The organism is Streptomyces sp. AP-93, from assembly GCF_022808175.1.
In the GTDB taxonomy this organism is placed as follows: Bacteria; Actinomycetota; Actinomycetes; order Streptomycetales; family Streptomycetaceae; genus Streptomyces.
The window spans coordinates 282982-340652 of record NZ_JALGBX010000007.1; the positions used below are offsets into that span (position 1 = coordinate 282982).

General features: G+C 71.8%; 49 protein-coding genes, 1 pseudogene and 1 riboswitch (2 of these 51 only partly in view). Of the genes and pseudogenes, 30 read left to right on the plus strand and 20 right to left on the minus strand.

Annotation, left to right across the window (positions count from 1 at the left end; translation table 11 throughout):
* From MTF69_RS14730 to MTF69_RS14830, 21 genes and pseudogenes are all read left to right on the plus strand, one after another.
* On the plus strand, positions 1–127 hold the end of the coding sequence (locus tag MTF69_RS14730; RefSeq protein ID WP_243334405.1) for an STAS domain-containing protein. It extends 218 nt beyond the left edge of the window; only the last 127 of its 345 coding nucleotides appear in the window; its start codon lies off the left edge, out of view; it ends in the stop codon at positions 125–127.
* Positions 124–2271, plus strand: coding sequence for a glycogen debranching protein GlgX (gene glgX, locus MTF69_RS14735; RefSeq protein WP_243334407.1), 2148 nt, complete (start codon positions 124–126; stop codon positions 2269–2271). Before MTF69_RS14730 ends, glgX begins: the two co-directional genes overlap by 4 nt.
* 36 nt (positions 2272–2307) lie before the next feature.
* A complete protein-coding gene (locus MTF69_RS14740; protein WP_243334408.1) occupies positions 2308–2619 on the plus strand; it encodes an STAS domain-containing protein in 312 nt (103 codons plus the stop codon).
* A 5-nt stretch (positions 2620–2624) separates the two neighbouring features.
* Entirely contained in the window at positions 2625–3089 is a 465-nt protein-coding gene (locus MTF69_RS14745; protein ID WP_243334410.1) for an anti-sigma regulatory factor, read from the plus strand.
* Complete coding sequence (locus tag MTF69_RS14750; protein ID WP_243334412.1) at positions 3071–4330, plus strand: PP2C family protein-serine/threonine phosphatase; 1260 nt, start codon at positions 3071–3073, stop codon at positions 4328–4330. The genes MTF69_RS14745 and MTF69_RS14750 overlap by 19 nt, the downstream gene beginning before the upstream one ends.
* Positions 4330–5085 carry a MinD/ParA family protein gene (locus tag MTF69_RS14755; protein ID WP_243334413.1) on the plus strand — a complete coding sequence of 252 codons (756 nt, stop codon included), beginning with the start codon at positions 4330–4332 and terminating at the stop codon, positions 5083–5085. Before MTF69_RS14750 ends, MTF69_RS14755 begins: the two co-directional genes overlap by 1 nt.
* A gap of 74 nt (positions 5086–5159) precedes the next feature.
* Positions 5160–5900 (plus strand): type 1 glutamine amidotransferase domain-containing protein, encoded by a 741-nt coding sequence (locus MTF69_RS14760; RefSeq protein WP_243334415.1) that lies wholly within the window; start codon positions 5160–5162, stop codon positions 5898–5900.
* A 47-nt stretch (positions 5901–5947) separates the two neighbouring features.
* Positions 5948–7432 (plus strand): aldehyde dehydrogenase, encoded by a 1485-nt coding sequence (locus tag MTF69_RS14765; protein ID WP_243334418.1) that lies wholly within the window; start codon positions 5948–5950, stop codon positions 7430–7432.
* Between the two features lie 37 nt (positions 7433–7469).
* Complete coding sequence (locus MTF69_RS14770; protein ID WP_243334420.1) at positions 7470–8084, plus strand: NADPH-dependent F420 reductase; 615 nt, start codon at positions 7470–7472, stop codon at positions 8082–8084.
* Positions 8069–8605 carry a (2Fe-2S)-binding protein gene (locus MTF69_RS14775; RefSeq protein WP_243334421.1) on the plus strand — a complete coding sequence of 179 codons (537 nt, stop codon included), beginning with the start codon at positions 8069–8071 and terminating at the stop codon, positions 8603–8605. The genes MTF69_RS14770 and MTF69_RS14775 overlap by 16 nt, the downstream gene beginning before the upstream one ends.
* 5 nt (positions 8606–8610) lie before the next feature.
* Positions 8611–11016 carry a xanthine dehydrogenase family protein molybdopterin-binding subunit gene (locus MTF69_RS14780; protein WP_243334423.1) on the plus strand — a complete coding sequence of 802 codons (2406 nt, stop codon included), beginning with the start codon at positions 8611–8613 and terminating at the stop codon, positions 11014–11016.
* Positions 11013–11837 (plus strand): xanthine dehydrogenase family protein subunit M, encoded by an 825-nt coding sequence (locus MTF69_RS14785; RefSeq protein WP_243334425.1) that lies wholly within the window; start codon positions 11013–11015, stop codon positions 11835–11837. Before MTF69_RS14780 ends, MTF69_RS14785 begins: the two co-directional genes overlap by 4 nt.
* 35 nt (positions 11838–11872) lie before the next feature.
* A complete protein-coding gene (locus MTF69_RS14790; protein ID WP_243334427.1) occupies positions 11873–13159 on the plus strand; it encodes an MFS transporter in 1287 nt (428 codons plus the stop codon).
* Positions 13156–14676 (plus strand): ATP-binding protein, encoded by a 1521-nt coding sequence (locus MTF69_RS14795; RefSeq protein ID WP_243334429.1) that lies wholly within the window; start codon positions 13156–13158, stop codon positions 14674–14676. Before MTF69_RS14790 ends, MTF69_RS14795 begins: the two co-directional genes overlap by 4 nt.
* 12 nt (positions 14677–14688) lie before the next feature.
* Positions 14689–15030 (plus strand): nuclear transport factor 2 family protein, encoded by a 342-nt coding sequence (locus MTF69_RS14800; RefSeq protein WP_243334431.1) that lies wholly within the window; start codon positions 14689–14691, stop codon positions 15028–15030.
* A gap of 101 nt (positions 15031–15131) precedes the next feature.
* Positions 15132–15779 (plus strand): TMEM175 family protein, encoded by a 648-nt coding sequence (locus tag MTF69_RS14805; RefSeq protein ID WP_243334432.1) that lies wholly within the window; start codon positions 15132–15134, stop codon positions 15777–15779.
* 72 nt (positions 15780–15851) lie between these two features.
* On the plus strand, positions 15852–17168 hold the full coding sequence (locus MTF69_RS14810) for a transposase (RefSeq protein ID WP_243334434.1): 1317 nt from the start codon (positions 15852–15854) through the stop codon (positions 17166–17168).
* Positions 17168–18331: an XdhC family protein gene (locus MTF69_RS14815; protein WP_243334436.1), complete on the plus strand. Its 1164-nt coding sequence runs from the start codon at positions 17168–17170 to the stop codon at positions 18329–18331. Before MTF69_RS14810 ends, MTF69_RS14815 begins: the two co-directional genes overlap by 1 nt.
* A gap of 136 nt (positions 18332–18467) precedes the next feature.
* Positions 18468–19910 (plus strand): GuaB1 family IMP dehydrogenase-related protein, encoded by a 1443-nt coding sequence (locus MTF69_RS14820; RefSeq protein ID WP_243334437.1) that lies wholly within the window; start codon positions 18468–18470, stop codon positions 19908–19910.
* Positions 19911–20103: 193 nt separating this feature from the next.
* Positions 20104–20901, plus strand: a complete 798-nt coding sequence (locus MTF69_RS14825) for a VOC family protein (RefSeq protein WP_243334439.1) — start codon at positions 20104–20106, stop codon at positions 20899–20901.
* 90 nt (positions 20902–20991) lie between these two features.
* Positions 20992–21168 (plus strand): annotated as a pseudogene (locus tag MTF69_RS14830) (sigma factor); the annotation flags it as partial.
* A gap of 151 nt (positions 21169–21319) precedes the next feature.
* Here the strand turns inward: MTF69_RS14830 and MTF69_RS14835 are convergent.
* From MTF69_RS14835 to MTF69_RS14880, 10 genes are all read right to left on the minus strand, one after another.
* The gene (locus MTF69_RS14835; protein ID WP_243334440.1) at positions 21320–22489 is read right to left on the minus strand and encodes a glycosyltransferase; all 1170 of its coding nucleotides are present in this window, start codon (positions 22487–22489) and stop codon (positions 21320–21322) included.
* Positions 22489–25380, minus strand: a complete 2892-nt coding sequence (locus tag MTF69_RS14840) for a bifunctional glycosyltransferase family 2 protein/CDP-glycerol:glycerophosphate glycerophosphotransferase (RefSeq protein WP_243334441.1) — start codon at positions 25378–25380, stop codon at positions 22489–22491. Before MTF69_RS14840 ends, MTF69_RS14835 begins: the two co-directional genes overlap by 1 nt.
* Before the next feature lie 114 nt (positions 25381–25494).
* A complete protein-coding gene (locus tag MTF69_RS14845; RefSeq protein WP_243334443.1) occupies positions 25495–27081 on the minus strand; it encodes a DUF6056 family protein in 1587 nt (528 codons plus the stop codon).
* Between the two features lie 428 nt (positions 27082–27509).
* On the minus strand, positions 27510–28745 hold the full coding sequence (locus MTF69_RS14850; protein WP_243334445.1) for a sensor histidine kinase: 1236 nt from the start codon (positions 28743–28745) through the stop codon (positions 27510–27512).
* Positions 28742–30502 (minus strand): cation acetate symporter, encoded by a 1761-nt coding sequence (locus MTF69_RS14855; protein ID WP_243334448.1) that lies wholly within the window; start codon positions 30500–30502, stop codon positions 28742–28744. The genes MTF69_RS14850 and MTF69_RS14855 overlap by 4 nt, the downstream gene beginning before the upstream one ends.
* 362 nt (positions 30503–30864) lie before the next feature.
* Positions 30865–31731 (minus strand): LytTR family DNA-binding domain-containing protein, encoded by an 867-nt coding sequence (locus MTF69_RS14860; RefSeq protein WP_243334450.1) that lies wholly within the window; start codon positions 31729–31731, stop codon positions 30865–30867.
* Between the two features lie 172 nt (positions 31732–31903).
* On the minus strand, positions 31904–32860 hold the full coding sequence (locus MTF69_RS14865) for an SCO0930 family lipoprotein (protein WP_279345793.1): 957 nt from the start codon (positions 32858–32860) through the stop codon (positions 31904–31906).
* Between the two features lie 139 nt (positions 32861–32999).
* Positions 33000–34130, minus strand: coding sequence for a GDSL-type esterase/lipase family protein (locus tag MTF69_RS14870; protein WP_243334453.1), 1131 nt, complete (start codon positions 34128–34130; stop codon positions 33000–33002).
* Positions 34127–34960: an SDR family NAD(P)-dependent oxidoreductase gene (locus tag MTF69_RS14875; protein ID WP_243334455.1), complete on the minus strand. Its 834-nt coding sequence runs from the start codon at positions 34958–34960 to the stop codon at positions 34127–34129. The genes MTF69_RS14870 and MTF69_RS14875 overlap by 4 nt, the downstream gene beginning before the upstream one ends.
* Positions 34957–36081, minus strand: a complete 1125-nt coding sequence (locus MTF69_RS14880; RefSeq protein WP_243334456.1) for an LLM class flavin-dependent oxidoreductase — start codon at positions 36079–36081, stop codon at positions 34957–34959. The genes MTF69_RS14875 and MTF69_RS14880 overlap by 4 nt, the downstream gene beginning before the upstream one ends.
* 309 nt (positions 36082–36390) lie before the next feature.
* Here MTF69_RS14880 and MTF69_RS14885 point away from each other — a divergent pair, with 309 nt between their 5' ends.
* Complete coding sequence (locus MTF69_RS14885) at positions 36391–37869, plus strand: amino acid permease (protein ID WP_243334459.1); 1479 nt, start codon at positions 36391–36393, stop codon at positions 37867–37869.
* A 10-nt stretch (positions 37870–37879) separates the two neighbouring features.
* Entirely contained in the window at positions 37880–38335 is a 456-nt protein-coding gene (locus MTF69_RS14890) for an Lrp/AsnC family transcriptional regulator (protein ID WP_243334460.1), read from the plus strand.
* Positions 38336–38416: 81 nt separating this feature from the next.
* Here MTF69_RS14890 and MTF69_RS14895 read toward each other — a convergent pair whose 3' ends face one another.
* The 5 genes from MTF69_RS14895 to MTF69_RS14910 all read right to left on the minus strand — a co-directional run bounded on the left by MTF69_RS14895 (position 38417) and on the right by MTF69_RS14910 (position 43237).
* Entirely contained in the window at positions 38417–39550 is a 1134-nt protein-coding gene (locus tag MTF69_RS14895; RefSeq protein WP_243334462.1) for an LLM class flavin-dependent oxidoreductase, read from the minus strand.
* A 49-nt stretch (positions 39551–39599) separates the two neighbouring features.
* Complete coding sequence (locus MTF69_RS14900) at positions 39600–41003, minus strand: NtaA/DmoA family FMN-dependent monooxygenase (RefSeq protein ID WP_243334463.1); 1404 nt, start codon at positions 41001–41003, stop codon at positions 39600–39602.
* 26 nt (positions 41004–41029) lie between these two features.
* The gene (locus tag MTF69_RS14905; RefSeq protein WP_243334464.1) at positions 41030–42247 is read right to left on the minus strand and encodes an LLM class flavin-dependent oxidoreductase; all 1218 of its coding nucleotides are present in this window, start codon (positions 42245–42247) and stop codon (positions 41030–41032) included.
* Positions 42248–42325: 78 nt separating this feature from the next.
* A complete protein-coding gene (locus MTF69_RS43725) occupies positions 42326–42436 on the minus strand; it encodes a putative leader peptide (RefSeq protein WP_374323059.1) in 111 nt (36 codons plus the stop codon).
* 93 nt (positions 42437–42529) lie between these two features.
* Positions 42530–43237, minus strand: coding sequence for a GNAT family N-acetyltransferase (locus tag MTF69_RS14910; protein WP_243334465.1), 708 nt, complete (start codon positions 43235–43237; stop codon positions 42530–42532).
* Positions 43238–43540: 303 nt separating this feature from the next.
* Between MTF69_RS14910 and MTF69_RS14915 the strand changes: the two genes are divergently transcribed.
* From MTF69_RS14915 to MTF69_RS14925, 3 genes are all read left to right on the plus strand, one after another.
* Entirely contained in the window at positions 43541–43990 is a 450-nt protein-coding gene (locus tag MTF69_RS14915) for a hypothetical protein (RefSeq protein ID WP_243334467.1), read from the plus strand.
* A 186-nt stretch (positions 43991–44176) separates the two neighbouring features.
* Positions 44177–44977, plus strand: a complete 801-nt coding sequence (locus MTF69_RS14920; protein ID WP_243334469.1) for a carbon-nitrogen hydrolase family protein — start codon at positions 44177–44179, stop codon at positions 44975–44977.
* A gap of 63 nt (positions 44978–45040) precedes the next feature.
* A complete protein-coding gene (locus MTF69_RS14925) occupies positions 45041–46738 on the plus strand; it encodes an NAD(P)/FAD-dependent oxidoreductase (protein WP_243334471.1) in 1698 nt (565 codons plus the stop codon).
* Positions 46739–46802: 64 nt separating this feature from the next.
* On the opposite strand, the gene MTF69_RS14930 is transcribed toward MTF69_RS14925, so the two are convergent.
* The 4 genes from MTF69_RS14930 to MTF69_RS14945 form a co-directional block, all read right to left on the minus strand.
* The gene (locus MTF69_RS14930) at positions 46803–47411 is read right to left on the minus strand and encodes a hypothetical protein (protein ID WP_243334473.1); all 609 of its coding nucleotides are present in this window, start codon (positions 47409–47411) and stop codon (positions 46803–46805) included.
* 43 nt (positions 47412–47454) lie between these two features.
* Positions 47455–48105: a DUF5995 family protein gene (locus MTF69_RS14935; RefSeq protein ID WP_243334475.1), complete on the minus strand. Its 651-nt coding sequence runs from the start codon at positions 48103–48105 to the stop codon at positions 47455–47457.
* Positions 48106–48181: 76 nt separating this feature from the next.
* Positions 48182–49594: a uracil-xanthine permease family protein gene (locus MTF69_RS14940; protein ID WP_243334553.1), complete on the minus strand. Its 1413-nt coding sequence runs from the start codon at positions 49592–49594 to the stop codon at positions 48182–48184.
* 88 nt (positions 49595–49682) lie between these two features.
* On the minus strand, positions 49683–50900 hold the full coding sequence (locus MTF69_RS14945) for an MFS transporter (RefSeq protein WP_243334478.1): 1218 nt from the start codon (positions 50898–50900) through the stop codon (positions 49683–49685).
* Positions 50901–50954: 54 nt separating this feature from the next.
* Here MTF69_RS14945 and MTF69_RS14950 point away from each other — a divergent pair, with 54 nt between their 5' ends.
* Positions 50955–52133 (plus strand): ROK family transcriptional regulator, encoded by a 1179-nt coding sequence (locus MTF69_RS14950; protein ID WP_243334479.1) that lies wholly within the window; start codon positions 50955–50957, stop codon positions 52131–52133.
* Between the two features lie 140 nt (positions 52134–52273).
* Here the strand turns inward: MTF69_RS14950 and MTF69_RS14955 are convergent, their stop codons facing one another.
* On the minus strand, positions 52274–54637 hold the full coding sequence (locus MTF69_RS14955) for a chitinase C-terminal domain-containing protein (protein WP_243334481.1): 2364 nt from the start codon (positions 54635–54637) through the stop codon (positions 52274–52276).
* Between the two features lie 455 nt (positions 54638–55092).
* A riboswitch (FMN riboswitch) is annotated at positions 55093–55223 on the plus strand.
* Between the two features lie 151 nt (positions 55224–55374).
* On the opposite strand from MTF69_RS14955, the gene ribD reads away from it, so the two are divergent.
* The 3 genes in view from ribD to MTF69_RS14970 are tightly spaced (each overlapping or abutting the next) and all read left to right on the plus strand, a layout consistent with a single transcriptional unit that may run on beyond the window.
* Entirely contained in the window at positions 55375–56532 is a 1158-nt protein-coding gene (gene ribD / locus MTF69_RS14960) for a bifunctional diaminohydroxyphosphoribosylaminopyrimidine deaminase/5-amino-6-(5-phosphoribosylamino)uracil reductase RibD (RefSeq protein WP_374323064.1), read from the plus strand.
* Positions 56533–57171, plus strand: coding sequence for a riboflavin synthase (locus MTF69_RS14965; protein WP_243334483.1), 639 nt, complete (start codon positions 56533–56535; stop codon positions 57169–57171).
* A protein-coding gene (locus MTF69_RS14970) for a nicotinamide mononucleotide transporter family protein (protein ID WP_243334485.1) crosses the window boundary here: on the plus strand, positions 57168–57671 show its 5' portion. 150 nt of this gene lie beyond the right edge of the window; 504 of the gene's 654 nt are visible here — the first part of the coding sequence; its start codon is at positions 57168–57170; its stop codon lies off the right edge, out of view. The genes MTF69_RS14965 and MTF69_RS14970 overlap by 4 nt, the downstream gene beginning before the upstream one ends.

A 57671-nucleotide genomic window follows, 5' to 3' on the forward strand; every position in this document is an offset into this window, starting at 1 on the left:
GGTCGCCGTCACCCTCTACGGGGTGAGCGAGGAAGTCCGGTTCGTCATGTCGGCCACCGGCTTCCTCGACTTCTTCTCCACCGGGGAAGCCGCCGCGGCGGCCTCCAAGGCGAAGGCCGCCCGATGAGCGAGCCGGCGTCCGAACAGGTGCTGCGCGTCGACGCGTACCCGACCCACGAGGTGGGCGGGTACCGCGTCCGCGCCGGCAAACCGTTCCCCTTCGGGGCCAACGTGGTCCCCGGCGGGGTCAGCTTCTCCGTCTTCTCCGACCAGGCCACCTCCATGACCCTGGTCATCTACAAGCGCGGAGAGCCCGAGCCGATGGCCGAGCTGGAGTTCCCCCAGGAATTCCGCACCGGCAGCGTCTTCGCCATGACGGTCTTCGGCCTCGACCACGAGAACATCGAGTACGGGTACCGGGCCGACGGACCCTACGACCCCGTCACCGGCCACCGCTTCGACGCCCGCCAGGTGCTCTCCGACCCGTACGCCCGGCTGATCGCCGGCCGCGACGTGTGGGGCGTGGAGCCGGACCGCAGCCGCGGCTACCAGTACCGCTCCCGCGTCTGCCTCCAGGACTTCGACTGGGGCGACGACACCCCGCTGGGCATCCCCGCCGAGGACCTCGTCGTGTACGAGACCCACGTGCGCGGCTTCACCCGGCACCCCTCCTCGCAGGTCACCGCCCCCGGCACCTTCGCGGGGCTGCGGGAGAAGATCCCGTACCTGAAGGAGCTCGGGATCAACTGCATCGAGCTGCTGCCGGTGTTCGAGTTCGACGAGAGCGACAACCCGCGCACCAACCCGGAGACGGGCGAGCAGCTCTTCGACTACTGGGGCTACAACACCGTCTCCTTCTTCGCCCCCAAGGCCGGCTACGCGGCCACCGGACGCTACGGCATGCAGGGCGACGAGTTCCGCACCCTGATCAGGGACCTGCACGCGGCCGGCATCGAGGTCATCCTCGACGTCGTCTTCAACCACACCGCCGAGGGCAACGAGCAGGGCCCCACCATCTCCTTCAAGGGGCTCGACAACGCCACGTACTACATGCTCACGCCCGAGGGGTACTACTTCAACTTCAGCGGCACCGGCAACACCGTCAACTGCAACCACCCCGTCGTGCGCAACTTCGTGCTCGACTGCCTGCGCCACTGGGTCGCCGACTACCACATCGACGGCTTCCGCTTCGACCTCGCGGCCATCCTCGGCCGCTCCCCGGACGGCACCCCGCTGCCCAACCCGCCGCTGCTGGAACTGCTCGCCTACGACCCGGTGCTGCGGCACACCAAGCTCATCGCCGAGGCCTGGGACGCCGGCGGCCTCTACGAGGTCGGCAACTTCCCGGCGTACGGTCGCTGGGCGGAGTGGAACGGCAAGTACCGCGACACCGTGCGCAGCTTCCTCAAGGGTGACCCCGGGGTCACCGGGGAGCTCGCGACCCGGCTCGCCGGCTCGCCCGACCTCTACTCCAGCCGCGGGACCTCGGCATCGGTCAACTTCCTGACCGCGCACGACGGTTTCAGCCTGGCCGACCTGGTCTCCTACAACGACAAGCACAACGAGGCCAACGGCGAGGGCAACAACGACGGCGGCAACGAAAACGCCAGCTGGAACTGCGGAGCCGAGGGACCGACCGACGATCCCGAGGTGGCCGCGCTGCGGCTGCGCCAGATGAAGAACGCCCTGGCCATCCTCCTCACCAGCCAGGGCATCCCGATGCTGCTGTCCGGCGACGAGGTGGCGCGCACCCAGCAGGGCAACAACAACACGTACTGCCAGGACAACGAACTGTCCTGGTTCGACTGGAGCCAGGTCGACGAGAACTCCGAACTGCTCCGCTTCACGCGGGAGATGATCGCCTTCCGCAAGCACCACCGCGAACTGCGCTCCACCTCCCACCCCACCGGTCAGCTCCGTGACAGCCTCGGGCTGCCCGACATCAGCTGGCACGGGGAGCGGGCCTGGCAGCCCGACTGGTCGCCGGAGAGCCGGCTGCTGGCGGTCGCCCGCTGCGGCACCGGTGACGACGACGTGGTGTACGCGGCCATGAACTCCCACTGGGAAGCGCACGACCTGGAACTGCCCGCCCTCCCGGGCGGCCGCAGCTGGCACCTGTTCGCGGACACCGGGGCCGAGGCCCCGCACGACATCCGCACCCCCGGCGCCGAACTCGAACTGGAGAACGCCGGCAAGTACCTGATCGGTCCGCGCTCGGTCGTGATCCTGGTCGGCCGCACGCCCGACGCCGAGCTCCAGCCCGCGCTCTAGCCCACGCTCCAGCCCACGCACCGAAGGAGACCTGACATGCCGCTTTCCGTGTCCCTGAGCATCGAGGGCGACACCACCGTGATCGAGCTGGAAGGCGAACTGGACGCCAAGACCGCGCCGGACTTCCACCAGACCATCGAGAAGGCCGCCGGCCACGGCACCAGCACCGTCGAGATCCGCATGGCCGGGGTCGGCTACATGGCCAGCGCCGGACTGCGCTCCCTGGTCTTCGCCCAGCAGAAGGTGGGGGAGCACGTCACCATCAAGGTGGTCGGCGCCATCGAGCCCGTGTCCCGGACCATCCGGACGGCCGGGCTCGACCGCAGCATCGTGCTCTGCGACGACTGAGTCCGATGGACGAGGCGGTCAAGACGGCGAGGATGTCCGCCGAGATGCACGTGCCCGCCACGCTCGGGGCATTGGATGACATCGCCGCGCTCGTCCTGCGGCTGGCCGGCCGGGCGGGCCTGGGCAAGGGCGCCTCGTACCGGATCCGGCTGGCCGTGGACGAGCTGGCCACCAACATCGTGATGCACGGGTACCGGGGCGGCGACGGACGGATCACCGTCCGGGGCCGCTCCGGGCCGGGCCGGGTGCAGATCTCCATAGAGGACCGCGCCCCGGCCTTCGACCCCGTCCAGGGGCGACTGCCGCCCGACCCGCAGACCGCTCCCGAGCGGCGCCGGATCGGCGGACTCGGCATCCACCTCGCACTGACCAGCGTGGACGAGTTCGACTACGTACGCAGGGACGGCCGCAACATCAGCACGCTGACTGTGATGGCTGAGGGGACGGACCCATGCCCTCCACGACCGTGATCATCCTCGACGAGTACCCGCCACCGCCCCTCGAACTCCTCGGAGCACTGGGGGAGATGGGCGCGGAACTCGTCCCGCGCACGCTGGCCGACCTGCTGGCCGGCCCACTGGAGGAGCTGCCCGAAGCGGACGTACTGCTCGCCCCGGCCCAGGCCGACGGGGAGTCCGTACGGGCCGTCGTCCGCAGACTGCGCCGCTGGGGCGGCGCCCCCATCGTGGTCGTCTGGACCGTGACGGAGTTCGCCGCCCTGGAGGAACACGTCCGGATCGGCCACGACTACCTCGTACCCCCCTTCCTGCCCGCCCTCGTCGGGGCCCGGCTGCACAGCTGCGCGGAGCGCGCCGGACTCGGCCGCACCCTGCGCGAAGCCGACGCCCGCGCCGAACTGATGGGCTACGAGAAGGAGTTGGAGATCGGCCGCGAGATCCAGGCCGGTTTCCTGCCGGAATCACTGCCGGTCCCCGAGGGCTGGGAGATCGACGTGTGCTTCCGGCCCGCCCGGCAGGTCGCCGGGGACTTCTACGACGTCTTCGAGCTGTCCCGCGGCCGGCGCCTGGCCTTCGTCGTCGCCGACGTCTGCGACAAGGGGGTCGGAGCCGCGCTCTTCATGGCGCTCATCCGGTCCCTGCTGCGGCACACCGCCGAGAACAGCGGCCTCCAGCACCTGGTGGCCGCCGGCCGCACCGGCAACAGCCGGCGCATTCCCGTCGTGGGCGCCACGCCGCTGCTCAACGCGGTCACCGCCACCAACGGCTACCTGACCCGCAACCACCTGCGGCAGGGCTACTTCGCCACCCTCTTCTTCGGGGTGCTCGACCCGCTCACCGGATCCCTCGTCTACATCAACGGCGGCCACAACCCGCCGCTGCTGCTGGACGCGGAAGGCGGCGAGCCGCGCACGCTGGAGGTCACCGGCCCCGCCGTCGGGGTGCTCCCGGACTGTGTGTACACGCTCGGCTACGCCCAGTTGAACCCGGGTGACACGCTCTTCGTGTTCACCGACGGAGTGCCCGAGGCGCGCTGCCCCAGCGGCAGCTTCCTCGGCGACGAGCGGATGCTGGAGCTGCTGTCCGGCCCCCCGGTCAGCGGCAGGGAGGTGGTCGACCGGATGGACACGGCCGTACGCGAACACACCGGAACAGCCGAACAGCACGACGACGTCACCATGCTGGCCCTGCACCGGCCACGTGCGGCGCGGGGGCCGCACGCGGGCGGCGCCGATTGCCAGGTCGTGGCCTGATGACCCGGACCATCGTGGTGCACTCGTACCGCGGCGGTACCGGAAAGTCCTCGGTACTGGCGAACCTGGCCCTGCTCCTCGCGGGCGAGGGGCGCCGGGTGGGGGTGATCGACACGGACATCCAGTCGCCCACCCTGGACCTGCTCTTCCGGCTCGGCCCCGGCCCCTCGCTCGCCGACTACCTGCTCGGCCGGTGCGAGATCGAGGCCGCCGCCCAGGAGGTCGCCACCGGCCGCGGCAGCGGGATCCTGTACGTCGTGCCGGCGCGGACCGGGACGGCGGCCCTGCGGGAACTCATGACCACCGGCTACGACGTGGGGCTGCTGCCCGAGGGCTTCGACCGGCTGGCCGTGCACCACGCCCTGGACGTCCTGCTGCTCGACACCCATGCCGGGCTCAACAACGAGTCGGTCACCGCGATGGCGAGCGCCGACGTACTCCTGATCATGGCCAGGGCCGACCGGATCGACCTCCTCGGCGTCGAGGAGACCATCGCCCTGACCGGCCGGCTCGCCTGCCGGCGGACCCTGGTGATGAGCATGGCGCCCGAGGGTATCGACCGGGAGGCCGCCCGGCGGCGGGCCGAGGAGGTCTACCGCACCCCCCTGGCCGGAATCCTTCCCTATGTTCCGGAAATGGCTGCGCTCTACGGGGAACGCATATTCTCCGAAGCCCATCCCGACCACCCCCTCGTCGGTGAATTCCGCACCATCATCTCGGCGTTGGACGCACGTGACGAAGTATCGCGTGCCTGACGTCTCCCCCTTACGCCCCTAGCGGGGGGCGTGTTGAATCGGCAGCGAATCCAGACAGACCAAGGAGAAGAGTCATGAAGATTCTCGTCGTCATGACGGCCAAGGCCACGCTTCATCTGCTGGACGGGGAACAACACCCCTCGGGTTTCTGGGCCGAGGAATTCGCCGTTCCCTACACCCTCTTCAAGAACGCGGGCCACACCGTGGACGTGGCGACGATCGGGGGCCGGACCCCGACGGTCGACCAGACCAGCATCGACCCCCAGTTCCTCCAGTGGGTCCGCCCCCAGGGCTCCGCGGACACGGACGCCGCCAGCGCCCTGGAGCACAGCCGGGTCATAGAGAACACCCCGCAGCTGAGAAACCCGATCGCCCTGGAGACCCTCGGCGAGAAGGACGTCGCCGGCTACGACGGCATCTACATCAGCGGCGGCCACGGGGCCATCGGCGACCTGCCCAAGTCCGACGAGCTCGCGCAGATCCTGCGCTGGGCCATCGCCCAGGACAAGCCCCTGGCCACCGTCTGCCACGGGCACACCGCCCTGCTGGCCCTGCGCGACGGCGAGGGCCAGTGGCCCTTCGCGGGTTACCGGATGACCGCCTTCTCGCACAGCGAGGAGCTCGTCACCAACATGGCCGGCCGCCTCCCGCTGATCCTGGAGGCCGAACTCACCCGGCTCGGTGCCCGCTACGAGAAGGCCGACGCGATCTGGGACTCGCACGTGGTGGTGGACCGCAAGCTCACGACCGGCCAGAACCCCTACTCCTCCAAGGCCCTCGCGGAGACGTTCTTACGTCAGCTCGCGCAGGGCTAGTCGAAGCCCTGCCCCCTCGCACCCGAAACCGGAAGGCAGCCACAGCCATGACCAAGCGCGCGCTCAGCGACCAGCCCTTGGCCAACCCCGGGAAACTGTTCATCGGCGGCACCTGGGTCCCCGCCCGGGACGGCCGTACCGAACCGGACATCAGCCCCGTGGACGGCCAGGAGATCGTGCCGGTGGCCCAGGCGGCCGCCGCCGACGCGGACGCGGCCGTGGCCGCCGCCCGTACGGCGTACGAGGAAGGTCCCTGGAGCAGACTGTCCGCCCAGGAGCGCGCGCTGCGACTGAACCGGGTCGGGGAGCTCATCGAGCGCGACCTGGAGGAGATCGCCCTGCTGGAGACGGTGGACATGGGCAAGCCCTTCGCCTTCTCCTCCACGGTCGACGCACCCATGGCCGCCCAGCTCATGCACTACTACGCCGGCGCCGTGACCCGGGTGGACGGCTCCTCACGGGCCCCGGCCGGCGGGCAGCTCGCGTACACCCTGCGCGAACCGCTGGGCGTGGTCTGCGCCATCACCCCGTTCAACTTCCCGCTGCTCCTGTCGATGACGAAGATCGCCCCGGCCCTCGCGGCCGGCAACACGGTGGTCCACAAGCCCTCGCCGGCCACCCCGCTCACCGCCCTGAAGATCGCCGAGCTGTTCCAGGAGGCGGAGATCCCGGACGGCGTGCTGAACGTCATCACCGGTCCGGGCGTGGAACTGGGGGAGACCCTCACCGGCCACCCCGGCATCGACAAGATCGCCTTCACCGGCTCCACCTCGGTCGGCCAGTCGATCATCCGCAAGGCGGCCGGCACCCTGAAGAAGGTCACGATGGAGCTCGGCGGCAAGTCCGCCAACATCGTCTTCGCCGACGCCGACCTCGACGCCGCCGAGGAACTCGCCTTCTTCGGCATCTACTACAACAAGGGCGAGATCTGCACCGCCGGCTCCCGGCTGCTGCTGCACCGCCCGATCCACGACGAGATGGTCGAACGGCTCGTGGCCCGCGCGGCAGCCCTGCTGCCCGGCGACCCGCGCGACCCGGCCACCCTCTTCGGGCCGCTCGCCCACCGCGGCCAGTTCGACAAGGTCAGGTCGTACATCGAGGTCGGCGAGAAGGAAGGCGCCGTCCTGCGCACCGGCGGCACTGGCTGGACCCCCGAAGGGGCCTCGTCCGAAGGCCTGTACTTCCTGCCGACCATCTTCACCGGCGTCGACAACGGCATGCGGATCGCCCAGGAGGAGATCTTCGGACCCGTCCTGTCGATCATCCCCTTCGACACCGAGGAGGACGCCGTACGCATCGCCAACGACAGCGCGTACGGCCTCGCCGCCGGCGTCCACACCAAGGACCTGCGGCGCGCCCACCGGGTCGCCTCGCAGATCAAGGCCGGCACGGTCTGGGTCAATTGCTACAACCAGTACGACCCCGCCGTGCCCTACGGCGGCTACAAGGCCTCCGGCTACGGGCGCGAGTGCGGCCCCGAGTCCCTGGAGAGCTACACCCAGACCAAGTCGGTCTGGATCGGAATGGACTGACGTCCCCGCTCGCACTGAGACCACCTGAGGAGCCCCCATGCGGATCGGCATCATCGGCACAGGCCGGATCGGATCGACCCTGGCCAGGATCCTCGTGGCGGCGGACCACCAGGTCGTGCTCGCCAACGCCCGGGGCCCGCGGAGCCTCGCGGCCCTGCTGACCGAACTGGGCCCCGCGGCCTCGGCGGCGCACCCCGCCGAGGCCGCGGCCCGGTCCGAAGTCCTCGTCCTGATGGTGCCGTTCGACGGCGTCCAGGGACTGCTGGCGCAGGACGCCGTACGGGACACCGTGCTGGTGGACGCCACCAACGCGTTCAACGGCCCCGGCAACGCCCGCGATCTCGGCGGCCGGGGCTCCAGCGAACTCGTCGCCGAATGGTATCCGGGGACCCGGATCGTCAAATCCCTGAACACCATGCATTTCGAGACGCTCGCCGTCGCCGGAACCGCTTCCGGGCCGCGTCTGGCCCATTTCACGGCGGGCGACGACGGGAAAGCCAAAGAAATAGTCGCGGGAATCATCACGGATCTCGGATTCGCTCCCGTGGACACCGGTCCGCTGCACTCCGGAGGAATTCTCCAGCAGCCCGGCGGACCCCTCTTCAACCGGCCGCTCACGGAAGCGCAGGCGCTGGCATGGACCTCTCACTGAACGTCAACGGAAGACCCGAGCAGTTCGCGGCGCAGCCGAACGAACTGCTCGTGGAACGGCTCCGCGACGGCCTCGGACTGACCGGTACCAAGGTCGGCTGCGACACCGGACAGTGCGGAACCTGCGTCGTCCAGCTCGACGGCCGCTCCGTCAAGAGCTGCCTGATCCTCACCGCGGCAGCCGCCGGCTCCGCGGTGACCACCATCGAGGGGGTCACCACCCCCGGCGGTGAACTCAGCGTCCTCCAGGAGGCCTTGCGCCAGGAACACGGCACCCAGTGCGGCTTCTGCACCCCCGGGATGGTCATGGCCCTGGGCGAACTGGTCGACTCTGTGCTCAACAACGAGGCCGCTGACCGCGAGGCACCCACCGAGCCCGAGATCCGCGAATGGCTCACCGGCAACCTGTGCCGCTGCACGGGCTACCACAGCGTCGTACGGGGAGTGCAGCGCGCCTGCTCCGCGGCCCGCGCGCAGGTGCCCGTGGAGCAGGCCGCCGCCGCGTCCGGACAGGAGGGGTGAGGGAGATGACCGCAGTCACGGGGGAGACCCCGCTCCAGGGCAGCGGCGTGCTCGGGCAGCCGCTGGACATCCGTGAGGATCCGCAGCTCCTGCGCGGCGAGGCCACGTACGTCGGTGACATCGACCTGCCGGGCACCGCCCACATGGCGATCCTCGGCAGCCCGGTGGCCCACGCGAAGATCCTCTCCATCGACACCAAGCCCGCCGAGCAGCTGCCGGGTGTGCTGAAGGTGGCCACCGCGGCCGACTTCACCGACGTCATGCCGCTGCCCTGCATCTGGATACCCGGCGGGGTCGAGAGCCACTTCCCGCCCCACCCCTACGGACTTCCCGGCTCCCGCCCGGTGCTGTCCGGTGACACCGTGCGCCACGTCGGCGACCCCGTCGCCGTGGTCGTCGCCGAGACCCCGCGCCAGGCCGCCGCCGCCCTCGCCGCGATCTGCGTCGAGTACGAGCCGCTGCCCGTGGTGACCCGCGCCGACGAGGCCCTCGCCGAAGGCGCCCCCCAGCTCCACGAGGCCGTCCCCGGCAACCTGAACGCGTACTGGACCTGCGGCGACAAGGACCGCACCGACGCGGCCATCGCCGCGGCCGAGGTCACCGTCGAGCTGGACCTGGTCAACCAGCGCACCATCAACAGCCCCATCGAGCCGCGCGGCGCGGTCGGCGACCACAACGCCGCCACCGGCGAGTACACGCTGTACGCCTCCACCCAGGGCCCGCACAACCACCGCTTCCTGCTCTCCGCCCTGGTCCTCGGCATCCCCTTCAACAAGCTGCGGGTCATCGCCCCGACCGTCGGCGGCAGCTTCGGCACCAAGGGGTACCTGTACCCCGACATGCCGCTGGTCCTGCTGCTCTCCAAGGCGCTCGGCCGGCCCGTGAAGTGGGTCGACACCCGCACCGGGCTGATGAACTCCACCGTCCAGGGCCGCGACCACCGCCAGCACGTCACCCTGGCCGGCACCCGCGACGGCCGGATCACCGCCGTGCGCTGCACGAGCTACGCCAACCTCGGCGCCTACCCCTCCACCATCGGCCCCGGCGTCGCCACCGCCCTGATGGGCCGCTCCATCAGCGGCATGTACGACATCGACGCCGCCTTCTGCGAGGTCTACGCCGCCTTCACCAACACCGTCTCGCTCGGCGCCCAGCGCGGCAGCGGACGCGCGGAGGCCGCGTTCCTGATGGAGCGGCTCGTGGACCGCTACGCCTCGGAGATCGGTATGGACCCGGCGGCGGTGCGCCGCAAGAACCTGGTGCCGAAGGAGAAGTTCCCGTACGACAACGGCCTGGGCTGGACGTACGACTCGGGCGACTACCAGCTCAACTTCGACCGGGCCATCGAGCTCTCGGGCTACGCCGACATGCCCGCCCGCAAGACCGAGGCCCGCGCCCGCGGCAAGCGGCTCGGCGTCGGCATCGCCTCCTACGTGGCGATCTGCGGGGTCGGCCCCTCCACCCGGATGTCCAAGGAGGGCATGCTCGGCGGCACCTGGGAGAGCGCGAACATCCGCGTCCACCCGACCGGCGAGGTCACCGTCACCGTCGGCTCCGCCTCCACCGGCCAGAGCCACGGCACCGTCTTCGCGCAGGTCGCCGCCGACGAACTCGGCATCGACCCGGCGCAGGTCCAGGTGTACGAGGGGGATACGCAGAAGGCCCCGTACGGTCAGGGAACTTACGGCTCGCGCTCCTACAGCATGGCCGCGCCGGCCATCGCCCTCACGGCCCGGAAGATCAAGAGCAAGCTGGTCAAGGCCGGAGCCGTCTTCCTCGGCGTCCCCGAGGCCAAGGTCGTCTACGCGGACGGCAAGGTCTTCGAAGAGGGCAACGAGGAGAACACCAAGACCTTCGCCGAGCTGGCGATGGCCATGTGGTACGGCTGGGGGCTGCCGCCCGAGATCGAGCCCGCCCTCGACGAGACCACCCACTTCGACCCGCCGGACTTCAACTACCCCTTCGGGACGCACGTCGCGGTCGTCGAGATCGACGAACTGACCGGCGAGACCGAGGTCGTGGCCTACACCGCCGTCGACGACGCCGGCAACATCGGCAACCCGAAGATCGTGCTCGGCCAGATCGAAGGCAGCATCGTGCACGGCCTCGGCCAGGCCCTCATGGAGCACGCCGAGTACGACCCGGACGGGCAGCTCGTCAGCCGCGACCTGGGCCACTACGCACTGCCGCGCGCCATCGACGCGCCCTTCTTCACCCTGGACAAGACGGTTACCCCCTCCCCGCACAACCCGCTGGGGGCCAAGGGCGCGGGCGAGATCGCCACCGTGCCGCCCGCCGCGGCCGTCGTCAACGCCGTCGTCGACGCCCTGTCCGACCTGGGCGTCCGGCACATCGACATGCCCGTCACCCCCGAGAAGGTCTGGCGCCGCCTGAGAGGGGAAACCCAGTGATCCTCGCCGAATTCGACTACGTACGCCCCGTCGGCCTCGACGAGGCCCTGACCCTCCTGGCCGGCCGGCCCGGCGCCCGGGTGCTGGCCGGCGGGCAGAGCCTGCTGCCCGGCCTGCGCACCGGGGAGGACCGGGCCTCCCTGCTCGTCGACGTCCGCCGGCTGGAAGAGCTCCGGGGCATCGAGCGGACCCCCGCGGGGATCCGGATCGGGGCGATGACCACCCTGGCCGAACTGGCCGCGGACCACCTGCTGCGGGCCGAGGCGCCGGAGATCGCCGCCGCGGCCCGCGCCAACGGGGACCCCCAGGTGCGCAACCTCGGCACGGCCGGCGGCAACCTCGCCGCCACCGGCCGGGCCACCGACCTGCCCGTCGCCGCGATCGCCGCCGGAGCCACGGCCGAACTGGCCGGTCCGGGCGGGGCGTCGACGGTCAGCGCCGAGGAACTGGCCGCCTCCGGCGTCCCCGCGGGCACCGTCATCACCGCCCTGCTCGTCCCGGCCGGCGGCCGCGCCGCCGCCTTCGAGAAGACCGCCGACCGGGCGACCCGCTACCCGGTCTGCGCCGCCGCCGTACGCATCACCCCCGACGGGCCGCGCATCGCGGTCACCGGGGCCACCGCCCGCGCACTGCGGCTGCGCGGGGTCGAAGAACGGCTCGGCGGGGGCCCGTACACGACGCAGAGCGTGCTCGCGGCCTTCCGCGCCGAACCCCGGGAGCTGTTCGTCCCGGGGCGCGGCACCTCGGCCGAGTACCTAGGCCACCTCGCGGGCGTACTCACCGCCCGCGCGCTCACGAGGGCCGTGCAGGCAACCGCCTGACCGCCCACGACGGGGGAGTTGAAGCAGTGGAACCGTTGCCCACGACAGCGCGGACCGCGCCGTCCGCGACCACCACGGGGGACCCCTTGCGTCCAGCCGCCGGCTCCGCAGGCGCACCGGGAAGCTCCGGCTTCCGGGTCGTGGGCGCGGTCCTCGTCCTGCTGATGCTCTCCTCCTCCGTCCCCTCCGCCCTCTACGTGCTCTACCAGCAGGAGTGGGGCCTGTCCTCCGGCATGATCACGGTGGTCTTCGCCCTGTACGCCGTCACCGTGCTCGCCGGACTCCTGCTGTTCGGCTCGCTGTCCGACACCCTCGGCCGGCGGCCCGTACTCGCCGCGGGCCTGCTCCTCGCGATCGTCTCCATGGTCCTGTTCGCCTCGGCCCAGGGCCTCGGCCTGCTGCTCGCCGCCCGCGCCGTGCAGGGGCTGGCGGTGGGCCTGGCCACCGGAGCCATGGGCGCCGCCCTGCTGGAACTCAGCCCCGGCTCCCGGCCCGCGCTCGGCGCCCAGGTCAACAGCGCCGGCCCGACCGTCGGCATCGGCCTCGGCGGCATCGGGGCCGGGCTGCTCGTGCAGTACGCGCCCGCTCCGACCGTCCTGACCTACCTGCTGCTCGTGGGGGCCTTCGCCGTCTGTCTGGCCGGCGTGGCCCGGATGGCGGAGAGCGCCCCGGGGAGGGCCGGGGGCGGGGGCGGCGGACGGCTGAAGATCGCCCCGCACCGGATCCACATCCCCGCCGCCGCGCGCGGCCGCTTCGCCGTGCTGATCCTGACCATCGTGGCCGTCTGGTCGGTCGGCGGCTTCTACCTCTCGCTCGGCCCGCACCTGGTCCTCTCCCTGCTCAGCAGCACCAACTACCTCGTCGGCGGAGCCACCGTGGCCCTCCTGGCCGGCGCCGCCACCGCCGCCCAGCTCCTGCTGGGCCGCACCGAGGCCCTGCGCACCGCCGTCCTCGGTCTGTTCGGCCTGCTCGGCGGGCTGGCCCTGGTGCTCCTCGCGCTCGGGCTCGGCTCGGCCCCCGCGTTCCTCGTGGCCACCGCCGTCCTCGGAGCCGGCTGGGGCGCCGCCTTCCTCGGCTCCTTCCGTGCGCTGAGCGCACTGGCCGAGCCCGCACACCGGGGCGAACTGACCGCCGCGGTCTACGTGTTCGCGTACCTCGCGATGAGCGTGCCGGCCGTGCTCGCCGGACTGCTCACCAACATCCACGGGCTCCAGCGCACCTCGGTCGGCTTCATGGCGACCGTCGCCGCGGTGTGCGCGCTCGCCCTGCTGGCCACCCTGAGGCTGGCGGCCCGGAACCGGACGGAAGGGAGCACCGCATGAGCGCTGCCCCGGGTACCGCCGAGCTGCGCACCGCGCTGCGCGGGCTGGAGATCTTCGAGGGCCTCACCGAGGAGCAGCTGGACTGGCTGGTCTCGGTGTCCGCACCCCGGGTGCTCGCCGACGGTGAGGTCCTCTTCCGTGACGGGGAGGAGGCCACGGGCTTCCACGTCCTGCTCTCCGGGGGCCTCGTGGTGACCAAGGTCGTCGACGGCCGCGAGGAAGTCCTGACCCGGCACTCCACCGAGGAGGAGAGCGCGGCCGCCGAGGACCACGACGGCAAGCCCTCGGCCGCGCACCGGTTCACCGGCGAACTGCCGCTGCTGACCGACGGGGCGTACGTGGCCACGGCCGCGGCGAGCGGGCCGGCCACCACCGTGGTGGCGTACGCGAAGCCGGTCTTCTTCGAGATGCTGACCCGCTGCCACGGGGTGGCCGCCGTACTGATCCCCGTGCTGGCCTGGCGCATCAAGTCCTCGGAGGTCCAGGCCCGCAAACGGGCCACCGTCGAGGCCCTGGGCACCCTGGCGGCCGGCCTCGCGCACGAGCTGAACAACCCGGCCGCCGCCGTGGCCCGCGCCGCGCAGGAACTGGCGCCCGCCCTGGACCAGCTCACGCGCACCGCCCAGGCCTGGGGCGCGGCCGCCACGGACGCCGAGCGCTCCGTGTTCGACCAGCTCGCCGAGGAACTGGACAAGACGGCACCGCCGTTGGTCTCCGATCCGCTGGACCAGGCGGACGCGGAGGAGCAGATCGCCGACTGGGCCGAGGAAGCCGGCGCGGAGCGGGCGGGGCTGCTCGGCTCGGGGGTCTGCGACCTCGGACTGGACCTGGGCGGGCTCCTGGAGCGGCTGGAGGGGGTCGGCGAGCCGGCCCTGCCCGCGGCCCTGGACCACCTGGCGGCCCTCCTGGAGATCCGCTCGCTCGCCGCCGAGCTGCGGGCGGCCGGTCCGCGGATCTCGCAGCTGGTCGCGGCCACCCGGGATTACGCCAATCTCGACCGGGCCCCCGAGCAGCGCTTCGCGGTCACCGACGGACTGGAGAACACGCTGGTCGTGCTGCGCGCCAAGCTCGCCGGGATCGGGATCGTGCGCGCGTACGAACCGGACCTGCCCGAACTGACGGGCTATCCGAGCGAGCTGAACCAGGTGTGGACCAACCTGGTCGACAACGCGGCGGCCGCCATGGAGGGCGCCGGAACCCTCACCCTGCGCGCCCGGGTCGAAGGCGTCTGCCTGGTGGTGGAGATCGCCGACACCGGCTCGGGGATACCCGGGGAATCCCTGCCGAGGATCTTCGAACCCTTCTACACGACCAAGGACGTGGGGAAGGGAACCGGTCTCGGTCTGCACCTCAGCTACCGCATCGTGACCCAGCGCCACCACGGTTCGATCACGGCCCGCTCGCGCCCGGGGGAGACCCGGATGACCGTACGGCTGCCGCTGTCCGGGACCGATCCGTCCTGCGCCGTTCCGGACGGCCCCACAGTTCCCACCGCTCCAACCCCATCGAAGAGTTGAAAGGGAGTCGACATGCCCAAGTACGACATCTCCACGCTGCACCCGGTGTTCGTCCGGCAGATGGACGCGCTCGCGGCCCTGGACATCGAGGCGGTCATGAAGAACTACACCGACGACGCGGTGCTGTTGCGCTTCGAGGGCGTCTCCGTCGGCATCGACGCGGTGCGCGAGACGTTCACCGGATACCTGACGGTGAAGCCCACCCTCGTGGAGCTGCAGGAATACGTCGAGACCGACGACACCATCTTCTACCGGGCGATCATGAACCTGAATGGTGAACCGGAGCACGCGTTCGGGACACTTGTCGTCCGCGATGGCCGGATCTGGCGGCAGACTGCCGGATTTGGCGGCTGATTGCCGAAATCTGGGTAGCGTGTGCGGGGAGGGTGGGGAACTGCACCCTCCCCGTATGTGCGACAGCCGTAGATATATGCAAGAACCGTGAAGGGGAGGTCATGGAAACGGAAACCGGCCGGGTCGAGGCATTCAGTGACGGCGTATTCGCGATCATCATCACCATCCTTGTCCTGGAATTGAAAGTTCCGGAAGAAACCGGATCCGACTTCTGGCACGGAGTGCGGGAACAGTGGCCGCACTACGCCGCCTATGTGGTGAGTTTCCTCATCATCGGCGTGATGTGGGTGAACCACCACACCATCTTCAGTCACATCAAGCGGGTCGACCGCCCTTTGCTGTTCCTGAACCTCCTGGTGCTGATGGTCGTGTCGGTGATCCCCTACACCACCAACGTGCTCGCCGAACACCTCATGGAAGAAGGGGGATCGGCCAACGCCGCGGCCGTCCTCTACAGCCTCGTCACGGTGGCCTACGCCTTGGCGTTCATGGCCTTCTGGTGGTACGTCACCCGGGTGGGGCACCTCTTCCACGACCAGGTGGACAAGGACGGCGCCCGGGCCACCAGGATCCGCTTCGGCCTGGGTGCCATCGCCTATCCCCTGACCGTCGTACTGGCCTTCGTGTCCGCTCCGCTCACTCTCGTCGCGCACTTCCTGATCGCGCTCTACTATGCGGCGAACCAGATCCCCATCCCCCTCGTGGTAGAAGAAGAGCGGCTCGAATCTGCCAGCGACCTCAGGAAGTAGCCGTCGGGACCTACGGCCGTTCTCCGCGGTCAAGTAGGGTAATGGATCTAGCTGGTCGCGGGGGAGGCCCAGATGGCTCGCGTAGTCCTGCCGGAGGAATCCACCAAGGAAATCTCCGAATTGATCGACGTTCTGATCTCGCTCTTCTTCGAGTCGTTACCCCGGCGGGACCAGCGAAACTGGGCCCGCGTATACCTGAACGGCCTGGTGCGGACCAACGGAAAGAAAACAATTCGTAACATCGCCGGAACCGGAGCCAGTTCCGTCGAGCAGAGCCTGCAGCAGTTCATCAGCAAATCCCCCTGGGACTGGACCCCCGTCCGCCGGTCCCTCGCCCAGCACCTGGAACGCACCGCGCAGCGCCCGCTGGCCTGGGTGGTGCAGCCCATGGTCATAGAGAAGGCCGGTGACCGATCGGTCGGCGTGGGGCGGCAGTTCGTGCCCCAGCTGGGCCGCACCGCCAACTGTCAGCAGGCCGGCGGGATCTGGCTCACCTCCAGCGATGCCGGCTTCCCCGTCGAATGGACCCTCACCCTCCCCGGGCCCTGGACGGCGGAACTCCTGCGACGCCGACGGGCCGGGATCCCCGACACGGCCCGCTCGCTCACCCCCGCCCAGGACGCGGTACACGCGGTCCAGCGGATGGCCGCCACCTGGCAACTCCAGCGCAGGCCCGTGGTGATGGAAGTCTCCAACAGTGAACTGCCGCAGTGCATCGAGTCGTTCGCGATGCAGGACATCCCCTTCGTATTCAAAGTGGACGGCACCCTGCCCGTCTCCTTCGGCGGGGCCGGCCGGCACAAACCCGGACCGCACACCGCGCCGGCCCGCGAGCTCATCGACTCCCTGCGCTCCCAGCGGCGCGTCGTCGAATGGACCCGGCACGGCCGCGCCGAGGGAGCGGTCACCCTGCTCACCTCGGCCGCCATCTTCGCCGCCCCGGGTGAGGACCGGCTCCTGCCGGTCCCGCCCACCCCCCTGCTGCTCGTCGGGGCCTGGACCGAGGCCGCCCTGCTGCCCTCGGAGTTCTGGATCACCAACATCGGCGACCGGCCGCTCGCGCAGCTGTTCCTCCTCGCCAAACTCACCGACCGGGTCGCGCTCGACTTCACCGAGGTCTGCGAGCCCGCCGGAATCCGGGATTTCGAGGGCCGCTCCTTCCGCGGCTGGCACCACCACGCCACCCTCGCCAGCGTCGCCCACGCCGCGATGCTGCTCGGTGCGCGCGGACGGGGCCCCCGCCCGCCACACCCCGAGCCGTACCCCGGCCCGGCCCGGACCGCTGCCCCCACCCGTACGGTCGCCGCCGCGCACACCGCCGGACCCCCCGCCCTGCCGCCGAGACCGGTCATCCCCGGGCAGAGCCCGCGCCGCGAGTACATCCGCTGATGCTCGACATCGCCGAAGAGCTACGCGCGTGGTGCGCCGCAGGACGGGACTTCGCCGTGGCCACGGTGGTCGCCGTCAGCGGCAGCGCACCGCGCGGCCCGGGCGCCTCCCTGGCCGTCGACACCGGGGGCACCGCGCTCGGCTCCCTCTCCGGGGGCTGCGTCGAATCCGCCGTGCACGAGCTGTGCCTGGAGGCGATCACCTCCGGGCGCGGCGGCGTGCACCGCTTCGGATACAGCGACGACGACGCCTTCGCGGTGGGGCTGACCTGCGGGGGAGTCCTCGACGTGCTGATCACCCCGGTACGCCGCCACGACCCCGTGCGGCCCGTCATCGGCGCGGTGCTCGACGCGGCCTGCGCCGGCGCCCGCTCCGCGCTCGGCCGGGTGGTCTGCGGGCCGCCGGAGCAGGTGGGCCGGGCCATCGCCGTGCACGCCGACGGTTCCTACGAGGGACGCCTCGGCGGGGGCGCCGAGCTGGACCGGGCCGCCGCCGAGCGGGTCCGGGGCTGGCTAGCGGCCGGCCGCACCGGCACCGCCGAGCTGGGCACGGCGGGCGGCCTGTGCGGGCAGCCCCTGACCCTGCTGGTCGAATCGGCCGCCGAGCCGCCCCGGCTGCTGGTCTACGGGGCCATCGACTTCGCAGCCGCCCTGGCCCGGATCGGCGCCTTCCTGGGCTACCGGGTCACGGTCTGCGACGCCCGGCCCGTCTTCGTCACGGCCGCCCGGTTCCCCGACGCCGACGAGGTGGTCGTGGACTGGCCGCACCGGCACCTGGCCGCGGAATGGGAGGCGGGCCGCCTGGATTCCCGTACGACCGTGTGCGTCCTGACCCACGACGCCAAGTTCGACGTCCCGCTGCTGACGCTCGCGCTGCGGCTGCCGCTCGGGTACGTGGGCGCCATGGGCTCGCGGCGCACCCACGGAGACCGGGCGCGGCGGCTGCGGGCGGAGGGGGTGGAGGCGGCCGCGCTGGCCCGGCTGCGCTCACCGATCGGCCTGGACCTCGGCGGGGGGACCCCCGAGGAGACCGCGCTCGCCATCGCCGCCGAGTTCACGGCCGTCCGGTACGGAGGAACGATTCTCCCGCTGGCCTGGAGCCACGGCCCCGTCCATCGCCGGGCGGACCCGCCGGTGCCCGGCCGGAGGGCCAAGGTCCCGTAGGAAGAGACCATCCGGCCCCAAATCTCCTGGACGATCGGCCGGGGCGGTGTGAACGCCAGGTCGTGTGAGAATGAAGTACGTGCGTTCCTCGACTGCCCTGTCGGGGTCACCTCCGAACGACTGGGATGTTCAGCACGTGCGTTTTCTCAATGACCTGAAGCCGCCGTACGACCTGACGTACGACGACGTATTCATGGTGCCGAGCCGCTCCGCGGTCGGTTCCCGCCAGGGCGTCGACCTCTCCGCGCCTGACGGCACCGGCACCACCATTCCGCTGGTCGTGGCCAACATGACCGCCATCGCCGGCCGCCGGATGGCCGAGACGGTCGCCCGCCGCGGCGGCATCGTCGTCATCCCGCAGGACATCCCGATCGACGTCGTCACCGACGTGATCTCCTGGGTGAAGACCCGCCACCTCGTGCTCGACACCCCGATCACGCTGGCACCCACCCAGACCGTCGCCGACGCGCTGTCGCTGCTGCCCAAGCGCGCGCACGGCGCCGGCGTCGTCGTCGACGCGGACGGCCGCCCGGTGGGCGTCGTCACCGACCACGACCTGACCGGCGTGGACCGCTTCACCCAGCTCTCCGAGGTCATGTCGAAGGAGCTCCTGCTCATCGACGCCGACATCGACCCCCGCGAGGCCTTCACCAAGCTCGACGCCGGCCACCGCAAGCTGGCCCCCGCCGTCGACAAGGACGGCAGGCTCGTCGGCATCCTCACCCGCAAGGCCGCGCTGCGCGCGACCCTGTACACCCCCGCCACCGACGCCAACGGCAAGCTGCGCATCGCCGCCGCCGTCGGCATCAACGGCGACTTCGTGGAGAAGGCCAAGCAGCTGCTCGACGCGGGCGTGGACACGCTCGTCATCGACACCGCGCACGGCCACCAGGAATCGATGATCAACGCGATCAAGGCCGTCCGCGCCCTCGACCCGCAGGTCCCGATCGTGGCCGGCAACATCGTCGCCGCCGAGGGCGTCAAGGACCTCATCGACGCCGGCGCCGACATCATCAAGGTCGGTGTGGGCCCCGGCGCCATGTGCACCACCCGCATGATGACCGGCGTGGGCCGCCCGCAGTTCTCCGCGGTGCTGGAGTGCGCGGCCGAGGCGAAGAAGCACGGCAAGCACGTCTGGGCCGACGGCGGCGTCCGTCACCCGCGCGACGTGGCGATGGCGCTGGCCGCCGGCGCCTCCAACGTGATGATCGGCTCCTGGTTCGCCGGTACGTACGAGTCCCCGGGCGACCTGCAGCAGTCGGCCGACGGCCGCCTGTACAAGGAGTCCTTCGGCATGGCCTCCGCGCGCGCGGTCCAGAACCGCACCTCGGAGGAGTCCTCCTACGACCGCGCCCGCAAGGGTCTCTTCGAGGAGGGCATCTCCACCTCGCGGATGTTCCTGGACCCGGCCCGTCCCGGCGTCGAGGACCTGATCGACTCGATCATCGCGGGCGTTCGCTCCTCCTGCACCTACGCCGGTGCGGCCTCCCTCGCGGAGTTCGAGGAGAAGGCCGTCGTCGGCATCCAGTCCGCTGCGGGCTATGCCGAGGGCAAGCCGCTGCACGCCAGCTGGAGCTAGTTCCTCTTCACCACTGCGCCGGGGTCCCCACGGGGGCCCCGGCGCAGTGCTGTCCGGGCCCGGCTTCCTCGCCGGCCGGGGCAACCGCGCCCTTGGGGCCGCGCGCGCGGTGCCGACGGGCGGGGGAACCGACGGGCGGGGGCAGGTGTCCGGTGCCACGCTGGTCGTACCCGATCAGCGAAAGGCAGTCGTCATGATCACCACTGACTTCGTCCCCGGCTCCCCCTGCTGGCTCGACCTCGGCGCACCCGACGTGCCCGCCGCCGCGGCCTTCTACGGCGCCGTCCTCGGGTGGGACTACGAGTCCATGGGCGAGGGGGAGGACATGGAAGGGGGCATGTTCCGCAAGGACGGCAAGATCGTCGCCGGGCTGGGCAAGCTCACCGAGGGCGGTGCCCGGCCGGCCTGGATGATCTACTACAGCGTCCCCGACGCCGAGGCCACGACCCGCGCCGTCCGGAGCGCCGGCGGCACCGTACGGGTGGAGCCGCGCACGCTCGACGAGTGGGGCACGATGGCGCAGTACAGCGACCCGCTCGGGGGCCAGTTCGCCGTCTGGCAGCCCGGGGAGAACAAGGGCGTCGACCTCGTGGACCAGCCGGGCTCGCTGTCCTGGACCGAGCTGTACACGAGCGACGCCGCGGCCGCCCGGGAGTTCTACGGGGGTGTCTTCGGCTGGCAGTTCAGCGACATGCCGATGCCGGGCGGCGAGGGCACGTACACCCTGATCACCCCGGCCGGGCTGCCCGAGGGGCGCATGCAGGGCGGCCTCATGGAGCTCTCGGCGGACGACCTCGCCGTGGCGGGCGGAAGGCCCTACTGGCACCCGGTCTTCCACGTCACCGACTGTGACGCGGCGGTCGCCGAGGTCACCGCGCGCGGCGGCAGCGTGCAGATGGGGCCCGCGGACGCCGAGGGCGTCGGCCGGCTGGCGGTCTGCCTCGACCCGTCGAACGCCGACTTCGTCGTGCTGAACCCGTCCCAGGACTGAGCCCCCGCACCGGGCCCTGACCTCCGCCTTTCCCCCCAGCCCCCTCCTCCCCTCCGGCCCCGTCGCCGTCCCACCGGACGGCGACGGGGATTCCTCCTCGGCCTCACCTTCGGTGACCGCCACCGCGCCGAGGACCTCGTCCAGGAGACCCTGTTCCGGGCCTGGAAGCACCCCGAGGCCCTGGAGAGCGGCGCCCACGCCTCCATGCGGCCCTGGCTGTACACCGTCGCCCGGCGCGTGGCCATCGACGCCCGCCGGAACCGTCAAGTCCCGTACCTACTACGCCCTGCGGGCCCTGCGCGACCTCCTGCCCGGCTACGGGCACGCCCACCACCGGCCGTGAGCGCCGAAGGGGGCCACCGGCGATGTGCCGGTGGCCCCCTTCGAGTTGTCCTGCCCGCGGGAGGCGGGAGGGGGTCTACTCGCCCAGAAGGGCGAACAGGCCTTCCCAACGGCTCACGATCCGGTCGGTCGAGTAGCGCTGGATGTTCACGCGGGCAGCCTCGCCCATGCGGTCCCGCAGCTCCTTGTCCGCCAGCAACCTCCCGAGCTGCCGGGCCAGTTCGGCGGTGTTGCCGGGGGACGCGAGCAGTCCGTCCTCGCCGTCGGTGATGATCTCCCGGACTCCGGGGGCGACGTCGAAGGCGACACACGGCACGGCGGTGGCCATGGCTTCCATGGGAGCCAGGGGGAAGCCCTCGCCACGGGAACTCAGGACGAAGACGGAACCGTCGCGCAGAGCCCCCGGGACGTCGCTGGTACGTCCCATCCACTCCACGGAGGATTCGATGCCCAGCGCCGCACTCTGCTTGTGCAGAGCCTCCTGCTCCTCGCCGGCGCCGTAGATGCGCAGCGTCCAGTCCTCGTGGTCCGGTGCGACCTGGGCCCAGGCGTCGAGGAGCAGGTCGACGCCCTTCTCCTCGTGCAGACGGCCGATGCTCACCACCGTCTTGGACTCGCGCTCGGACGGCTCGTCCGGGAAGAACGGCAGGGGGTTGGGCATGAAGCCGACGTTGTCGAACCGCTGGCGTATCCAGAGGTCCGCGTCCTCGCGCGTGAGGGTGAGCATGCGGTCCACGTCCTTGTAGAACCGCTTCACGCGATGGAAGCGCGAAGAGCCGCGGCAGGTCGCGAAGGACTCGTGGCTCATGCCGATCACGGTGAGCCCGAAGGTGTCGGCGAGCGACACCCATTCCATGGCCCAGACCTGGGTGACGATGACGATCCCACCGGGGCGTGCGGCCCGGAACAGCTCCGTGAGTTTCGCGGCCTGCTCACGCATGCCGGCGTCACGGGCGGCCTGCCGGCGCTGTTCGGCGAGGTTCAGCTTGCCCTTGAGCCCGCGAAGGGCCTTGGGGCTCGGAGGGTGCGCGTCGTAGAGCGTGGTGGTCCGGTAGGGCAGGTGGTCGCCGAGTTCCTGGCTGCGCCCCTCGGGCGGCGGCGTGACGCCCAGGACGTGTACCCGGTGGCCCCGTGCGCTGAAGAGGCGGGCCATCTGGTGGGACCAGCTGGTGATGCCTCCCAGCTCGTTCACGCTGTTGGAGACGAAGAAGATGTCCCGGGTCGTGGCTGCGGTCTGCTGGGTCATTAACGCCTCCAGTGCGCGAAGAACTGATCGATGATGCTCCGGCTGGCATTGCCCTGGTCGTACTCGCCGAACCGCGCGCCGAACTGCTCCCGCTTCGAGGCGTATTCGGACGCCTGGGTGTCCAGCGACCTCACTGCTTCGTGGAACTCGTCCTCGGTGTTGAACACCGGACCGGGCGCGTGCTCCAGCAGATCGAAGTAGGTGCCGCGGTCCTGGTTGACGTACTCCTCGTAGTCGTACGTGAAGAAGAGCATCGGCCGGTCGAGCAGCGCGTAGTCGAACATCACGGAGGAGTAGTCCGTGATCATCGCGTCCGCGAGATTCAGCAGGGGCGTCACATCGTGGTGCGCGGAGACATCGATGACCCGGCCGCGCACGGTGGGCGGCAGAACCACGTGGTTGAGATAGTGCGCGCGAACGAGGAGCACGTAACGGTCACCGAACTCGTCGGCGAAGCGCTCCACGTCGAACGGGAGCTCGAAGTGGGACAGCCGGCCTCCCGCCTTGCGGAAGGTGGGCGCGTAGAGCAGGACCTTCTTGTCGCCGGCGATGCCCAGCTCGGCCGCGAGCGGGCCCCGCTCGCGCGCTCCGCCGTCGGCCTCGCGCTGACGGGCCTGCGCCAGCGCGTCGTTGCGCGGATAGCCCACCCGCAGCAGGGCCTTCTCCGGCAGACGGAAGGCCTTGGCCAGGGTCTGTACGTCGTGTTCGGACCGGATCAGGAAGCGGTCGAAGCGGTCCAGCCCGGCCTGCTGCGCTTGCTGCCGGGCTCGTGTGGCGGCCTTGAGCTCGGGCAGGTCGAAGCCCATGCGCTTGAGCGCCGAGCCGTGCCAGGTCTGGATGTAGGTGGTCTCGGGACGCTTCGTCAGCTTGAGGGGGAAGCTCTGGTTGTCCACCCAGAACTCGGCCTGGGCGAGTGCCTTGAGGTAGGGCAGCGACCAGGCGCGCACCAGGGTGGCGTCCTTGGGGAAGCCCTTCGGGCTGCCGCGGTAGGACCAGATCGCTTCGAATTCGAGGCCCTGGCGCCGCATCTCCTCGTAGATGGCGCGCGGGCTGTCGCTGTACTGCCGGCCGATCATGCTCTCGAAGACGACCGTGCGCTTCTTGATGGGCAGCCGGCTGAAGACCTCGTGGTACAGACGGAGCTTGGTCTCGGTGGAAGTGAGGCTCTTGCGCACCGACTTCGCCTTGCGGTACCCGGACTTGGCCAGGGCCCCCGGCTTGCCCCGCACGCCCCGCTCGATCAGTTCGAGGACGCGCTCGTTCGTCTGGTTCTCGGTGACGAGGCGGAAGGCGAGGTGCCCCTTCGCGGAGGCGTGGGGCTCGAGGTGATCGGCCACCATGCGGGTCAGGCGGGGTCGCACGGGCAGCACGCCGCCGGACAGGTCGACGTCGCCCACGGTGAGCCGTGTCGTCGTGCGGGCCCCGTCCACGTCCACGGCGAGGCGCACGTCCCACACGGTGTCGATGATCCCCAGCGGGCGCAGGTCCTTGGTGAGGTCCGCCTCCGCCTCCCAGTGGACCGACTCGCCGTCGTGCCGCAGGACCCGCACGGGGAACGCGAAGGACTGCAGGCTGCGGCGCCGGGCGCTGAACTGCAGCTCGCCCTCCAGGCGGGCGCCGGGCGCGATCACGCCCAGGGGATTGGTGATGCGGCCGGTCATCCGGATCGTGGTGCCCTCGACCGTGAGGCTGGAGATCCCGTTGCGCAGGAACATCTGGCCGACCGGCTTCTGGTGGTAACCGAGGTCGGTCACGTCCAGGACGCTGCGGGCGAAGGCGTCGTCGAGATACTGGTCGCACCAGTAGATCCGGCCCTCGCGCTCGGCCAGCGGGGAGGAGATCTTGTCGCGGTTCGTGAGGCTGTCGACCGCCGGGATCAGGCGCTCCCAGTCGCCCTGGCTGAGCAGGTAGGCGCAGATGGCCTGGATGGGCTGGACCTTCGCGTAGGCCTCCGGGGCGATGCCCGCGAGGTACTCCTGGGAGTGCTTGGCGAACTCCAGGCGGTAGGCCTCGTCGCGGAACGGCAGGTCGCGCAGGTGCAGCACCAGGTCGTGCTTGAGGAACTTGACGTCCTTGGCGAGCTTGAGGTCGCTCAGCCCGTGCCGTTCCAGCAGGGCGTCGATGCGACGGTGAATCTCCAGCCGGTGGACGTAGTTGGCCATCTCGTGCCGGCTGTTGGTCACCGACTTCTCTGCGGCCTGTTCGTGGACGTGCCAGAAATAGACCTGGTTGGGGATCAGCGTGATGCGCTTGGCCGCCAGGTACGCGTCGGCGATGAACATCAGGTCCTCGTAGAGCATCCCCTTGGGGAAGCGGAGATCGTTCTCGAGGAGGAAGTCACGGCGATAGCACTTGTTCGTCGACAGGGTGTCCCATACGAACAGGTCGGGAAAGTCGGTGACGGATTCCAGCGTGCGCGTGGTCGAGTAGATCCACGAGTACCACTCGTCGCGCTTCTGGTTCCGGGTGTCCTTGTGCAGTCGGACGCACAGTCCGGACACGATGTCGGACTGGGTCTCCTCCGCCGACTCGAACAGGTTCCTGCACGCGTTGCGCTCCAGGACGTCGTCGCTGTCGAGGAACATGACGTAACGGCCCGTGGCGTGCTGGATGCCGAGGTTGCGAGGCTCGCCGCCGGCGCCGCTGTTCTCCGGGAGCTGGAAGGCGCGGACCTTCCCGGGGTGCGCTGCGGCCAGCTCCTGGGCTGCCTCGAACGAGCGGTCGGAACTGCAGTCGTCGACGATCACGACCTCGACGCTCTGCAGCGTCTGCTCCAGTACGGACTGGACCGCAGCCGGCAGCCGGTCGGCATCGTTAAATACGATCACGACCACGGATATGTCCGGCACAGCAACCTCAACCTTCTCCTCGACGGCATTGCCCTCAAACATATCTCCCCATCAGTCACACAATGGTCACAGGAGGGCGTGTCGGTGGCTGGCGATGCGCGAGTGCATTTCTGGGCAAGTCGGTTCGTTGGAGAAACGTGACGACGGGAACCGCGCTCAGCGGCGGTGGATCCGGTCGATGCCGTACCACTTCGATACGCAGGCGGAGACCCAGTCACGCTGGTAGTTCTTGGTGTAGAAGGGCTCGGCCAGGTGCCCGATGTGCAGCGGCCGGTACCCGACGTCGGTGGCGCCCCGCCGGGCTTCCTTCTGGATGCGGGCGTTCTGGGCGTCCCATGCCACCGACCGGGTGACCGTGGTGGTGGTGAGCTTCTGGACGCTCGGGACGAGCGCGGCCATCGAGGCCAGGACCAGGGCGCCCGCGGCGACGACCGCGACCGGCACGTACCGGGTCGTGGTCGTGCGTCCCGCCAGGAGCCGGCCGGCCCACCGCCCGAGCAGGGCCCCGTAGAGGCAGAGTGCCAGCACCATCGGGACCAGGTAGTTCGTCCAGGTCCGGGCGTAGGACCAGCCGGTCGGGCCGTAGCCGCTGCGCAGGCCCGCCGCCACGGCGAACGAGCCCAGGACCACCACGGCCACCGGGAGCAGCCACAGGGCGATCCGCGTCATCCGCGGGACGACGCGCAGGCCCTCCGGCTGACCGGAGGCGGAGGCGGAGGCGGAAGCGGGGGCGGAAGCGGAAGAGGAGGAGCGCAGACCGACCGCGAGGCCGATCAGGATGCCGACGGCGGCGGCTCCGAGATAGGCCCACTGGCCGGTCACGGAGTCCCACATCAGCAGCCAGTCGTGGGTGGTGGCCCGGAGTCCCTCCGGGGAGAGCAGGGTCTCCTTGGACGGGTTCTGGGCGCGGCGCCAGCGGGCGCCGGGGGAGGTGTAGAGCAGGACCAGACCGCTGAGGAGTCCGAAGCACCAGGTCAGGCACCAGGTGAAGGGGCGCCAGGTCCGCGCGAGCCCGAAGCGGGGCACTGCGAGCAGTCCGGCGCCGGCCCCGAGGAGACCGGTGACCAGCGTGAACGGCTCGCTCAGGGTGCCGAGCGCGGCTGCGATGAGGAACGTCGCCACGAACCCGGCCGTGCGGGCGCGTCCGCCGGGCCGGCGGACGGTCCAGATTCCGAGCAGGAGCGCCCACACTCCGATGACGCTGGGAATGGTGTGGGAAATGGTGGCGGGGGCCCACAGCAGTGCCTGGTAGCTGCGGGTTCCGGCGAAGTAGAGGAGGGCCTGGAGGACGAGGGCGGCGGCGATCAGGAGCAGCAGCCGGGGCCTGGCGCCGAGGAACCGCATGAACTGGCTGCCGAGCAGGACCAGGCCGAGCGTGAAGGTGACCGCGATGACGGTCGGCAGGATCTTGGTGCCGATGAGTCCGTCGCCGTAGATGACGCCGCTCAGGAAGGCGTTGGCGACCCGGCCGTTCTGGGTCATGTAGAAGTCGGACGTGATGCCGAAGACTCCCATGTCGCGGGATTTCCAGGCGGCGCACCAGTCGTCCGAGGTGGGCCGCACGTAGAGCCCGAGAAAGCACCCGACGGCGACCATGGCCCCGGATACGGCCACGAGGATTCCGGAGGTGCCGAGCATGAGCCCGCGCGCGAACGCACGCCGGTCGCTGCCACGGCCCGCTTCGGGGGAAGAACCGGGGGAATCCGCCCGAGGGCTCTCCTCCTGGGGCACGTCAGTCCTCATTCACCAATCCTTAACAGCGGCGCCGGTCGGGCCTTCGGCCGATCGCGCCTGCCGTAGAGGTCAGCGCAGGGGTGGGCCCGGTCGCATCGATGTGCACGGTGCGCGCCCACCGGCATCCGGAGGCCGCGCGGGACCTGTGAGCCTCCGTCCACACCATGGAACTTACTCCATATGAGTGAGCGAGACCCCATTGGGCCCTTCGGTCGCCGGGCGCCGGGCCCGTCCTGGCGGGCTCCGCGCGCCCCGTCCGTGACGGGTGTGGAGACGGTGTGGCGACGGGTGTGGCGACGGGTGTGGCGACGGGTGTGGCGACGGGTGTGGAGGCGGGTGTGGAGGCGGGTGTACATGGGCGTGGCGACGGCCTCGGGTCCGGCGGCGGTCACGGGGGAGCCGTCACGGTCGGTGACGAAAGTCTCCCCGGTGGATCGTCAGCGCCGGGGGAAGCGGCCGGGTGGGGTCGAGCTGTGTACGCCCGCGCGGTATTTGGGGATCCGCACGGTGATCTTCATGCCCGCGCCCACGCCCGTTTCGATGACGAGCCCGTGGCCGTCCCCGTAGACCTGGCGCAGCCGCTCGTCCACGTTGGGCAGCCCGATGCCCGGGGAGGAGCCCGGCTGCTCCCCGGCCAGGATCCGGCGCAGCAGGGCCGGATCCATCCCGACGCCGTTGTCCTCGATGGTGATCAGCGCCTCGGCGCCCGCGTCCCGGGCCGAGATGGTGATCTTGCATTCCTCGGTGGAGTCCTCCAGGCCGTGCTTGACCGCGTTCTCCACCAGCGGCTGCAGGCACAGGAACGGCAGCGCCACCGGCAGCACCTCGGGCGCCACCTGCAAGGTCAGCTTGAGCCGCTCCCCGAAGCGGGCCCCTGCCAGCGCCAGGTACTGCTCGATCGACCGCAGCTCCTCGGCCAGCGTGGTGAACTCCCCGTGCCTCCTGAAGGAGTAGCGGGTGAAGTCCGCGAACTCCAGCAGCAGGTCCCGTGCCCGCTCCGGATCGGTGCGTACGAACGAGGCGATCGCCGCCAGGGAGTTGAAGATGAAGTGCGGGGAGATCTGCGCGCGCAGCGCCTTGATCTCGGCCTCCATCAGCCGGGTCCGCGAACGGTCCAGCTCGGACAGCTCCAGCTGTACGGACACCCACCGCGCGACCTCGGTGGCGGCCCGCACCAGCACCGCCGACTCCCGCGACCCGTAGGCCACCAGCGCGCCCAGCACGCCGTCCTCGCCGGTCAGCGGGGCCACCACGGCCCACTTCAGCGGGCAGTCGGGCCGCTCGCACTCGGTGCGCACGCTCTGGCTGCGCCCCGAATCCAGCATCACCGCGACCCGGGCCATCACGCGGTGCTCGTGGTGGTCGGCGCCCGGGCCGTCCCAGGCGAGGACGTGTCCGCGGTCCGTCAGGCACAGGGCCTCGGTGCCGAGGAGGGAGCGCAGGCGCCGGGCGGCCTTGCGGGCGGCTTCCTCGGTGAGGCCGGCGCGCAGCGGGGGAGCGGCGAGGGAGGCGGTGTGCAGGGTGTGGAAGGTGGCCCGTTCGACGGGGGTGCCGAGGTCGAGGCCGAGGGCACGCTCGCCCCGCCGGGCCTGCCGGAGCCCCGCCAGCCAGCCGGCGCCCAGCAGCAGCGCCCCGCCGGCCACGGCAAGTACCGAGAGCAGTGCTCCGGTCATGGTGCGCCGCCCTTCGTCGAGAGCGGTGCTCCGCCGGCCGCGGGGGCCGCCTCCGCCACGTCCTCCGGCAGGTGCAGCCGCGCCAGCGTCGCCGCCGTGCCCGGCGGGATCCGCCCGCACGTGGCCAGGGACACCACCACCATCGTCAGGAAGCCCAGCGGGACCGACCACACCGCCGGCCACGCCAGCAGCGTGTTCGCCCACCCCGCCGGGGCCAGCCCGGCCCGCGTCGCCAGCACCGCGCCGAGCGCCGCCCCGCCCCCCGTCACCAGCCCGGCCACCGCCCCCGGCGGCGTCAGCCCGCGCCACCAGATCCCCAGCACCAGCAGCGGACAGAAGGAGGACGCCGACACCGCGAAGGCCAGCCCCACCGCGTCCGCCACCGGCACCGCCGTCACCAGCGCGCTCCCGGCCAGCGGCACCAGGATCGCCACCAGCACCGCGACCCGGAAGCTCCGCACCCCGCGCGAAGGCAGCACGTCCTGGTGCAGCACCCCCGCCACCGCCATCGTCAGCCCCGAAGCCGTGGACAGGAACGCCGCGAACGCGCCCCCCGCCAGCAGCGCCCCCAGCAGCTCCCCGGCGAGCCCGCCCACCACCCTGGCCGGCAGCACCAGCACCGCCGCGTCCGCCTCCCCGGTCAGGGCCAGCTCCGGGGTGTAGATCCGGCCCAGCGTCCCGTACACCGGCGGCAGCAGGTAGAAGGCGCCGACCAGGCCGAGCACCACCAGCGTGGTGCGCCGCGCCGCCCGCCCGTTCGGGCTGGTGTAGAAGCGCACCGCCACGTGCGGCAGACCCATGGTCCCGAGGAAGGTGGCCAGGATCAGCCCGTACGTCGCGTACAGCCGCAGCTCCGGCCGGTCCCCGGACAGCGGCTCCGACCAGCTCGACACGCCCGTCCCGGCCTCCGCCCGGCTCTGCGGCACCGCGGAGTCCGGGGCGAACTCCAGCCGCGCGTGCGCCCGTACGGAATGCTCCCCGGCGCCGAGGGTCACGGACTGCCCGGCGTACGCGTGCCCGTCCACGTGCCCGGTCACCGTCACCGTCAGCGGTGCGTCCAGGGACAGCCGTACGTCCTCGGCGAGCGTGACGGCGGTGTGCTCGCGGAACACCGCCGGGGCGTCGAAGGAGGCGCGCGGAGCGCCGTCCCCCGCCCAGGCCGCCAGCAGGAAGAACGCGGGCACCAGCAGGGCGGTGAACTTCAGCCAGTACTGGAAGGCCTGCACGAACGTGATGGACCGCATCCCGCCGGCCGCCACCGCCGCCGTCACCACACAGGCGACGACCACCCCGCCCACCCAGTGCGGTGCCCCGGTCAGGATCTCCAGGGTCAGCCCCGCGCCCTGGAGCTGCGGCAGCAGGTACAGCCAGCCGACGCCGAGCACGAACAGCACCGCGATCCGGCGCACCCCCTGCGATTCGAGCCGGGCCTCGGCGAAGTCGGGCAGCGTGTACGCGCCCGAGCGCCGCAGCGGGGCCGCGACCAGCACCAGCAGCACCAGGTACCCGGCGGTGTAGCCCACCGGGTACCAGAGCATCTGTGGCCCCTGGAGCAGCACCAGCCCGGCCACGCCGAGGAAGGAGGCCGCCGAGAGGTACTCGCCGCCGATGGCCGCCGCGTTGAGGCGCGGGCCGACCGTGCGCGAAGCCACGTAGAAGTCCGAGGTGGTCCGGGATATCCGCAGGCCCAGCGCGCCGACCAGCACCGTGACCAGGACGACGACGGCGACCGCGGTCAGCGCGTACGTCTGGTTCACCGGCGGGTCCTTCGGCTGCGGCGCGGGCGCGGCCCTGCGCGGGTGCCGGGTCCCGGTCGTGCGTCGGGTCCCGGTCGTCTGTCGGGGTCCCGGGAGTCTATGCACGCGTCCGGACCGGGCGACAGGCCCTCTCGCAGGTCAGGCCGGAACCCGCTCGGCGGGCGGGATCGCGGTGCTCCGCGCAGTCCCGCAGGGCGATCTCCGGCTCCGCGGGCCCGGCCACCGCTGCGGCCGGCGGTCCGGGCGGATCGCCGTACGTCCCTCCTGGTGCGGTGAACGGTGCGTCGCCGCGCCGGACGGTCGGTGCCCGCCGCCGGGACCGCTTCCGCCGGGGCCGCTTCCGCCGGGGTCCCGCGGGTGATTCAGCTCATTGCCTGGCGCATCAGCAGGTCCCGCAGCTCCCGTGTGTGCCTGCGGCTCACCTGGAGCTCGGCCGAACCGACGCGGACCGTGGTGGTCCCGGAGTCCAGGCGCAGTTCGTCGATACGGGCCAGGGCCACCAGGTGGCGCCGGTGGATGCGGACGAACCCGCGCGCCGCCCACCGCTCCTCCAGCGTGGCCAGCGGGATCCGCACCAGATGGCTGGCGCCCTCGTCGGTGTGCAGCCGGGCGTAGTCGCCCTGGGCCTCCACGTACGCGATGTCCGCGATCGCCACGAAGCGGGTCACGCCGCCCAGTTCGACGGCTATCTGGTCGGGCGCGCGGTCGGGGGCCCGGTCCGCGCCGCGCGCGGCGGCGGCCGCCGCGGGGGCTCCGGGGGAGTCGGGGGCGGCCGTGCGGGCCGCCGGTACGGCGGGCACGGCCTCGGCGGCGGTCGCCGCGGGCTGCTCCCCGGACCGGCCGGACTGCGCGCAGGCCCGCCGCACGGCCTCGGCCAGCCGCTCCGGCCGCACGGGCTTGAGCACGTAGTCCACGGCCTTCAGGTCGAAGGCCTGTACGGCGAACCCCTCGTGCGCGGTGACGAACACGATCAGCGGCGGCCGCGCGAACCCGGCCAGCAGCCGGGCGATGTCCAGCCCGGTCAGCCCCGCCATGTGGATGTCGAGGAAGACCACGTCGATGGCGTCGGCCCCGTCCGGGCCGCTCTCCAGCGCCCTGGTGATCCGGCGCAGCGCCTCGGTGGCGTCCGAGGCACCCTCGGCGCTGTGCACCCGGGCGTCCGAGCGCAGCAAGTAGAGGAGCTCTTCGAGCAGGGGCTTCTCGTCGTCGACGGCCAGTACGCGCAGCATGATGCGGAGTCTAGGTTCCGCCCGGCCGGGGCGAAACGGTGCGCGGCCCCCACCCCAGGGGAGGGGGGCGGGGGCCGCGCGGCCGGTTGGTAGGGGGGACCGGTCTGCCGGCCCGGTCTACAGGTGGTGGTCTACGGGTGGTGGTCTACAGGTGGTGGTCTACGGGTCCGGTCTACTGGACGGTGATGAGCTTGCCGTCGGGGGCCACCGCGTACCAGGTGCCGCCGACGCCCTGCCCGTTGATGTCGCCGGCCTTCTTGTCACCGGTGAAGGTGTAGACGGGCCAGCAGTTCACCGTCTGCTGCTTCTTGCCGTCGGGGCGGTCGAGCACCAGGTAGTTCTTCTCGATGATCCCCTTGGTGTTCGCCCGGTCCACCGGCGGTACGACCGGCCACTTGGCCACGCAGTCGCCCTCGCACTTGGAGACCATGGGCCACGCGGTGTCGGGCTTGAAGCGGTAGACCGTCATCCCGTTGCCGTCGACGATGTGGTCGCCGAGCTTCGGGTCCTTGGCCACGGTCAGCGCGCCGGAGGCCTGGCCGGCGCCGCCGGGCGCGGGAGCCGCCTTCGCCGCCTTCTTGCCGTCGGGGGCCGCCGCGAACCAAGTGCCGCCGACGCCCTGCCCGTTCGTGTCGCCCGCCTTGGTGTCCTTGCTGTACCGGTACACGGGCCAGCCCGCCACCGTCAGCTGCTTGCTGCCGTCGGTACGGACCACCTCGCCCAGCAGCGCCGGGTCCATGCCCGCCGCGGCGGTGGCGTCGCCGGCCGCGACCACCGGCCAGACCGTCGCGCAGTCCCCGTCGCAGGAGGACTTGGACGGCTTCGCGGTGTCCTTGTCGAAGCGGTACAGGGTGAAGCCGGCGCTGTCGGCGAGGACGGAGCCGAGCTTCTCATCCTGGGCGATGGCCAGTTGGCCGCCGGGCTTGGCGTCTCCGGCCGCGGCGGCGGCGTCGTCGGAGCCCGAGCCGGACCCGTAGCCGTCGCCCGTGGAGGGGGCCTGGGAGGGAGCGGCGACCGCTCCGGCCGGCTTGGCGGCGTCGCCCGCCGAGTCGCTCCCGCCGCACGCGGTCGCGGTGAGTGCGACGGCGACCGCCACGGCCGCCAGGGTGGTTCCGCGCTTGATGCCCATCTTGATCTCTCCCACGTGTGTGTCCCTGCCTGCGCCGCCGCGTCCCTCCGTCCGAGCGGAGTGGAGCGGCGGCAACTGTGTGCAGGACACGCCCCGTCGGAGCCGGTCTGTTCAATTCCTCCGATGTGGGCTGTTTCACTCACCCCGCGCCGAACCCGGCCCGCTTCATGGCCGTGACCACAGCGAGGCCGAGCGTGCGGTGCCCGGCGTCGTTGGGGTGCAGGCCGTCCGCCAGGTGCTCGGGGCCCAGCACCTCCCGCCCCGGCAGCAGCACCAGCCGCTCGTCCCCGGCGGCGATCCGTTCCCGGGTGGCACGCTCCATCGCGTCGCGCAGGGCGCCCAGGGTGGCGCCCAGCTTGTTCGGGGTGCGCTCCGCGTCGGGGCGCAGCACGGGGGACAGGAGGAGCAGCGGGGTCCGGGGGTGGCCCTGGCGGACCAGTTCGAGGAACGCGCGGGTGGTCTCGTACAGGAGCGGGGCCGAAAAGGGCACGCGGGACCAGCAGTTGGTGCCGAAGGCGAGGGTGATGACGTCGGCGGGGAGTCCGGCGAGCTGCTCGGCGCAGGCCAGCTCCCCGCGCGCGGCGCCCGCGTAGCCGAGGTTGACGGTGTCCCAGCCGAGCGCCCGCCCGGCCACCGAGGGCCAGCCGTGCGCGGGCCGGGTGGACCACCAGCCTTCGGTGATGGAGTCGCCGTGCACCACCCAGCGGGTGGCGGGCGGAGCGGGGGCGAGCGGGCCGCCGATCCCGCGCAGGCCGAGGATCAGCGGGGACTGGGTCTCGGGCGGGTGGATGGTGAACGGGCCAGAACCGCCGGGGAGTTCGAGGCGCACGACGGCCTCGGTGGCCGGCTCGGTGTACAGCTCGCCCACGACCCCGTGCCGGTCCCACAGGGCGAACCCGTGCGCGAGGTCGCGGAGCGCGTCGGTGGGCCCGGGCACGGTCGCCCGGTAGTGGATCTCCACCGCCCGGGCGCCGGGCGCGGTGAACTCCAGACGCACCCCGATGGGCAGGGTGGCCCGCTCGCCGGTGTCCCAGGGCAGCCGCATGGTGTCGGCCGGATCGGCCCGCACGGGGCGTCCCCCGTCCAGCCAGGCCACGCCGCGGAGGAAGGGGGCCGGGTCCAGCCACGGCCCGGCGCCAGCGTCCGCACCCGCGGCCAGGGGCGCGGGGGCGCCTACGCCCAGGCCCAGGTCCACGCCCAGGTCCACGCCCAGGTCCTCGCCCACGCCTGCGCCCACTCCTGCGTCCGGTCCGGCTTCCCCTGTGCTCATCGTGCGCCTCCGACCGTCGGGTACGGGAACTTCACGCCGACGCCGCCGTCCACGACCAGCGTCTGGCCCGTCATGTACGAGGACTGCGGCGAAGCCAGGAAGTACAGCGCGGCCGCGATGTCCCGGGTCTCCGCGACCCGGCCCAGCGGGGCGTTCTCCGCGTTGAGGCGGCGCCCCTCGGGGCCCAGCAGGGCGGCGACCCGCGGGGTCCACACCACCCCCGGTGCCACCGCGTTGACCCGTACCCCGCGCGGGCCCAGCTCTACCGCCGCCGAGCGCACCAACGACATCAGGCCGGCCTTCGCAGCCCCGTACGCGGCGTGCAGAGGGGCCGCGGTGAGCCCCGAGACGGAGGCGACGAAGACCAGCGGTCCGCCGCCGGCCGCGGCGACGGCCTCGCCGCCGTACTGGACGGCCAGCCAGGCGTGCCGCAGCACCAGGTCGAAGTGCCAGTCCCAGCCGGCGTCGTCCAGCTCGGGCAGCGCGGCGTACCGGGCCATGCCGACGATGTCGACGACCCCGCCGACCGGGCGGCCCCCGAGCAGCTCCGGCGCCGCGGCGAAGAGCTCCCGTACGGCCTCGCGGCGCGTGACGTCGGCGGCGTACGGGACGCCCCCGGTCTCGGCGGCGACCGCGCGGGCCCGCTCCTCGTCCAGGTCCACGCACAGCAGGCGGGCGCCGCCCGCGGCCAGCGCGTGCGCGGTCTGCCGGCCGATGCCGTTGCCCGCGCCGAGCAGGACGAGGGCGCGGCCGTCGAGGCGGTGCAGGGCGGCGTAGTCGGGGACGGGGGAGGTGTCGGGGACGGGGGAGGTGTCGGGGCCGCCGCTCACGCGGAGGCCTTCCGGGGCGTGTAGCGGGCCAGCTCCGGGATGACTTCCTTGCCCAGGATCTCCAGGGTCCGCAGGATCTCCCGGTGTTCCAGGTACCCCCACTGGACGTAGCAGATGAGCTGGTCGACGCCGAGGTCCGCGTACCGCTTGGCCTTGGTGACGATCGTCTCCGCGTCCCCGATGAGGATCATGTCCCCGTCGCTGAACTCCCGTACGGGTACGTTCCCTTCGAGGATCGGTGTGAGCAGCGGGAAGGTTCGCTCCCGTTCCTCGGGGCTCAGGTGTGGCAGCTCCCACTCCAGGGTGAACTGCGCCAGGTTGGAGTACCACCAGGCGACCGACTCCCAGACCCGGGGGCCCGGGTCGGTCCGCGGCGGGGTGGCGTGGACCAGGGTGTAGGCGGCGACCCGGTCCGTGGTGACGTCCGTGAGCGGTCGCGGGGCGGCGGCCGCCGCCCGGTAGGCGGCCACCTGGGCGGCCATCGCCTCCAGCGGCTGCATGATCGAGAAGGACAGCAGTCCGAGGCCGTGCGCGCCCGCGACCTCCGCGGAGCCGGGGGAGGTGGCCGCCATCCAGGCGGGCGGGTGCGGATCCTGCACCGGCTTGGGGGTGATCATGCGGCGCGGGAAGGCGAAACGCTCCGACTCGTACGCGAAGTACTCCTCGCGCCACATTCCGGTCACGATCTCGATGGCCTCGCGCCAGTCGTCGCGGGACTTCTCCCGGTCCACCCCGAAGGCCGCCTGCTCCATGGGCGTGGACCGCCCGGTGCCCCACTCCACCCGGCCGCCGGAGAGCACGTCGACGGTGGCGACCTTCTCCGCGATGCGCTGCGGCGGGGTGAAGGCGAAGGGGGTCAGGGTCACGCCGAAGCCCAGCCGGATCTGCTCGGTGAGCCCGGCCAGGTGTCCGAGGAGGACCTCGGGGGCCGGGCAGTGCGAGCGGCCCTCGCGGAAGTGGTGCTCGACCGCCCAGACGGTACGGAAGCCCATCCGGTCGGCGAGCCGGATCTGCTCCACCGCCTCCCGGTAAGCGCGCTGCTCAGCGGCCCGCTGGCCGTGCGGGTGGGCTCCCCGCCAGGGCCGCGGCACGTCGATCTCGTAGAGCACGTCCAGGTCCATGGCGGCACGCTGCGGCAGATCTGACGAAGTGTCAAGAATGCGGGTCGGGATCGCCTGCGCACTGATCGATCATCCCCGCGCAACAAAGGACCATCCAGGACAGATCCGCGCAACGATCAGTCGCCAATGTGCAAGGATGGTGCATTACGGGCGGTATCACTCAGCTCGTAGGCTCACTCGCTGTACGTGGAGTGGCGTGGACCGCCTGCTCGGCGGTCCCCCATGCCCAGGCCTTCTCGGCTTGCTCCTGCTCCGGACCGCTGCGGTCGACGCCTGAAACCCCACCCGCAGTGACAAAGGAGTCCCCTCGTGCTCGATCACGGCCAGGCGCCACCGCTCACCTCCGAGCCCGCGGCGACGCGCAAGCCCGCCCACCCCCTGCTGCGCCGCAAGCCGGTGGAGCAGCTGGTCGCCGAAGGCGGCCAGGGCGAGGGCGGTGCGCTGAAGCGGTCGCTCACCATGTGGCAGCTGACCATGATCAGCATCGGCGCGACGCTCGGCACGGGCATCTTCGTCGTCCTCGGCGAGGCCACCCCGATCGCCGGTCCCGCCGTCTTCATCGCGTTCATCGTGGCGGGTCTGACCGCGCTGTTCTCCGCGCTCTCCTACGCGGAGCTGGCCGGCTCCATACCGGTCTCCGGCTCCTCGTACTCCTACGCGTACGCCACCATGGGCGAGCTCGTCGCCTGGGTCTGCGGCTGGTGCCTGGTCCTGGAGTACGGAGTCTCGGTCGCGGCCGTCGCCGTCGGCTGGGGCCAGTACCTCAACGAGTTCCTCGACGGCACCATCGGCCTCACCATCCCGGAGGGCTTCTCCGCCCCGCTCGGCGAGGGCGGCTACATCAACATGCCCGCGCTGGTCGTGGTGATGCTCTGCATGGTCTTCCTGCTCCGCGGGGCCAAGGAGAGCGCCCGGATCAACTCGATCATGGTCGCCATCAAGATCGTGACGCTGGTGATGTTCTGCGTCATCGGCTTCATGGGCATCAAGGCCGGCAACTACACCCCGCTGGCCCCGCTCGGCGTCACCGCCATCAGCACCGCCGCCTCCATGCTGTTCTTCTCCTACATCGGCTTCGACGCCGCCTCCACCGCCGGTGAGGAGGCCAAGAACCCGAAGAAGGACCTGCCGCGCGCGATCATGCTCTCGCTGGCCATCGTCACCGCCCTGTACTGCCTCGTCGCCCTGGTCGCCGTCGGCGCCATGCCGTGGCAGGAGTTCGAGGGCAGCGAGGCCGCCCTGGCCAAGATCATGGAGAACGTCACCGGGCACGCCTTCTGGAGCGTCGTCCTGGCCGCCGGCGCGATCGTCGCCATCGCCAGCGTCGTCTTCGCCGTCCTCTACGGCCAGACCCGCATCCTCTTCGCGATGTCCCGCGACGGCCTGATGCCCAAGGCCTTCGCCAAGGTCGACCCCAAGACCGGCACGCCCCGCGTCAACACGATCATCGTCTGCCTCTTCTGCGGACTCCTGGCCGCCTTCATCCCGCTGGGCGAGCTGGCGAACGCCACCAGCATCGGCACGCTCTTCGCCTTCGGCCTGGTCAACATCGCCGTCGTCATCCTGCGCTACACCCGCCCGGAGATGAACCGCACCTTCCGGGTCATGCTCTTCCCGGTCACCCCGATCCTGGGCTTCCTGTGCTGCGGCTACCTGATGACGGAGCTGCCGGGGGTCACCTGGATGGTCTTCGGTGGCTGGATGGCCGTCGGGCTCGTGATCTACTTCCTGTACGGCATCCGCCGCTCCCGACTGGCCGCAGCAGACCCGGCCGCAGCAGAGAAGTGATCCACGCGCAGTGCGACTGAACGATCTCGACGAACGCATCGTGCACGCCCTGGCCAAGGACGCCCGCCGCTCCTTCGCGGACATCGGCTCCGAGGTCGGACTCTCCGCCCCCGCCGTGAAGCGGCGCGTCGACCGGCTGCGCGCCGAAGGAGCCATCACCGGCTTCACCGTCCGCGTGGACCCCGCCTCGATGGGCTGGGAGACCGAGGGCTTCATCGAGATGTACTGCCGCCACAACACCTCGCCGGACGACATCCGGCGGGGGCTGGAGCGCTACCCCGAGGTCGTGTCCGCGTCCACCGTCACCGGTGACGCGGACGCCCTCGTGCAGATCTTCGCCTCCGACATGCGGCACTTCGAGCGGGTCCTGGAGCGGATCGCGGGCGAGCCCTTCGTGGAGCGCACCAAGTCCGTGCTCGTCCTCTCCCCGCTCCTGCGCCGCTTCACCTCGGGCGCACCGGCGTAGCACCCCTGTGCCGCGCCGGGCGCCGTACGGGCCATCCTCTTCCCGGGCCCGCGGCGAAGGCCGGGGCGTCACGCCCCCGCGTCACCCCCGCCGGGCCCACTCCCCGGCCAGCAGACGGTACGAGCGCACGCGGTCGGCGTGCGCGTGCGTGATCGTGGTGATCAGCAGCTCGTCCGCGCCGGTCGCGTCCCGCAGCCGTTCCAGCTGGTCCGCGACGGTGGCCGGCGAACCGGCGAACTGGGTCTCCACCCGGTCCGCGACCAGCTCGTGGTCGGCCGCCGACCAGCCCCGGGTCAGCGCACGGGCCTCCTCGGGCGACGGGAAGGGGATGGCTCCCTCGCCGGTCCGGATGCTGTGCACCCAGGGCGCGTACCCGGCGGCCAGCTCCCGGGCCGCGGCGTCGTCCGGGGCCACCACGACATCCGCGGACACGCTCAGGTGCGGCCGGTCCAGCCCGCCCGGCCCGGCCGAGGGCTTGAAGGCCGCCCGGTAGGCCTCGGCGGCTTCCAGCACGCTCGCCGGGCTGACGTGGTAGTTCGCCGCGAACCGCAGCCCGTTCGCGCCGGCCGTCTCCGCGCTCACCCCCGCGCTGCTGCCCAGCACCCACACCTGCACCCCGGCGCCCTCCCCGGGCACGACGTGCGCCTCCACCCCGTCCGGCGAGCGGTACTCCCCGCGCAACAGGGCCAGTACGTCGCCCACTTGCCCGGAATACTCCTGCGGGGTGGCCCCCGGCAGCTGCAGCAGCCGCTGCTGGAGCGCGATGCGCGGGTGCTCGCGCAGGTGGGCGAAGGAGAAGGGCTTCGGGATGCGCAGCCCGTTCGCCGTGGTGTACGCCGCCGGCGGCTCGGCCCCGCCACGGCGCGCCGGCGGCCCGCCCGCCGAGCGGCCCAGACCCAGGTCGATCCGCCCCGGGTGCACCGCGTCCAGCAGGCCGAACTCCTCGACCGTCGACAACGCGGTGCGGTGCCCGAGCTGCACCGCGCCCGAGCCGATCCGGATCGTGGAGGTGGCCGAGGCGGTCAGCGCCAGCACGACGGCGGGCGAGGTCCCCGCGACACCCGGATTCAGGTGGTGCTCGGCGAACCAGTGGCGGGCGTAGCCGAACCGCTCGCTCTGCCGGGCGAGGTCGACGCTGTTGCGGAGTGCTTCGGCGGCCGTGGAGCCGGACGCGATCGGTGCGAGGTCGAGGACCCCGAGCGGGATACCGGGCATTGCGTCCCCCTTTCTTCGGTGACGGGCTTCGGATGTGGTCGTGCGGTGGTCAGCCGCGCGCGGGGGCGGGGGCGGGGGCGAGGGCGAGGGCGGGGGCGGGGGCGAGGGCGCGCGGCGCCGACAGCCCGAGGTGGTCGCGCAGCGTCGGGCCTTCGTAGTCGCGGCGGAACACCCCGCGCTCCTGGAGCAGCGGGACGACGGTGTCCGCGAAGGCGTCGAGCCCGCCGGGGGTCAGGTGCGGGACCAGGATGAAGCCGTCGGCCGCGTCCGCCTGGACCAGGGCGTCGATGCCCTGGGCGACGGTGAGGGGCGAGCCGACGAAGGACTGCCGCTCGGTCGTCTCGATCACCAGCTCCCGGATCGACAGACCCCCGGCGGCGGCCCGCTCCCGCCACTCGCGGGCCACGGCCACCGGATCCCGGTGCATGCGCACGCTCGCCCGGCCCAGCGCGATGGTGTTCTCCCCGGGCACCGGATCGACGTCCGGCAGCGGCCCGTCCGGGTCGTACCCCGACAGGTCCCGGTTCCACACGTGTTCCAGGCGCTTGATCGCGGTCGCCCCGCTGACCTGCCGGAGCCGCACCTCGCGGGCCAGCTCCCGCGCCTCGGCGTCCGTGTCGCCGAGCACGAAGGTCGCCGCCGGCAGGATCTTCAGCTCGTCGGGAGTGCGCCCGTACCGGCCCAGGCGCCCCTTGACGTCCGCGTAGAACGCGCGGCCCTCCTCCAGCGTGCCGTACCGCCCGAAGATGGCGTCCGCGGCGGCCGCCGCGAACTCCCGGCCCTCGTCCGAATCGCCCGCCTGGAAGATCACCGGCCGCCCCTGGGGGCTGCGCGGCACGTTGAAGTGCCCGGAGATGTCGAACTGCTCGCCCCGGTGGGCGAAGGCGCCGGGGCCCGCGTCCCGCAGGAACTCCCCGGAGACCGGGTCGGCGAGGATCTCGCCGCCGTCCCACGCGTCGAAGAGCTCGCGGGCGGTGTCCAGGAACTCCCGTGCCCGCTCGTAGCGTTCCTCGCGCGGCAGGAAGCCGCCCCGCCGGAAGTTCTCCCCGGTGAAGGCGTCCCACGAGGTGACCACGTTCCAGGCGGCCCGGCCCCCCGACAGATGGTCGAGGGAGGCGAACTGGCGGGCCACCTCGTACGGTTCGTTGAAGGTGGAGTTGATGGTGCCGGCCAGCCCGAGGTGCTCGGTGACGGCGGCGAGCGCCGCCAGCACGGTGAAGGTGTCGGGGCGGCCCACCACGTCCAGATCGTAGATCTCACCGCCCTGTTCGCGCAGGCGCAGGCCCTCGGCGAGGAACAGGAAGTCGAATTTCGCGCGCTCGGCGGTCCGCCCGAAATGGACGAAGGAATCGAAGTCGATCTGGCTCCCGGCGGCCGGGTCGCTCCACACGGTGGTGCTGTTGACCCCCGGGAAGTGCGCCGCGAGATCGATCTGCTTGAGCGGCTTGCTCATGGCTGCTGTCGGTCCTTCCTGGGGGATCAGGCGGCGGGGGAAGCTGCGGGTGAAGCGGTGGCGGCGGGAGCCGCCGGGGCGGCGGCGTACCGGCTCGCCGGGCGCGGCAGCCCCAGCAGACCGCGGAGCGAGGAGGCCTCGTAGGCCCGCCGGAACGCCCCGCGCCGCCGGAGCTCCGGGACCAGGCCGCGGGTGATCGCCGGCAGGTCGTGGGCGAGCACCCCCGGCCGCAGCCGGAAGCCGGTCAGCCCGGCCTCCCGCCACTCCAGCAGCAGGTCGGCGAGTTCCGCCGGAGTCCCCGCGAAGACGCGGGCGTCACTCGTGTACGGGGCCCCGTGCGCGGCGTCCAGCCGCTGGAGCCGTCGCTCCGCCGTCGCAGGCTTGTCGTCGAGGAAGACCGTCAGCTCGCCGAACAGGTGCGGGATGCCGGGGAGCGCGGCGACGGCGGCGCGGACCTCGCCGGCATCCCGCGCGGTCACGTAGCCGATGTCGGCCGACCGCGTGAGGAAGGGGTACACGGCGGCGTCGGAGGCCAGCGCGCTGACCGGGGGCAGGCCCTGGGGCGGCCTGGGGGTGATGGAGGGGCCCTTCACGCTGAAACGGGGGCCCTCGAAGTCGATGTGGTGCAGCTTGGTGCGGTCGATGAACCGTCCGGTGGCGGCGTCGCGGATCTCGGCGTCGTCCTCCCAGCTGTCCCACAGCCGCCGCACCACCTCGACGTGATCGGCGGCCTCCCCGTACAGCCCGGCCGGGTCCAGGGGCTCCGTGCGGCGCCCGAAGTGGCGTACCTCGTCCGGCCGTTCGGAGATCTGGATGCGCAGCCCCGCGCGCCCCCGGCTCACGTAGTCCAGGGTGGCGAGCGCCTTGGAGACGTGGAAGGGCTCGGTGTGGGTGGCCACCACGCTCGGCACCAGCCCGATGTGCCGGCTCAGCGGCGCCACCCGGGCGGCGACCAGCACCGCGTCGAGCCGGCCCCGCACGAGGTCGGTGCGGCCGTCGGGCCCCGCCGGATCGGTGGACTGCAGGCTCAGCGAGTCCTCGAAGGTGACGAAGTCCAGCAGCCCGGCCTCGGCCTCGGCGACGAGGGCGGCCCAGTAGGCGGCGGTGAACAACCGGTCGGCGTCCGCGCCCGGTTCGCGCCAGGCGGCGGGGTGCCAGCCCGCGCCGTCGAGGGCCACGGCGAGGTGGAGTGCGGGGGACGGAGCGGGGGCGGGAGCGGGGGAGGGGGAAGGGTGCACGGGCATGGCGGAACGGCCTCCTGATCGGGCGGCGCGGCGGCGAAGGACGGAGCAGCTCGCGGAACGCGGGTCGCGGAACGCTGATCAGGAAGGACAGAGGGAGCCGGCGACGCGCAGGAGGTCGATGTGCACGCGGCCGTGCAGACGGACGGCGCGGCGCGGGACGAGCGCGTCACCGGCGGTTCGTACGGTCATGCCGGGCCACCCCCTTTCACCTCGTGCTCCGGTCGTCCTTCCGACGCTAGATCAGCGGGAACCGGGCCACAACGGAGGGAAGGCCAATCCGTGTTAAGCCTTCGTGTCGGGCGTGCGAAGCCCGATGAAGACCGGCTCGCGGCGCAGGGTGAACCCCATCGAGAGGTACAGGCCGACGGCCGAGGTGTTCTCCGCCGCGGCGTGCAGGAAGGCGGTGTCCCCGCGCTCCTCCACGGCGGCCACGACCGCGCGGATCAACCGCCCGGCGAGCCCCTCGCCCCGGTGATCGGGGTGGGTGCACACGGCGCTGATCTCCGACCAGCCCGGCGGCCGCATCCGCTCGCCCGACATCGCGACGAGCCGGCCGCCGCGGCGGATCCCGAGGTACGTGCCCAGCTCTACGGTGCGCTCCCCGAACGGGCCGGGCCGGGTCAGCTCGACCAGTTCCAGCATCTCGGGCACGTCGGCGGGCCCCAGCAGGACCGCCTCCGGTTCCTCCTTGCCGCGGACCGCACTGCCGTCCAACTGCACGCCCGGTATCGACATCAGGGTCTCCCAGCCCGCGGGCGGGGTCGGCAGCCCGGTCACCCAGACCTCCTGACCGGGGCCGGCGAGCTCAGCCAGATCCGCCCAGGCCCGCGGGTCCTCCGGGTCGGCGAGCGCGGCGAAGGGCGATACACCGGCCTGGTAACGGGCGGCGAGTCCGGCCGGCCCGGTCTCGGCGAAGGCACGGTGCGGGCCGTCGAGCGCGGCCCAGACGGGATTGTCGAGGACAGCGCCGGGCCGGGACTCACGGGACATGGGAGGAAGCTTCCTTCACTGGGGGAGCAGGCACTCGTGCAGGCGGTCTTGACGGCCCCTGGCGGTGCCGTGAGACTGCGAACGCCAGCCTAATGCGGGCCGCGGACAGGAAGGGGGCCCGGTGGACCAGCTCACCACGCCATCCGCCGCCACCACCCCGCTGCGCCGCTCCTGGCTCACCCGCCGGCTGCACATAGATCTCCTCCGCGTCTGCAGTGCGACGGCCCCGGCCTCCTGAGGCCCCGCCGCACACCCACGCACGCAGTACGCACGCACGCGCACAGGCACGCACCGAGGAGAGCCATGCCCCAGACCCACGTCCAGACCCCTGCCCAGAACCGTGCCCCGGCCCCGGCCCCTGCCCAGCCGCCCACATCCGCGCTCGCCCGCCCCCGGCCGCCCAAGGTCCTCCGGGGCCGCATCGGGACCGGGTTCTCGCCCGAACCGCACCGGTACCGGGTCTACGTCGCCGCCGACGACTGTCCGCACTGCCTCGGCGTCACCGCCGCCTTCGCCGACCTGGGCCTCCGGGACACCGTGGCCCTGACCGTCCTGCGGCCCGGCTCCGACCCCGGAGGGCACGACGCGCTCCGCCGGGCCTACGAGGCCGCCGGGCACGGCCACGACGGCACGCTCACCGTCCCCGCCCTCTGCGACGGCTGGAGCGGCCGGGTGGTCTCCAACCACGCTCCGGACATCCTGGAAGACCTGCGTAGGCTGAGCGTGCACCCGGCCTTCCGCCCGGCCCCGTAGAGCGGCCGAAGGGCGCCCGCGGCGCATTCGGAGGGCATGCGGGGCCCTCGCGCAACGAATCGCCGCGTACGCCCGCCCCTACGCAACGAATCGATGCGTGACGCGCAACAGTCACGCCTTGTCCCGGTCGAACGCGCGAACGTACCGTTTAAGGACCCCCACCCCTCCTGCCACAGAGGTACGCCCATGCCCCCGCTGCGCACCGCCCTCCTCCAGAGCTCCGGACGGCTCGGCGACACCGCCGACAACCTGAAGGCGCTCGAAGAGGCCGCGACGCGCGCCGCACAGGCGGGGGCCGGGCTCCTCGTGACCTCGGAGATGTTCCTGACCGGCTACGCGCTGGAGATCGAGGACATCGCCCGGCTCGCCGAACCGGCCGACGGCATGTCCGCCCGCGCCATCGGCGAGATCGCCCGCCGCCACGGGCTGGCCGTGCTCTACGGCTACCCCGAGCGGGACGGCGACGCCGTCTACAACGCGGCGCAGCTCGTCGGCCCCGACGGGGAACGGCTCGCGAACTACCGCAAGACCCACCTCTTCGGCTGCTTCGAGCAGGCGGCCTTCACCCCCGGCGACACCCCGGTGGTCCAGGCGGACCTCGGCGGCCTCCGCGTAGGCGTCATGATCTGCTACGACGTGGAGTTCCCCGAGAACGTCCGGGCGCACGCGCTCGCCGGCACCGACCTCCTCCTGGTGCCGACCGCGCAGATGCACCCCTTCCAGTTCGTCGCCGAACAGCTGGTCCCCGTACGGGCCTTCGAGAACCAGATGTACATCGCGTACGTCAACCGCACCGGCCCGGAGGGTGAGTTCGAGTTCGTCGGCCTCAGTTGCCTGGCGAGCCCCGACGGGGTCACCCGGACCCGGGCCGGCCGCGGCGAGGAGCTGGTGTTCGGCGAGGCCGACCCCGAACTGCTGCGCGTCTCGCGCGAGACCAACCCGTACCTGCGCGACCGGCGCCCGGGCCTGTACGCCTCGCTCGTCTGACCGCGGTCACACCCCCCCGGCTTGCCCTTCCCCCCTGCCCCACCCCGCTAGGAGTCGTACCCCATGACGTCCACGGTGCCCACCACCGCCGTCCCGCACACCGACGGCTCGATGCCGATCACGATGTTCGGCCCGGACTTCCCCTACGCGTACGACGACTTCCTCGCCCACCCGGCGGGCCTCGGGCAGATACCGGCGACCGAGCACGGCACGGAGGTCGCCGTCATTGGCGGCGGGCTGTCCGGCATCATCTCCGCGTACGAGCTGATGAAGATGGGCCTCAAGCCCGTCGTCTACGAGGCCGACCAGATCGGCGGCCGGCTGCGCACGGTGGGCTTCGAGGGCGCGGGCACCGAGGAGCTGACCGCGGAGATGGGCGCCATGCGCTTCCCGCCGTCCTCCACGGCCCTCCAGCACTACATCGACCTCGTGGGCCTGGTCACCGAGCCCTTCCCGAACCCGCTCGCCGAGGCCACCCCCTCGACGGTGGTCGACCTCAAGGGCGAGACCCACTACGCCGAGACCATCGCCGACCTCCCGCAGGTCTACCGCGACGTGTCCGCCGCGTGGAACGCCTGCCTGGACGAGGGCGCCGACTTCTCCGACATGAACACCGCGATGCGCGAGCGGGACGTCCCGCGCATCCGGGAGATCTGGGCGAAGCTCGTCGAGAAGCTCGACGACGAGACCTTCTACGGGTTCCTCTGCAAGTCCGAGGCCTTCAAGTCCTTCCGCAAGCGCGAGATCTTCGGCCAGGTCGGCTTCGGCACGGGCGGCTGGGACACCGACTTCCCGAACTCGATCCTCGAGATCCTGCGCGTCGTCTACACCGAGGCCGACGACCACCACCGCGGCATCGTGGGCGGCTCGCAGCAGCTCCCGCTGCGCATGTGGGACCGCGAGCCCGAGAAGATCGTGCACTGGGCGCAGGGCACCTCCCTCTCCTCCCTGCACGGGGGCGCCCCGCGCCCGGCGGTCACCCGCCTGCACCGCACGGCGGGCAACCGCATCACGGTGACGGACGCCACGGGCGACATCCGCACGTACCGCGCCGCGATCTTCACGGCCCAGTCGTGGATGCTGCTCTCGAAGATCGCGTGCGACGACACGCTCTTCCCGATCGACCACTGGACGGCGATCGAGCGCACCCACTACATGGAGTCCTCGAAGCTCTTCATCCCGGTCGACCGCCCCTTCTGGCTGGACAAGGACGAGGAGACGGGCCGCGACGTCATGTCGATGACCCTCACCGACCGCATGACCCGCGGCACGTACCTCCTGGACAACGGCCCGGACAAGCCGGCCGTCATCTGCCTCTCCTACACCTGGTGCGACGACAGCCTGAAGTGGCTGCCGCTGTCCGCGAACGAGCGGATGGAGGTCATGCTGAAGTCCCTCGGCGAGATCTACCCGAAGGTCGACATCCGCCGCCACATCATCGGCAACCCGGTGACCGTGTCCTGGGAGAACGAGCCCTACTTCATGGGCGCGTTCAAGGCCAACCTGCCGGGCCACTACCGCTACCAGCGCCGCTTGTTCACCCACTTCATGCAGGACCGCCTCCCCGAGGACAAGCGCGGCATCTTCCTCGCGGGCGACGACATCTCCTGGACGGCGGGCTGGGCGGAGGGCGCGGTCCAGACGGCGCTGAACGCCGTCTGGGGCGTCATGCACCACCTCGGCGGCTCCACGGACTCCACGAACCCCGGCCCGGGCGACGTCTACGACGAGATAGCCCCGGTCGAACTCCCGGAGGACTGACCCTCCCGGGACCCCCTGACGCGGGCCGCCACCCGCGCGCGCGAGCGCGGGCGGCGGCCCGTACTCATGCCCGGGGCGGCCGTTCCCATTCCGCGTCGCCGCGCCAGACGGCCCGCCAGCGCGAGGAGCACGCGCTCTGCAGCCGAAGGTCGGTCACCGGGCCCGTCGGCCCCGAGACCATGACCCCGCAGTGCGCACACAACGTGTACACCCCGTAGCCGTCTCCCCAGCTCAGCGTCCCGTGGTCGGCCTCGCACACCGGGCAGCCCGGACCGACGTACTCCCGGGTCCGCAGGATCCGCGGCATGACCTCGGCCAGCGGTCCGAGCGGGTGGAACTCCAGGTTCGGGCACCGCACCAGAGGCCTCGGCTCGGGCGGAACCGGTACGCGGACCCCCGCCCGCTTCTGGAGCCGCCGGGCCTCCTGCCAGGCCAGGATGCCCGGTACCCACACCTCCCGGGCGGCTTGGAGCTCGTCCACGGCCCGCACCAGCGAATCGGGGTCCCGGGCCGGGTCGCGGGGGATGCCCGCACTGCCCCGCAGGTGGTGGAAGGTCGCGCGGAGCCCGTACGGGGCGAACTCGGTCAGGCAGGTGCGCAGCGCCGACATCCGCCGGTGGGCCGGCAGCGTGGCGTCGTGCACGCGGAGCCGGTGCGTGGCGAAGCTGGTCATGGGCCGAGCCTAGACAAGCGTGCTCGCGGCACGCACCGGGGTTTCAGCCCGTAGGCGTCAGCAGGCAGCGCCCGACCAGGCCGACCCCCGCGTCGAGGGACTCGGCGAACTCCTCCGCCAGGTCGGGGGAGCGCCGCAGCGACCAGAGCAGGCGGGCCGAGGCCCAGGCCCCCGCGCGGGCCCGGTCCAGGCTCCAGGCGCCGAGCAGGTGCGTCAGCGGGTCCGCGATCTCCAGCAGGTCCGGGCCCGGCATCAGGTCCTCCCGGATGTGCTCCTCCAGGGAGACCAGGGTGTCACCGACCCGGTCGAAGTCCGCTTCGAGCGCGGCCGGCTCGCAGTCCAGCGAGCGGCAGGTGGCGACCACCGCCAGTGCCAGGTCGTGGCCGATGTGCGCGTTGATCCCGGCCAGCGCGTGCTGGAGCGGCCGGATCCCGGGATGGCGGCGGTACTGGAGGAGCGGCCGCCAGCACGCCGGGGCCCGGTCGGCCTCCACCGCCGTCAGGTAGCGCTCGGCGAAGCGGACGCTGAGGGCTTCCGCCCGGCGGGGCGAGGGGAACGCGCCGTGCGCGATCCCCTCGTGCAGGGTCTGCGTCACCGTGAGGTACACCCGGTTGAAGACGGCGACGCCGTCCCGCTCGGGGAGCCGCTCGTCCAGGGCGCGCATCCGCGCCAGCACCGCTTCCATGGGGACCATGGGACGCAGCGTCGCAGCCGCGGGCCGGGATCAGGGGAACTTGGCCGTACGCTTCGCCGGTTCGGGCGAAACTCCGTCAACCCCGCTTGTCGCCGGGCTCCCCGGCCGGGCTCCCGTCCGTCTCGTCGTACGCCGAGGTCCCCGAGTCCAGCAGCGGTTCCTGCTGTTTCAGGTGGGCCGGCGCGAAGTACCGCAGCGCGTGGTAGCCCGTGATCACGACGATCGTGCCGAGCGCGATCCCGCCCAGCTCGAAGCTGTCGCCGATGTTCAGCTCGACCCCGCCGACGCCGATGATGATGCCCGCCGCGGCCGGCACCAGGTTCAGCGGATTGCGCAGGTCCACCCGGCCGTTGATCCAGATCTGCGCGCCGAGCAGGCCGATCATGCCGTACAGGATCACGGTGATCCCGCCCAGCACCCCGCCGGGGATCGCGGCGACGACCGCGCCGAACTTCGGGCACAGGCCGAAGAGGAGGGCGAAGCCGGCCGCCGCCCAGTAGGCCGCCGTGGAGTAGACGCGGGTGGCGGCCATGACGCCGATGTTCTCGGAGTACGTGGTGTTCGGCGGGCCGCCCACCGCCGTGGACAGCATCGACGCGGCGCCGTCGGCGGCGATGGCCGTGCCGAGCTTGTCGTCGAGCGGGTCGCCCGTCATCTCGCCGACGGCCTTGATGTGACCGGCGTTCTCCGCGATCAGCGCGATGACCACCGGCAGCGCGATCAGGATCGCCGACCACTCGAAGGCCGGCGCGTGGAAGGTCGGCAGCCCGACCCAGTCGGCCTTGGCGACCCCCGACAGGTCGAGCCGCCAGTGATCCACCGCCTCGGGACCGCCCACCGTCGAGTGGATCTTGCCGAAGACGAGGTCGAAGACCCAGGAGATGCCGTACCCGAAGATCAGGCCGAGGAAGATCGCGATCCGCGACCAGAAGCCCCGCAGGCAGACCACGGCCAGCCCGGTGAACAGCATCGTCAGCAGGGCCGTCCACTGGTCCTGCGGCCAGTACGTGGAGGCCGTCACGGGCGCCAGGTTGAAGCCGATCAGCATCACGACCGCGCCCGTCACCACCGGCGGCATCGCCGCGTGGATGATCCGCGCCCCGAACCGCTGGACCGCCAGCCCCGCGAGGAACAGTGCCGCGCCGACCACGAAGACCGCGCCCGTGACGACCGCGCTGTCCCCGCCGCCCGCCCGGATCGCCGCCGCGACGCCCACGAAGGAGAGCGAGCAGCCCAGGTACGAGGGGACCCGCCCGCGGGTCGCCAGCAGGAAGATGACGGTGGCGACACCGGACATCATGATGGCGAGGTTCGGGTCCAGTCCCATCAGGACCGGCGCCACGAAGCTCGCCCCGAACATCGCCACGACGTGCTGGGCACCCAGCCCGGCGGTCCGCGGCCACGACAGCCGCTCGTCCGGCCGCACCACCGCGCCGGGGGCGGGGGTCCGCCCGTCTCCGTGCAGGGTCCAGCGCACGCCGAGGCCCATGTTCCACCGCATTTCGTTCGTTCTTCGTTCTTCGTCGTTCGCCGGGAGGGTGGTCACGCTACGAGGCCGTAGGTGACCAGGCGACATATTACGGCCGGATAGGTGCGGGTTCGTCCCGGTTGGCGGGTGAGACCCCCGCCGCCACCGGCCGCTGCTGCAGTACGGTCGCCCCCACGATCAGCGCGAACGACAGCAGCGTGACCAGCCCGAACGACACCACCAGCGAGGTCGCGTCGGCCACCGCGCCGATCGCCGACGGGGCGATCAGCCCCGAGGTGTACGTGATCGTCGCGACACCGGCGATGGCCTGCGCCGGGGCCGGACCGCTGCGTGCTGCCGCAGCGAAGGCCAGCGGAACCACGACCGCGATGCCGAGGCCGATCAGTCCGAATCCGGCCAGGGCCGCGGCCGGATGGTGGACCGCGACCACGAGCAGCCCGCCCGTGGTGGCCAGGGCGCCGCCCACGCGGACGGTGCGTACGGCCCCGAACCGGTCCACGACCTTGTCCCCGGCCAGCCGGGCGAGGGCCATCGTCAGCGCGAAGGCGGTGGTCGAGGCGGCCGCGAGGCCGGCGTCCGTGTGCAGCACGTCCCGCAGGTACACCGCGGACCAGTCCAGGCTCGCGCCCTCCGCGAAGACCGCGCAGAATCCGATCGCACCGATGAACAGTGCGGACTTCGGGGGCAGGGCGAAGTGCGGCGGCGCCTCCTCCCCGCCGGTGTCGGTGCGCAGGTCCAGGACGCCCCGTACGGCGATCAGCCCGGCCAGCGTCAGGGCGAGCGCGGCGATCAGGTGGTGCACGCGGGCGTCGGTACCGGTGTGCGCGGCGAGCGTGCCGAGGGCCGAGCCGATCAGGGCGCCCACGCTCCACATGCCGTGCAGCGAGGACATGATCGAGCGCTTCAGCCGGTTCTCGGTCTCCACGCCCAGCGCGTTCATCGCCACGTCCGACATGCCGGCGGTGGCCCCGTAGACGAAGAGCACGAAGCAGAGCGTCCACAGGTTCGGGGCGAGGCTCGGCAGGATGAGGGCGAGCGTCCACAGGCTCAGCAGCATCCGCAGGGCGGTGCGCGCGCCGAACCGGTGGTTGATGCGCCCGGCCAGGGGCATCGTGAGCGCTGCGCCGAGCGCGGGGAAGGCGAGGGCCAGGCCCAGGGTGCCGGCGCTGAGCTGCGCGTGGTCCTGGATCCAGGGGATGCGGGTGGCGAAGGAGCCGGTGACCGCGCCGTGTGCGCAGAAGACGCCGGCGATGGCGAAGCGGGCATGGCGCAGTCGCGCCGGGCTGAGGTCGGTTTCCCCGGTCATGCCCCGTAAACTATCAGGGACCCTGCCTGATAGTTAGTCGCCGGAACTCCTAGGATGGGCGCCGTGACTCCTGCCAAGGCCCTGACCTCCACCCCTCGCGCCGCGTCCCCCGCTCCGTCCCCCGCCTCGCCGAGCACGGCCCGGGCCATCAACGACCGGCTCGCCCTCCAGCTCCTCCAGGAGGAGGGCCCGCTGACGGCCCCCCAGCTCAAGGAGCTGACCGGCCTGTCCCGCCCCTCCGTCGCGGACCTCGTGGAACGGCTCACCGGAGCCGGACTGATCGAGGTCGTCGGGGAATCCGGCGAACAGCGGCGCGGACCCAACGCCAAGCTCTACGGAATCGTCGCGCGGCGGGCGTACCTCGCGGCGCTCGACGTACGGACGGACAGCGCCACGGCGGTCGTCGCCGACCTCCTCGGCCGGCCGCTTGCGCAGGCGGCCCTGCCGGTGGACGCCGTGGACGAGGCGGTGGACCGACTGGAGGAGCTCGCCTCGGAGGCGGGCGCCGACCGGCTCCACACGGTGGTGATCGGAGCGCCGGGGCTGGTGGCCCCGGGCACCGGAGAGCTCCGCGACACCGCAGGACTGCCCGCCTGGCACCGGGACCTGGTGGCGGCGGTGCAGCGGCGGCTGCCCGCGGTGGTCGTGGTGGAGAACGAGACCAACCTGGCGGCCCTGGCCGAGCAGCGGGTCGGCGCGGCCCGGGACCTGGAGTCCTTCGTGCTGCTGTGGCTCGGCGAAGGGGTCGGCGCCGCGGTGGTCCTGGACGGGCGGCTGCGCCGGGGCGCCTCCGGCGGAGCGGGGGAGATCGGCTTCCTGCGGGTGCCCGGGACGGGCGGCCTGCCGTCGGCCACGAACTGCGACGGCGGCTTCCACGAGCTGGCCGGGCGGGCCGGGGTGGCCGCGCTCGCCGCGGGCCACGGCTTCGACGGGCCGGTCGAGGCGGCCGTCGCGGGCGCCGCCGGACCGGCGTTCCTCGACGCCCTGGCCGACCGGCTGGCCCTCGGGGCGGCGGCCGTCGCGGCGATCCTGGACCCCGGCTGCGTCGTGCTCGGCGGGGAAATCGGCCGCGCGGGCGGACCCGCCCTCGCGGCCCGGGTGGCCGGCCGCCTCACCGCCCTGAGCCCGGTCCCGACCGAGGTCCGCGCCAGTACCCTCGGCGACCCGGCGGTGCTCACGGGGGCGCGGCTCGCCGCCCGCGAGTCGGCGCAGTCCGTCCTGTTCACGGCCTGAGGGTCACGGCGCCGCCGCGGACGAACCCGGCGTACGCCTTGCCGGCCATCACCGGTCGGTCCGGGGAGCGCGAGGACCCGGTGGCCGCCGGGCCACCGGGTCCTCACATCTCTTCGCCTACGCGGTCACCCCGTGGGGTGTCAGCAGGCGCCCTGGTCCTTCCAGACGCCCCACTCACCGGTGGTGCCGGGCGTTTCGTTCTGCGTCCACCACTGGGCCTTCCAGTTGCGGCCCTGGTGGGAGACGACGTTGCCGCTGTTGTAGACCGTGCCCGCCACGTACGCCGGGTTGGTGCACGCACCGCCCGTCGGAGGCGTGGTGGTGGGAGGGGTCGTGGTCGGCGGGGTCGTCGTGGGCGGGATGGTGGTCGGCGGGGTGGTGGTGCCGCCCGGCTGGACCACGGTGACGCCGCGCGCCAGGTCACCGGCGAGCGCGTACGTCGTGCCGGAGATGTTCACCGTCCAGTTGGAGGGCGTGGAGACCGGCAGGTAGTAGTTGAAGGCCAGGTCGACCGAGGCGCCCGGGGCCAGCGTCTGCCACGCCGGGAGCTTCAGCGAGACCCGGTGGAAGTCGCCCTTCAGACCGCCGACGTTGCTGCCGGTGTGGTCGCTCTTGATCACCTTGGTGCCGAAGCCCGACTGGTCCGAGGCGTTGGCCGGGGACGCGGTCGCGTAGTCGAACTGGAACTCGGTGCCACCCGGCAGGGTCGCCGTGGTGTTGTTGGTGATCTTGAGCTTCGGGGTGATCGGGTAGTTCGAGTCGCCGAGCTTGAACTCGGTGAACTCGGTCTTGATGTCCACGGCCTGCGTCGGCAGCGCGGTGTTGGACTTCTTGGCGCCGTACGGGGAGGCGGCCTTGAACTTGTCGTACATCAGGGAGGTGAGCGTGTCGCCCATCTCGTACTGGCCCTTGGCGGCGTTCCAGCTGTAGTCGCCCGCCATCTCCCAGACCATGGTGCCGCCGATGCCGCGGTCGATCACGTAGTCGGCCTTGGCCGCCACCGACTGCTCGTCCTCCGTGGAGAGGAAGACCTTCTTCTGCGCGTTCCACAGCCACGGCGCGACCAGGGTCGAGTCGTACTTGCGGGCGTAGGTGCCGGTCAGCGTGGTGTTCGCGGGGAAGCCGTACTTGGTGACGTAGTCGCCGACGATCCCCTTCTCCAGGTTCTTGGCGTGCCACATCGGGTTGGAACCGGCCGGCGACTCGACGCCGTTGGTGTCCTTGTCGTGCCACAGGTTGTCGATGCCGACCGCGCCGTCACCGCACTTGGTCAGACCCGCGCCGGCCGGGCAGGTGGTCGCGGAGGCCTTGCCCCACAGACCGTCGGTGCCGCCCTGGACGTTCTTGTGGCCGCGGGTGTAGTACGGCAGGCCGATGTTGATGCGGCCGGCCGGCATGGAGCCGCGGAAGTAGTGGTAGGCCCAGTCGGTGTTGAGGTAGCCGATGTTCCCGTACTGGGAGCTGCCGTACACGTTCGCGGCGGCGAGCTCGGCGTCCTTGCCGTCGTCGAAGAGCGAGGCGTTGGGGCCGACGTACTCGTTCCACGCACCGTGCAGGTCGTAGGACATGATGTTGACGTAGTCCAGATACTTCTGCATCTGGAAGGTCTCCATGCCGCGCAGCAGGTAGCCGGAGGAGGGGGCGGCGACGGTCAGCAGGTAGTGCTTGCCGTCGGTGGCGCCGGCCCGGTCCAGCTTCTCGCGCAGACTCTTCATGAGGGCGTCGTAGCCCTTGACCAGACCGGCGCGGCGGGCGTTGGCCAGCTGCCAGTCCAGCGGGTTGCCGGCGTCCTTCATGGTGGTCGGGTACTCGTAGTCGATGTCGACGCCGTTGAACCCGTACTTGCGGATGAACTCGACCGAGGAGTCCGCGAAGGTGTCGATGCCGGCCTGGTTGACCGAGCCGTCGGCGTTGGTGGCCATCGAGTAGAAGCCGCCCGACGCGACGCGGTTGCCGTCGTCGCCGAAGTAGCCGCCGGTCTCCGCCCAGCCGCCGACCGAGATCAGCGTCTTGACGTTCGGGTTCTGCTTCTTGAATTTGTTCAGCAGATTGAAATTGCCCTTGTAAGGGAGGGCGGGGTCCATCTCGGCGCCCGCGACACCCGGCCAGGTCATCCCGGTGGCGGAGTTGTTCGCGTTGTCGGCGCCGACGGAGATCTTGTTGTCGCCGCCCACGTGGGCGAAGGCGTAGTTCAGGTGCGTGACCTTGGACCACGGGATGTTGTGGGGCAGGTAGGCGGGCGTGCCGTCCTTGCCCGTGCGCCAGCCCGTGAAGTAGCCGATGACGCGGCGCTGGTGGTCGGCGCCCATCTTCTCGCGGCCCTCGGTGTCGTACACCGAGCAGTACGGGACGTCAACGCCCGCGGTCTTGTACAGACCGTCGGGGCGACAGGACTCGTTGTCGGCGGCGTGCGAGACGCCCGTCGAGAGCCCGGCCACCAACAGACCGGCGATTGCGGCGCCGGACGTCAGGAGCATGGCTCTCGTCTTGGTGGGGGACAGCATTGTGCCTCCTGGGGAGGGGAGGATGGCAGGACACAACAGGCTGAAACGTGGTGCGTGTTGGCCCGTGACGTGCGCACATCTGACGGGCTGTCTCCCGGGGAAGATGAAGGGAACGTTAAGAGGACTAGACCAACCCGTCAATAGGTCTGGACCAAAGTGCGTGATCCGGCAGGGCCCGGCGCAGGCTCGTCGAGGCGTGTGCCGAGGCCTGCACCAGGGCTTGCGTCAAGGGTTTCCGGCGGAAATCCGGCGGACATCCGGTGGGGATCCGGTACGGATCGAGCGCGGATCGAGCGCGCATCGAGCGGGGATCCGGCGGGTATGGGGCCGGGATCAGCTGGAGCTGGATGGCGCAATCGGCGCGCTCAAGAATGACCGAATGTGTGACCCAGGCCACATTGACTCACCCGCATGGCCGCCGATCACCCGTGGCACACTGGCTTCAGTACCAGTAGCAGCGCACTCCGGGGTCGGTGTAATTCCGAACCGGCGGTTATAGTCCGCGACCCGTCCGCAGCCAGCGGCCGGTTGACCAGGTGAAATTCCTGGACCGACGGTTAAAGTCCGGATGGGAGGCAGTGCGCGGCGGGCCAGTCACCGGTACGCCGCCGTCGGCGGTCCATCGGCACATCCCTCGGGACGTGCCGTCGAACGGACCGTGTTCCCGGCCCCGGCGTCCCCGCGTGTGCTACCCGCTTCATCTGTCGTATCCCGACAGGCCCCGGAGTCCGTGCCCGATGAGGCAGGAGGACCCGGTGGCGACACACGCCGCGCACGCAGCACCCGACGCGGGCACCCGCGCCATGCGCCGAGCCATCGAGCTCGCCGCCCGCGGACTCGGCTCCACCAGCCCCAACCCGGTCGTCGGCTGCGTCATCACCGACGCCTCGGGCGCCGTCGTGGGCGAAGGCTGGCACGAGCGGGCCGGCGGCCCGCACGCCGAGATCCACGCCCTGAACGCGGCAGGCCCGGCGGCCCGCGGCGGCACCGCCTACGTCACCCTCGAACCCTGCAACCACACCGGGCGTACGGGCCCCTGCGCCCGCGCCCTCATCGCCGCCGGGATCACCCGCGTGCTCTACGCGGTCTCCGACCCGAACCCGCAGGCCGGCGGTGGCGGAGCCACCCTGCGCGCCGCCGGCATCGCCACGGAGTCGGGGCTGCTCGCCGAGGAGGCCGAAGAGGGCAACGCCGCCTGGCTGACCTCCGTACGCCTGGGCCGCCCGTACATCCTGTGGAAGTACGCCGCGACCCTCGACGGCCGCATCGCGGCCGCCGACGGCACCAGCCGCTGGATCAGCTCCCCCGAGTCCCGCGCCGACGTCCACCGGCTGCGCGCCGAGTCCGACGCCGTGGTCGTGGGCTCCGGCACCCTGCGCGCCGACGACCCGCACCTCGCGGTCCGGGGGATCGACGGCTTCACCGCCGCCGACCAGCCCCTGCGCGTGGTCCTGGACACCCACGCCACCATCCGGCCCACCGCCCGGGTCCTGGACGAGGCCGCGCCCACCCTGATCGCCGTCGCCGAGGATGCCGACACCCGCCACCTCGCCGGAGTGGAGCTGGCCCGGCTCCCGTACGACAAGTACGGGATCTCCGTGGACGCCCTGCTGCGCGAGCTGTACGGGCGCGGCATCCGCTCCGTCCTCCTCGAAGGCGGCCCCACCCTGGCCGGCGCCTTCGTCGCCGCCGGGGCCGTGGACAAGGTCGTCGGCTACCTCGCCCCCGTCCTCCTCGGCGCGGGCCCCGTCGCCCTCGCCGACGCCGGCATCGGCACCCTCGCCGACGCGCTCCGGCTCCGGATCACCGAAACCGTCCGCATCGGCACGGACATCCGCGTCACCGCCGTCCCCGCGCCGGCCCCCTCCGCCCCCACAGCCCTCAAGGAGCACTGAGTGTTCACCGGAATCGTCGAAGAACTGGGCGAGGTCGTCGCCGTCGAGGAGCTCGCCGAAGCCTCCCGCTTCCGCCTGCGCGGCCCGGTCGTCACCGAGGACGCCAAGCACGGCGACTCCATCGCCGTGAACGGCGTCTGCCTGACGGTCGTGGAGACCGGTGACGGCGAGTTCACCGCCGACGTCATGCAGGAGACCCTGAACCGCTCCAGCCTCGGCGCCCTCACCCAGGGCTCCCGGGTCAACCTGGAGCGCCCGATGGAGCTCGGCGGACGGCTCGGCGGCCACCTGGTCCAGGGGCACGTGGACGGAACCGGCGAGATCATCTCGCGGACCCCCTCCGAGCACTGGGAGATCGTCAAGGTCGCCCTCCCCGAGAACCTCTCGCGTTACGTCGTCGAGAAGGGCTCCATCACGGTCGACGGCGTCAGCCTCACCGTGGTCGAGGCCGCCGCCGACTGGTTCACCATCAGCCTCATCCCCACCACCCTCGCGCTGACCACCCTGGGCATCAAGAAGCCCGGCGACCCGGTGAACCTCGAGGTCGACGTCCTTGCCAAGTACGTGGAGCGGCTCCTCGCCGCCGGCGTCACCCCCCTGGCCTCAAACGTGCCGCACCGTACGGGAGAGCCGAAGTGAGCGCCCTGACCTGGCTCAACACCGAGGCCTTCGAGGTCTTCGGCCAGAAGGTCATCTGGTCCGACATGATCGGCAACCTGATCGGCCTGGGCGCCCTCGCGCTCGGCTGGCGGCGCTCCATATGGACCTGGCCCGCCCAGCTCCTCTCCGGCCTGATCCTCGTCGGCGCCTACGCCTCCGCGCACCTCTCCGGCGGGGTCGGCAAGCAGCTCCTCGTCATCGGCGTGGCCGTGTGGGGCTGGCGCGCCTGGCAGCGCGGCAAGCAGGACGCCCAGGACGGCTCCATCGCCGTCCGCACCGCCTCCTGGAAGGAGCGCGGCCTCCTGCTGGCCGGCGCGGCCGCCGGGACCCTGGCCGTCGGCGGACTGTTCACCCTCTACCCGAGCCTGTCGTGGAGTCCGTGGGCCGACGCCTACATCTTCGTCGGCACCATCGTCGCGATGGTCGCCCAGGCCCGCGGCCTCGTCGAGTTCTGGTTCGCCTGGCTCCTCGTCGACCTG

Coding starts and splice junctions, on each gene's coding strand:
- MTF69_RS14780 (WP_243334423.1), top strand. CDS start 8,611: ATGACCGCAGTCACGGGGGAGACCCCGCTCCAGGGCAGCGGCGTGCTC.
- MTF69_RS14765 (WP_243334418.1), top strand. CDS start 5,948: ATGACCAAGCGCGCGCTCAGCGACCAGCCCTTGGCCAACCCCGGGAAA.
- MTF69_RS14840 (WP_243334441.1), bottom strand. CDS start 25,380: ATGTTTGAGGGCAATGCCGTCGAGGAGAAGGTTGAGGTTGCTGTGCCG.
- MTF69_RS14740 (WP_243334408.1), top strand. CDS start 2,308: ATGCCGCTTTCCGTGTCCCTGAGCATCGAGGGCGACACCACCGTGATC.
- MTF69_RS14940 (WP_243334553.1), bottom strand. CDS start 49,594: ATGGGCCTCGGCGTGCGCTGGACCCTGCACGGAGACGGGCGGACCCCC.
- MTF69_RS14825 (WP_243334439.1), top strand. CDS start 20,104: ATGATCACCACTGACTTCGTCCCCGGCTCCCCCTGCTGGCTCGACCTC.
- MTF69_RS14835 (WP_243334440.1), bottom strand. CDS start 22,489: ATGACCCAGCAGACCGCAGCCACGACCCGGGACATCTTCTTCGTCTCC.
- MTF69_RS14865 (WP_279345793.1), bottom strand. CDS start 32,860: ATGGGCATCAAGCGCGGAACCACCCTGGCGGCCGTGGCGGTCGCCGTC.
- MTF69_RS14795 (WP_243334429.1), top strand. CDS start 13,156: ATGAGCGCTGCCCCGGGTACCGCCGAGCTGCGCACCGCGCTGCGCGGG.
- MTF69_RS14935 (WP_243334475.1), bottom strand. CDS start 48,105: ATGGTCCCCATGGAAGCGGTGCTGGCGCGGATGCGCGCCCTGGACGAG.
- MTF69_RS14755 (WP_243334413.1), top strand. CDS start 4,330: ATGACCCGGACCATCGTGGTGCACTCGTACCGCGGCGGTACCGGAAAG.
- MTF69_RS14955 (WP_243334481.1), bottom strand. CDS start 54,637: ATGCTGTCCCCCACCAAGACGAGAGCCATGCTCCTGACGTCCGGCGCC.
- glgX (WP_243334407.1), top strand. CDS start 124: ATGAGCGAGCCGGCGTCCGAACAGGTGCTGCGCGTCGACGCGTACCCG.
- MTF69_RS14880 (WP_243334456.1), bottom strand. CDS start 36,081: ATGGACCTGGACGTGCTCTACGAGATCGACGTGCCGCGGCCCTGGCGG.
- MTF69_RS14910 (WP_243334465.1), bottom strand. CDS start 43,237: ATGTCCCGTGAGTCCCGGCCCGGCGCTGTCCTCGACAATCCCGTCTGG.
- MTF69_RS14950 (WP_243334479.1), top strand. CDS start 50,955: ATGGGCGCCGTGACTCCTGCCAAGGCCCTGACCTCCACCCCTCGCGCC.
- MTF69_RS14860 (WP_243334450.1), bottom strand. CDS start 31,731: ATGCTGCGCGTACTGGCCGTCGACGACGAGAAGCCCCTGCTCGAAGAG.
- MTF69_RS14945 (WP_243334478.1), bottom strand. CDS start 50,900: ATGACCGGGGAAACCGACCTCAGCCCGGCGCGACTGCGCCATGCCCGC.
- MTF69_RS14815 (WP_243334436.1), top strand. CDS start 17,168: ATGCTCGACATCGCCGAAGAGCTACGCGCGTGGTGCGCCGCAGGACGG.
- ribD (WP_374323064.1), top strand. CDS start 55,375: ATGAGGCAGGAGGACCCGGTGGCGACACACGCCGCGCACGCAGCACCC.
- MTF69_RS14750 (WP_243334412.1), top strand. CDS start 3,071: ATGCCCTCCACGACCGTGATCATCCTCGACGAGTACCCGCCACCGCCC.
- MTF69_RS14850 (WP_243334445.1), bottom strand. CDS start 28,745: ATGACCGGAGCACTGCTCTCGGTACTTGCCGTGGCCGGCGGGGCGCTG.
- MTF69_RS14770 (WP_243334420.1), top strand. CDS start 7,470: ATGCGGATCGGCATCATCGGCACAGGCCGGATCGGATCGACCCTGGCC.
- MTF69_RS14915 (WP_243334467.1), top strand. CDS start 43,541: ATGCCCCAGACCCACGTCCAGACCCCTGCCCAGAACCGTGCCCCGGCC.
- MTF69_RS14930 (WP_243334473.1), bottom strand. CDS start 47,411: ATGACCAGCTTCGCCACGCACCGGCTCCGCGTGCACGACGCCACGCTG.
- MTF69_RS14845 (WP_243334443.1), bottom strand. CDS start 27,081: ATGAGGACTGACGTGCCCCAGGAGGAGAGCCCTCGGGCGGATTCCCCC.
- MTF69_RS14925 (WP_243334471.1), top strand. CDS start 45,041: ATGACGTCCACGGTGCCCACCACCGCCGTCCCGCACACCGACGGCTCG.
- MTF69_RS14760 (WP_243334415.1), top strand. CDS start 5,160: ATGAAGATTCTCGTCGTCATGACGGCCAAGGCCACGCTTCATCTGCTG.
- MTF69_RS14920 (WP_243334469.1), top strand. CDS start 44,177: ATGCCCCCGCTGCGCACCGCCCTCCTCCAGAGCTCCGGACGGCTCGGC.
- MTF69_RS14745 (WP_243334410.1), top strand. CDS start 2,625: ATGGACGAGGCGGTCAAGACGGCGAGGATGTCCGCCGAGATGCACGTG.
- MTF69_RS14810 (WP_243334434.1), top strand. CDS start 15,852: ATGGCTCGCGTAGTCCTGCCGGAGGAATCCACCAAGGAAATCTCCGAA.
- MTF69_RS14800 (WP_243334431.1), top strand. CDS start 14,689: ATGCCCAAGTACGACATCTCCACGCTGCACCCGGTGTTCGTCCGGCAG.
- MTF69_RS14775 (WP_243334421.1), top strand. CDS start 8,069: ATGGACCTCTCACTGAACGTCAACGGAAGACCCGAGCAGTTCGCGGCG.
- MTF69_RS43725 (WP_374323059.1), bottom strand. CDS start 42,436: ATGACCGTACGAACCGCCGGTGACGCGCTCGTCCCGCGCCGCGCCGTC.
- MTF69_RS14895 (WP_243334462.1), bottom strand. CDS start 39,550: ATGCCCGGTATCCCGCTCGGGGTCCTCGACCTCGCACCGATCGCGTCC.
- MTF69_RS14805 (WP_243334432.1), top strand. CDS start 15,132: ATGGAAACGGAAACCGGCCGGGTCGAGGCATTCAGTGACGGCGTATTC.
- MTF69_RS14900 (WP_243334463.1), bottom strand. CDS start 41,003: ATGAGCAAGCCGCTCAAGCAGATCGATCTCGCGGCGCACTTCCCGGGG.
- MTF69_RS14905 (WP_243334464.1), bottom strand. CDS start 42,247: ATGCCCGTGCACCCTTCCCCCTCCCCCGCTCCCGCCCCCGCTCCGTCC.
- MTF69_RS14870 (WP_243334453.1), bottom strand. CDS start 34,130: ATGAGCACAGGGGAAGCCGGACCGGACGCAGGAGTGGGCGCAGGCGTG.